Origin of the sequence: Amycolatopsis lurida, assembly GCF_900105055.1 — a bacterium.
In the GTDB taxonomy this organism is placed as follows: domain Bacteria; phylum Actinomycetota; class Actinomycetes; order Mycobacteriales; family Pseudonocardiaceae; genus Amycolatopsis; species Amycolatopsis lurida.
The window spans coordinates 3,838,820-3,895,660 of sequence record NZ_FNTA01000004.1; the positions used below are offsets into that span (position 1 = coordinate 3,838,820).

Genomic DNA, 56,841 nt, shown 5'->3' on the forward strand with positions numbered 1-56,841 from the left:
CCGACGCGGCGGTCTCGTTCGACGACGCGAGCGCCCTGCCCGCCGGCTCGGGCTGTTCGGCGCTGTGGACGGGGAGCGAACTCGGCCGCAACTACGACTTCTTCACCATGAGCTGGACTCAGCTGGGTGCGGTGCTGGCCGGGGAGGAACCCTTCGACGACGGGACCGTGCCGATGGCGTCACGGCCCTACGTCCTGACGACGATCCCCGACGACGGCATCGCCTCGACGTCCCTCACGATGTCCACAATGGACGGTGCCACGGAGGGGGTCAACGAAGCGGGACTCGTCGTCACCCTGCTGATGGCCGAGGTCGAGACGGCCATGCCGCTGGAGCACGGTCCGCAGGCGGGCCTGTCGGTGCTGCAGGTGTGCCGGTATCTGCTGGACACCTGCGAAACCGTCGACGAGGCCAAGGAAGCGCTGATGCTCGCCAAGCAGTACGCGCACGGCGCGCCCTGCCACTACATCGTCGCCGACGCCTCCGGCCGCGGCTTCGTGTACGAACGCGGAGCGCACGACGTCGAGTACTTCGTCGAGGTGGCCGACGGGCCGCTGTGCGTCACGAACCACCTGCTGCACCGTCATCCCGATCTCGACGCGCTGCCCGAGGACACCCCGGAGACCATGCGCACTTACGAACGGCTTCGCACCGTCACCAAGGAAGCGGACGCCGGGCCGCGCGACGCGCTCGACGCGGTGTCCTTCGCGGTCGAGCCCGGTGCGCCGTGGCGGACGTTGTGGCGCAGCGTCCTCGACCCGTCGTCCCGGACGCTGAGCACCCGGTTCTACCTGGGTGACGGCGAGAACGGCACCGCGCGGCACACGCCGGAACTCACGTTCGGCGTTTCACGGTGACCATCGGCAAGGGCCGCAAGATCGGCATCGTCGCGGTCTGCGTGCTGGCGCAGCTGCTGATCGCGATCGACCTGACCGTGCTGCACCTGGTGCTGCCGTCGCTTTCGGAACAGATGCACCCGTCGACGACGGAACTGCTGTGGATCGCCGACGCGTACGGTTTCGCGCTCGCCGGGCTGCTGATCACGATGGGGAACATCGGCGACCGGGTCGGGCGGAAGAAGCTGCTGCTGATCGGGGCGTCGCTGTTCGGTGTCGCTTCGGTGATCACGGCGTACGCGCCGACGGCGGAACTCCTGATCGCCGCCCGCGCGTTGCTCGGGATCGCCGCCGCGACGCTGATGCCGTCGACGCTGTCGATCCTGCGGAACGTGTTCACCGGCAAGGAACGCGCGGCCGTGATCGGGATTTCGAGCGGGCTGACGATCCTCGGTTTCGGCATGGGGCCACTCGTCGGCGGGTTCCTGCTCGACCACTTCTGGTGGGGATCGGTGTTCCTGGTCAACGTGCCGGTGGTGGTGGTCATGGTGATCGCGGGCGCGCTGATCCTGCCCGAGTCGAAGAACCCGGTGTCCCATCGCATCGACGTGCCCAGCGTGCTGCTCTCCCTCGTCGGCATGGTCGGGATCGTCTACACGATCAAGGAAGTGGCGTACAAGGGCTGGGGACACTGGGACGTCGTGGTCGCCGCCGTGCTCGGCCTCGGCTGCCTGCTGGCGTTCGTCCTGCGGCAGCCGCGGCTGGCCGAACCGCTGATGGACCTGAAGCTGTTCGCCCAGCGGGCGTTCTCGGCGACCGTCGGCACCACGATCCTGGCGATGTTCGCGCAGCTCGCGGTCTCCCTGATGTTCGCGCAGTATCTGCAGCTGGTGGCGGGCTGGTCGCCACTGAAGGCCGGGCTCGCCGGGCTGCCCGGGATGGGCGGCGCGATCCTCGGCGGTGTGCTCGCCCCGCTGGGGATCAAGGTCTTCGGCCGCGCCGCCACGATCGCGCTCGGCTGTGCCCTCTCGGCGGTCGGCTTCGCGTTGTACTCGGGCGTCGCCGTGACGATCGTCTACACGGACCTGCTCGCCGCGATGATCGTCTTCGGGGTGGGTCTGGCGCTGATCCTCACCGTCGCGACGGACACGGTGCTCGGCGTCGTGCCGAAGGCCAGGGCGGGCGCGGCGTCGGCGATCTCCGAGACGGCGACCGAACTCGGTGGCGCGCTGGGGATCGCCGTCCTCGGCAGTGTGCTCGGCGCGCTGTACCGGAGCGAACTCGTCGTCCCGCCGGGCGTGCCACCCGAAACGATTTCGGACACCTTGGGCGGCGCCGTCCAGGTCGCGGCGCAACTCCCACCGGACCAAGGCGCGCTGGTCCTGGCCAGCGCGAAGTCGGCGTTCGTCGACGGGTTGCAGGTGACGATGGTGTGCTCGGCGGGGCTGATGGCGTTGCTGGCGGTCAGCGTGCTGTTCACGTTGCGCGGGGTGCCGAAGGTCCTTGAGGATCCTGAGGACGAACCGGCTCCGGCTCCGGTCCCGGTGGGCTGAAAGGCCCCTTCACCACATAGGACGCGGCGAAGGGCGCTTTCCTCGCATGAGATGCGGGGAAAGCGTCCTTCAGCGCCGCGGGCCGGCGAGCGGGACCGCGCGTTTGTCGCCGGACCGGACCATGGCCAGCAAGGGTTTCGCGGCCACCGCGAGCAGCCGGGCCGCGAACGTGCGGCCGTTGCGGCGCGCGATGTCCGGGCCGAAGGCGTCCATCAGCGCGACGAGCCCCGGCAGGGGCCGGACGAACAGTGTCACTTCGGCGATGAGCCCGTCTTCGCCGAGTTTCAGCACCGCCGCCTCTTCGATCTCCTCGCCGCCGATACGCGCGGTGTAGACGACGACCCGCGTCGCCTCGTCGCCGGTGTCGGTGTGGAACCGGACGTCGCGCAGATGCGAGTACGCGACCTCCAGCAACGGCCGGAGTTCCGCGTGCCCGGTGAACCGGACGCGGCTCGTCAACGGCGACCGCACGACGGCGTCCGGCGCGAAGGCGCTCAGCGCGAGTTCGACGTCTCGGGTCTCGAGGGCGCGGCGGTACCGCTCGGCGGTGTCGATGCTCATATGTCCTCCTGGATCAGGTTCCCCAGCCCGCGCCACAACAGGTCCGCCGTGAGCGCGACGACCTGCTCCCGCGGGATGTCGCGGTTGCTCCACCACCAGGTGGCGATGGCGTTCAGTGCGCTCTTCGCCGCTTCGGCGAGCGCTTCGTTCGCGCGGTCGCGCGGCAGATCGGCGGTCAGCGCCAGGCCGGGGACGCGGGCGAACACCTCGGTCAGCTGTCCCGTGGCCCTGGCCTGCCCGCGCCGGTGCACCTCGGCGACCGCCTCGTCGGACGGCGTCTCGGCGAAGATCATCCGCCAGCCGCGTTCGTTCGTCTCCATCCAGGCGAAGATCGCCGCCACCCGGCCGCGCAGCAGCTCCTCGGCGGTATCCGAGGGCGGCAGCTCCGCCCAGCCCGCCTGCAGACTGTCCACTTCGGACTCCAGGAGCCCCGCATAGAGCGCGGCCTTGGACGGGAAGTGGTCGTAGAGCACGGGCGTGCTGATACCGGCGGCCGTCGCGACCTCGCGCATCCCGGCCGCGTCGTAGCCGGACGCGGCGAACACCCGCGCCGCCGCGGCGAGGATCCGCTCCCGGCGTTCTTCCCTGCTCAAGCGCTTACCTGACATCGGTTAGGTATGGTACCACCGAACCTGACAGCTGTCAGGTAGCGCTCCGGGTAACCTGGTCGATCGTGCGCACAGTCGTAGTCATCGGAGGCGGGATCGTCGGTCTCGCCACCGCCTGGGAGCTGACCAAACGTGGTCTGGACGTCACGGTGCTCGAGAAGGAGGACCACTGGGCGGCCCACCAGACCGGGCACAACTCGAACGTCGTGCACGCGGGGCTCTACTACAAGCCCGGTTCGTTCAAGGCCAGGATGGCGAGCGCGGGCAACCGGTCCATCGTGGACTTCGCCCGGCAGTACGGGGTGCCGGTGGAGGTCTGCGGCAAACTCGTCGTCGCCACCTCCGAAGCGGAGCTTCCGGCGCTGAAAGTGCTCGCCGAACGCGCCGAGGAGAACGGCGTCCCGGCGAAACTGATCACCCCGAGCGAGGCCCGCGAGTACGAGCCCGAAGTCTCGTGCGTCGCCGCGCTGCGCGTGGAGTCCACCGGCATCATCGACTTCCCCGCCGTCTGCACCGCACTGGTGCGGCTGCTCGACGAATCCGACGCCGACCTGCGGCTCGGCACGCCCGCACTGGGGATCCGCCCGGGCCGCACCGGCGGTGTCGAGGTGGCGACCGGTGACGACGTGATCCACGCGGACGCCCTCGTCAACTGCGCGGGCCTGCACGCCGACCGCGTCGCGCGGCTCGCCGGGCTGACCCCGAGCGCGCGGATCGTGCCGTTCCGCGGCGAGTACTACGAGCTGAAACCGGAACGCCGCCATCTGGTGCGCGGCCTGATCTACCCGGTCCCGGACGCGTCGCTGCCGTTCCTCGGCGTGCACCTGACCCGCATGCTCGACGGCAGCGTGCACGCCGGCCCCAACGCCGTGCTCGCGCTTCGCCGCGAGGGCTACACCTGGCGCGACATCTCGGCGAAGGATCTCGCCGAGGTCGCCCGCTTCCCCGGCGTCTGGCGGCTCGCGCGCAAGTACGCGTACCCGACCGGGCTCGACGAGGTCCGCCGGTCGTTCTCGCGCCGTCGCTTCGCCGAAAGCCTCGCTCGGCTCGTCCCCGCCGTCACCGAGGACGACATCGTGCGGCACGGCTCCGGTGTCCGCGCGCAGGCGCTGCGCCCGGACGGCGCGCTCGTCGACGACTTCCTGATCGAGACCGCGCGCGACCAGGTGCACGTCCTCAACGCGCCCTCACCGGCGGCGACCAGCGCGCTGGAGATCGCGAAGCACATCGCCGACGAACTGAACGGCTAGAAAGCGGGCAGGTTCCCGGTCACCAGCGGCATCACGGCTTGCGGGATTTCGCAGGCCTTGGCGTTGTCGCTGAGGTCACCGGTGTCGACCTTGACCGAGGAGGTCTCCGTGACCGGCAGCATCGCGACGCAGATCGGGCTGTCCGGGCTCGAATAGACGAACCACTTCTTGCCCGCCACCATCTGCTCGACGGGGGTGCCGTCGAGGCCGGGGACGTCCTCGAGTTTCGTCGCCGTGTAGAGCCACAGGTCGAGGGCCTTCTTGCCCTTGTCGCCGTCGTTGTCGTCCCACTGGCAGCCGTTCTTCGGATCCCTCGACGAACCGTTCATCGGCCGCGCGGCCTGGAGGTTGAACGGCGTCACCTGCTCCGGTTTGAGCAAGGAGCACGGATCGACGGTCATGAGCGGGCCGGAGGGCTCGATCGGCTTCTGGCCGGGGGGCGCGGTGAGCGGCGGGCTCGGCTGTCCGCCGGGCAGGTGGGACGCGACCGCGGGAGCCGCGGCCTTCGCCAGGTCACAGGCCTTGGTGACGTCTTCGCCGGGGGCCTCGCTCGTGATCTCGACGAAGGTCTTCGGATCGAGTTCGGTCATCAGCGAGCAGTGGCTCGGGCCGAAGATGGACGCGTACCGGGTCCAGGTGAACCCGCCGATGCCGAACTTCTCGCCGGGGAGAGCGCCATTGACGTACTCGACCAGCGGGAGGTCGAAGCTCTGCGACACCTCGAGCGTGACCCCGTCGGGCGCGTCCTCCAGCTCCGGGTATCGGCAGGTCCCGGGGACCTTCCGCGCCTTGTCCGCCGGGCGTTCCTTGCCGGGGAAGGTGACGCCGATGGCTTCCGCCTGCTCCTGCGAGAGCAGCTTGCACGGCTCGGCCTTCGTGATGACGGGCCCCTGTCCCGGCACCGGCGAGGCGGTTCCTCCGACGACCGACGTGCAGCCGCCGAGCGTCAGCACCGCCAGCCCGAGCGCGACCGAATTCCGAAACCGCATGCGTCCTCTTTTCCTCACCGCCGACCGCTACTTGGATGCCGGCGTGAGCACCTCGGTTCCGCCGAGGAAGGGGCGAAGCGCCTCCGGAACCCGGACGGAACCGTCTTCGAGCTGGTGGTTCTCCAGGATCGCGACGATCCACCTGGTGGTGGCCAGCGTGCCGTTCAGCGTGGCGACGGTCTGCGGACGGCCGTCGTCGTCGCGGAAACGGATGCCGAGGCGGCGGGCCTGGAAGGTCGTGCAGTTCGACGTCGAGGTCAGCTCGCGGTAGGTCTTCTGCGACGGCACCCACGCCTCGCAGTCGAACTTCCGGTACGCGGAGGTGCCGAGGTCGCCGGTGGCGGTGTCGATCACGCGGTACGGCACCTCGATCTTGGCGAGCATCTGCTCTTCCCAGTCCAGCAGGCGCGCGTGCTCGGCTTCGGCGTCCTCGGGACGCGTGTAGACGAACATCTCGACCTTGTCGAACTGGTGGACGCGGATGATGCCGCGGGTGTCCTTGCCGTACGAACCGGCCTCGCGGCGGTAGCAGGACGACCAGCCGGCATACCGCTTCGGGCCGTTGCCGAGGTCGAGGATCTCGTCGGCGTGGTAGCCCGCGAGCGGGACCTCGGACGTGCCGACGAGGTACAGGTCGTCGTCGCGCAGCCGGTAGACCTCCGACGAGTGCGCGCCGAGGAAACCGGTGCCCGCCATGATCTCCGGCCGCACCAGGGTCGGGGTGATCATCGGGGTGAAGCCGTTCGCGGTCGCCTGCGCGATCGCCATGTTCAGCAGGCCGAGCTGCAGCTGGGCGCCGATGCCGGTGAGGAAGTAGAACCGCGAACCCGAGACCTTCGCGCCGCGCTCCATGTCGAGCGCGCCGAGCCCCTCGCAGAGTTCGAGGTGGTCCTTCGGCTCGAAGTCGAACTTCTTCGGCTCGCCGACGTGCTTGAGCACGACGTAGTCGTCCTCGCCGCCTTCGGGTGCCTCGGGGTGGACGAGGTTCGGCACCAGGCGGTGCAGCTGCTCGAACTCCTCCGACGCCTCGGTCTGCTCGACCTCGGCCGTCTTGACCTGGGCGGCGAGGTCCTTCGCCTTGGCGAGCAGCTCGGCCCGCTCGTCGCCCTGCGCCTTGGGGATGAGCTTGCCCAGCGACTTCTGCTCGGCGCGCAGCTTGTCGGCGGCGGCGATGGACGACCGGCGGCGGGAGTCGAGGGAGAGCAGCTTGTCGACCACTCCTTCGTCCTCGCCACGGGCGCGCTGCGAAGCGCGCACGACGTCCGGGTCATCGCGCAGAGTCCTGGGGTCAATCACGAGTGCTGAGAGTAGTCCGTGCGAGCCGCACAAAATGTGCGGGTCCACGCGGATAACCCGACAGTCTGATCGTTGCCGCCCGTTTCGGGCCGTCCCCATACTGAGATCTCCCTGCTGCGGACGGAGAAACCCGATGACCGATGCGGACCTGCTGGCGCGGCACAAGGCGGTACTGCCGTCGTGGCTGGCGCTCTACTACGACGAGCCGATCGAGATCGTGCACGCGCAGGACCGCCGGGTCATCGACTCGACCGGGCGCACCTACCTCGACTTCTTCGCGGGCATCCTGACGAATTCGATGGGCTACGACGTCTCGGCGATCAGCGACGCCGTGCGCAAGCAGCTCGACACCGGCATCCTGCACACGTCGACGCTGTACCTCATCCGGTCGCAGGTCGAACTGGCCGAACGCATCGCGAAGCTCTCCGGCATCCCCGACGCGAAGGTGTTCTTCACCAACTCCGGGACCGAGGCCAACGACACCGCGCTCATGCTCGCCACCCAGTACCGGCGCAGCAACCAGGTGCTGGCGATGCGGAACTCCTACCACGGCCGGTCGTTCGCGACGGTCGGCATCACCGGCAACCGCGGCTGGTCGGCGTCGTCACTCAGCCCGGTGAAGGTGAGCTACGTGCACGGCGGTTACCGGTACCGCAGCCCGTTCCGGGCGCTTTCGGACACGGAGTACATCGACGCGTGCGTCGCGGACCTGGTCGACGTCCTGGAGACGGGCACGTCGGGCGACGTCGCGTGCATGATCGCCGAGCCGATCCAGGGCGTCGGCGGCTTCAGCTCCCCGCCGGACGGCCTGTTCAAGGCGATGAAGGAGGTCCTCGACCAGTACGGGATCCTGTTCATCTCCGACGAGGTCCAGACCGGCTGGGGACGGACCGGGGAACACTACTGGGGGATCCAGGCGCACGACGTCGTCCCCGACGCGATGACCTTCGCGAAGGGCCTCGGCAACGGTCTCGCGATCGGCGGTCTCGTGGCGCGCGGCGACCTCGTCGACTGCCTCACCGCGAACTCGATCTCGACCTTCGGCGGCAACCCGGTCGCGATGGCGGGCGCGGCCGCCGTACTCGACCACATCGCCGACCACGACCTGCAGGCGAACGCGCTCGCCCGCGGCAACGAACTGCTCGACGGCCTGCGCGCGACGGGGAACCCGCTGATCGGGGACGTGCGCGGCAAGGGCCTGATGATCGGCGTCGAACTGGTCGAGCCGGGCGGGATGACGCCGAACGCGGGGGCCGCGGCGCGGATGATGGAGGAGACCAAGGCGCGCGGGCTGCTGATCGGCAAGGGCGGGCTGCACGGCAACGTGCTGCGGATCGCGCCGCCGATGACGCTCACCGCCGAAGAGGCCGCCGAAGGCCTCGGGATCATCACCGACGCACTGGGCGCCATCTCCTGACGCCCTCGTGAGTGGCTAGGACGGTTAGAACCGTCCTAGCCACTCACGAGGATCAGGAATGGGCGAAACGGGCGATGACCTCGCCCAGCCGTCCGCCCGCGTCCTCCTGCAGGAAGTGGCCTGCCCCGGTGATCGTCGGATGCTCGAGTTCGCGGGCGCCGCGCATCGAGCCCCGCAGTTCGAGGCCCCACGGCGCGGTGATCGGGTCGCCATCGGAGAACGACACCAGGAACGGCTTGTTCAGTTCCGAGAGCACCTTGAGCGCCGCCCGGTTGGCGGCCGAGGCCGGATCGTCCGGGGTGATCGGCACCAGCGAAGGCATCGCGCGCGGCGCGGCCTTGTACATCTCGTTCGGGAAGGGCGCGTCGTAGGCGGCGCGGACCTCCTCGGACAGCTTGGTCTGACAGCCCGACTGGACGAACCGCCCGACGTCGAGCACCTGGGCGTTCTCGACGGTGTCGCGGAACTTGTGCCACAGCTCGGGCATGTCGGTGTCGCCGGTGGGGAGACCGGTGTTGGCCGCGACGACCCTGGCGAACCGATCGGGGTTTTCGGCGACCAGGCGCAGGCCGATCAGGCCGCCCCAATCCTGGCCGACCAGGGTGACGTCGGTCAGGTCGAGGACGTCGAAGGCGAACGCGCGCATCCACTCGACGTGCCGCTGGTAGGTGTGGTCGACCATGTCGCCGGGTTTGTCGGATCGGCCGAAGCCGACCAGGTCGGGCGCGATGGCGCGCAGCCCGGCGTCGGCGAGCACCGGGATGACCTTGCGATAGAGGTAGGACCAGGTGGGCTCGCCGTGCAGCAGGAGAACGGGCGGCCCATCCTCGGGTCCGGCCTCCACGTATCCCACTCTGATCACGCCGCCGTGAAGGTCGACGAGTTCCGCGTAGCGCGGTTCGAAGTCGAAATCGGGCAGGTCCGAGAACCGGTCGTCCGGTGTCCTTAAAAGGCGCACGACCCCCACGTTAGTGGGAATCGTGCGCCGATGCCGGTTTCAGCAGGTCAAGAAATCACGAGATGCCGACGGCCACGACCAGGCCGAGGGCCAGGTGCGCGGCCGCGACCACGACGCTGACGGGGGCGAACTTGTCGCTCTCGATGGTCGAGCGGACGTCGATGCGGGTCGCCCACTCCAGCAGCCGGACGGCCAGCACCTGGACGACGATGCCGAGCAGGCCGTAGACCAGCGAGGTGATGAGGCCCTCGGTCAGGTCGCTGGCGGAGTTCGCGATCGCCACGACGACGATGAACGCCATCGACAGCAGGCCCGACGCGGTGACGATGACCGCGTTCGGCAGGCCACGGCTGACCAGCTGGGACAGCTTGCCGGGCGTGGTCCAGTCGATCGCCCAGAACCCGGCGAACATCAGCAGCAGGCCGACGACGCCGTACAGCAGGATCGCGCCGATCCCTCGCACGAGGTCGGAGCCGAACGTGTCGGACAGCGCAAGGGTGGTGGTCACAGGGTGCTCCCAGAGGTACGTGCTGGTCAGGAATGTCAGGTTTGTGCGGTTGCTTCTATCACGACTCGACGATGCGGTGCGGGACGAACGCCGCACCGTCGTCGGTGACGAGTCCCGCGGTCTCGCGGATGCCGAGGCCGGCGGCCTGGTCCCCGACGATCCACGCGCCGAGCGCGGGCCGGTAACCCTGGAACTCCGGGAGCGGGTCGAACGCCTGGTAGACGAACCCTTCCGCACCGTAGACACCGTCGGTCTGCGTCTCGTACCCGGTCGCGACGATCTGCACGTTCGCGCCCTCGCGGCCGAGTTTCGGCTTGCGGACGTACTCGGTCAGCAGGCCGGGGTCGTCGGCGAAGGCGGGCAGCAGGTTCGGATGCCCCGGGTAGTTCTCCCACAGGATCGCCAGCAGCGTCTTGTTGGAGAGGATCATCTTCCACAGCGGCTCGACCCACAGCGTGCGCGGCATGGTCTCGACGGCGAAGCGGCCGAACTCCTCGTCGACCACCCATTCCCACGGGTAGAGCTTCACCACGGTCGCCATCTGCGCCTCTTCGAGGTCGACGAACCGCTTGAGCACCGGGTCCCAGCCGATCTCCTCGATCGACAGGCCGACGGTGTCGAGCCCGGCCTCGGCCGCGGTCTCCTGCAGGTACGCCGTCGTCACGTGGTCCTCACCGGACGGATCGGCCGACGACCAGGTGAAGTGCAGTTCGTTCGACGGCAGCTTGTCGGCGAGTTCGCCCCAGCGCTCGACCAGCTTTTCGTGGATCGAGTTCCACTGGTCGTCGTCGGGGAAGACCGCGGTCTTCCAGTGCCACTGCAGCACCGCGGCCTCGAGCAGCGAGGTCGGGGTGTCGGCGTTGTACTCGAGCAGCTTCGCCGGGCTCTTGCCGTCGTACCGCAGGTCGAAGCGGCCGTAGACGTGCGGATCCTGCCGCTTCCACGACTCGGCGATATGCGGCCAGACCCACTCGGGGATGCCGAAGCGGTGGTACTGCTCGGTGGTGATCACGTTGTCGACGGCTTCGAGGCACATCGAGTGCAGCAGCTCCACGTCCGCCTCGACGGACAGGATCTCGTCCATGTCGAAGACGTAGTGGACCGACTCGTCCCAGTACGGCCGGGACTTGCCGGAGCCGTCGCGGGCGGGCGTGCCGAAGACCAGGCCCTGCTCTTCGACGATGTTCTGCCAATCCCGCCGGGGCGGCTTGGAATCCCGGTACACCTACGAGCCCCCGCTCTTGCCGCTGCCGCCGCTCTTGCCGCTGATGCCGAATCCGCCACGCTGGACGGACTTGCCCGATTTCGTGCTGACGTTCGCGTTCGACGGCGCGGTGTACGAGCCACCCGACACACGCTGCCCGATCGCGCCGGAGCCGCCGTAGTTGTAGCGGTAGCTCTGCATCGGCCCACCGATACCGCCGATGGGGAGGAAGAAGAACCCGCCGCTGACGTAACCGCCGTGCGACCGCACGTAGTTCTCGTCGCAGTTCTGGTCGTTGTCGACGATCTCGGTGTCTTTGGTGGTGCAGACGGCCGTGACGTTCTCCGGCTTCGCGACCGTGTAGAACGTCGCGACCAGACCGACCAGACCGACCGTCACACCGGTTCCGATCAGGATCTTCTTCTTGGTCGAAGACTTCTTCTCGGCGGCGCGAGCGGCTTCGGCGGCCAGCGCCTCCTGGCGCTCCTGCTCCGCCAGCGCCTGCTGTCGCGCCCGCTGCTCGGCCAACGACGGCTGCCGCGCCTGCGTGCTGCCGTCCTGGAAGCGCATGGAGCCGCGCTTGGGCGGCTCCTGAGGCCCCTGTGCCCCCTGGTTGTGATCCTGCGTCATCGAAGCTCCGTAATCGCCCGCCGGCCCGAACCCGTGTCTCAACACTAACCACCCGGTACGCGCACCTTACGTGCGGCGCGGGCATCATGGAGTGGATGTCTCAACAGGCCGAGCGGTTCCGTGATCCGCGAAACGCGCTGAGCACCCTGCGCACCCGGCTCCTCATGGCCGGTGTGTTCGCGGGCGCGATCATCGCGCTTTCGCTGAGTGTGGCGTTTTCGTGGAACGTGGGCCCGGAGGGCGGTGCGGGCGGCGGCGCCCCCAAACTGTCGCCCGCCGCGGCCGAGGCGTTCCAGTCTCCTCCTGGCACCTGTCTGACCTGGAACAATCCGGACGCCACCGACGCACGGCGCGTGCCGTGCGCCGAGGCCCACCTGTTCGAGGTCACCAGCATCGTCGACATCGGCGCGCAGTACCCGCCGGGGGCGCCGAGCCCGAACCTGGAGCAGTGGCAGGAGATCTCCAGGTCCCAGTGCACGATCGACGTCAAGCCGTACCTCGGCCGCACGCTGGATCCGTACGGCAAGCTGAGCATGAACCTGCTCCGGCCGACGCCCGCGCAGTGGGCGGACGGCGACCGGCAACTTCGTTGTGGTCTGCAGTGGGCGGGCCAGGGCGGCAAGCTCCAGGCGACCAAGGGGCCGGCGAAGGAACAGGACCAGTCCGCCGTCTGGGAGCCGGGCACCTGCCTCGCGCTGCTCAACAACAGCTTCGGCGACCCCATCGACTGCGCGCAGGCGCATTCGTACGAGATCATCGCGACGCTCGACCTCAAGACGAAGTTCAAGGACGGCTACCCGTCGCAGGACCAGCAGAAGACCTGGCTGGACACCGCGTGCTCGACGGCCGCACAGGAGTACACGGGCAACGCCGACCTGGCGGAGAAGAAGCTCGTCCTCACCTGGGACGTCCGCGAGCAGGAGAGCTGGGACGCCGGGTCGACGCTGGTGAACTGCAAGGTGGCGGCGGTCCTGCCGGACAACAAGGGGCTGGCGCCGGTCACCGGGAGCGTCAAGGTCGGCACCGGTGAGACCCCGCCGCCGTCGTCCTCTTCGGCCCCGAAGACCGGAGGATGAGCGCGTGCCCGTCGAGATGACCCAGCAGCGGTTCGAGGAGCTGGTTTCGGAGGCGCTGGACGAGCTCCCGCCCGAATTCGCGGACGCCATGGACAACGTCGTGGTACTCGTGGAGGAGTTCAACGAGGAGTCGCCCACGATCCTCGGCCTGTACCACGGCGTGGCGCTGACCGAGCGGACCCACGAGTACGGCGGGGTGCTGCCGGACCGGATCTCGATCTACCGGCGCCCGCTGCTGGAGATGTGCGACACCGAGGAGGACGTCGTCGAGGAGGTGCTGATCACGGTCATCCACGAGGTAGGCCACCATTTCGGCATCGACGACGCGCGCCTGCACGAACTCGGGTGGGGTTGAGCCGCCGGGCAGGGCGAGAGCAAAGGTCCCTTGCTCCCCCGGAACCGACACGGCGGATTCCGCGCCGAAGGCGGCATGGTCGGTGATTTTCGTGCCTGAGCACCACGGGTTCTCCGGATTCTTAACTGGGCGTAACAACCCAGCCACTTTGGGCGACAGCCCCCGCTAAACTTTTCGACACGTTGTCGTCGGCCGACGCCGGCGAATGCCTGGGGAGGCGGTCCATGGCCGAGTCGACGGCACGAGGGAGGAGCGACCGGCGATTGCGCTGGTTGCTCGCGTCCAGCGCGGCGTCGAACCTCGGCGACGGGATCGGCAAGGTCGCGTTTCCGCTGCTCGCGGTCACCCTGACCCGCGATCCGCTGCTCATCGCCGGTCTTTCGGCGACCCAGTTCCTGCCGTGGCTGCTGTTCGCGCTCCCCGCGGGCGCGCTGCTCGACCGCGTCGACCGGCGGCGGGCGATGATCCTCGCGAACGGCGTCCGCGCGGTCGTCGTCGGCGGGACGGCCGCCCTGGTCGCGTCGGGCGGGGTGACGATCTGGCTGGTCTATGCCGCCGCGCTGCTCATCGGCTTCGCGGAGGTGGTCGCCGACAGCGCCGCGAACGTGCTCATCCCGGCGGTCGTCGGCAAGGGTTCGCTCGACAGCGCGAACAGCAAGCTCCAGGCGTGCGAGATCGTGGGGCAAACCTTCCTTGGCGGGCCAGTCGGCAGCGCCACCTTCGCACTCTTCGCGACCTTCCCGTTCCTGCTCAACTCGGTGGGCTTCGCGATCGCGGCCGTCGTGCTGATCGGACTCGCCGGGAGCTATCGGCCGAGAGCCACCGACCAGGCGCCCGCCGCTCTCCGTACCGAACTGGCGGAGGGTTTCCGCTGGCTGAAGCAAAGCAGGCTGGTGCTGCGGCTGGTCGTGATCGCCGGGCTGATCAGCCTGGTCAGCGAACTCGCGCAGGCCCAGCTGGTGCTTTACGCGATCGAGTACCTGCGTCTCAGCGAAGCGGCCTTCGGACTCTTCGCGTTCGTCGGCGGCATCGGCGGCTTGCTCGGCGCGGCGGTCGCCCCGCGGCTGGTGAAGGTGACCAGCCGTCGCGCGGTGCTCCTGGGGGGCACGGCCGGCTGCGGCGCGGCGTTCACCGGCATGGGCCTGACGAGCTCGCCGGTGGCGGGAGCGGCGCTGTTCGGCCTGTTCGCGGCCGCCGTGGTCGCGGTGAACATCGTGCTCGGGACGGCGCGGCACACCCTCGTTCCCGGCGATCTGCTCGGCCGGGTCCTCGGCGTGTGGCGCACCGTCGTCTGGGGCGCGATCCCGATCGGCGCCCTGCTCGGCGGCGTCCTCACCCACGCCCTCGGATCGCCTGCCCGGACGTTCCTCACGTCCGGGCTGCTGCTGTTCGGAGTAGCCGGTTTCGCGTTCGTCTCGTTACGGCAAGGAGCCTTCGATGACGAATCGGCCACGGAGGAGCGGGTTCTCCACCGGGACCGGTGAAAACAAAGGCCTTTGGTGCTGAAATAGCCCATCACCGCCACGGGTGACGGGGAGGTCCGCGATGCAGCAGACACTGGTGCCGGAGGCCGGCGTGGGGACGACAGAACCTTCGAGACGCCCGCAAGTACTCACCGCCGTCGCCGGCTTTGTGATCGGCGGTGGTGTGATCGGCATGTTGTGGGCGCTCTCAGGCGTCAACGCGGGCGCGCTCGAAGACGCGCAACACGCTTGCTCGGCGCTGGCCAGGGTCGGCACGATCCCGGACACCACCGATTCGGCACCCGGCGAACGGACCGTGGCCGTCCTGGCCCCCGAAGTCCTGCACCGGATGACGGCCGCGCGCGAACTCTCCGCCGCGGCGGCCGCCGCCAACGACACCTACCGGCCGCTGGCCGAGCACATCGACGGGGTCAGCCGGATGGTGTTCAGCCTGCACTTCAACCAGATCTCGGGACAGCGGCACCTGGCGCAGGCCGAACAGCTCTGCACCCAGCTCTAGCCCTTGTGGACGGTCTGGACGGTCAGCTGGTTGCCGGGGATCTTCCCCGCACAGCCCAATCCCTGCACCGGCACGAAGTTCGAGGCCGTCTCCTGCGGCAGGTACACCCGCAGCCCCCGGGTCTCGGTGGGCTTGCAGACCGCCTCGTCGTAGTTGCGGACGTTCACGAAACCGACGTCGGCGACCGCGCTCTCCCCGTTGGCGAGCTGCACGGGCCCGCCCTTGGTGCCGTCGCGGAACGCGGCCTCGCCGACCTGGTGGCCGTCGGCTCCGGTCACATAGGAGATACCCGGGAAGCCCTGGACGGTGCACGGGTGCCCGCTCGCGTTCGTGATCACGAGCTTGCGGTACACCGTGCCCGCGGCGGCGTCACTGTCCTTGATGGACAGTTTGACGTCGCCCGCCTTGCACAGCCCGTCGTTCTTCGGCGCCGGTGCGGGTGACTGGGCGGGCTGCGGGGCGGGCGCCGGGCTCGACGAGCTCGCGCTGGGCGCGGCGGAGGTGTCCGGCGCCGAACTCGACGGCGACGCGGACGTGTTCTGCGCGACGGGCGCGGGTTCCGCACCGCAGGCGCTGAGCAGCAGAAGCCCGGCGGTACCCGCGACGAGACCGCCGATGGAGATCAGTTTCGAACGAATCATGGTCATTCGCCTCCCTGTAACCGGACAATGCCGGGTGACCCACCGTTCAGTAGACGTGTTGTCCGCCGTGGGGGTTGCGCTCCATCGGTTAATTCCCCACAAGGTGTTAATCGATCTTGTGGGGGGTATTCCCCGGCGGGCGCGGAGGCAAACGTCCCTGGTCAGGCGTTGACGGGGGTGTCCGCCCAGGTGAGACAGGTCCAGCCGGCGGGGGCCGCGACGAGTTCGACGATCCCGGTGTTGGGAATGAGCCCCTGGTTGGCGACCTCGGCGGTCACGTTCCCGGCGAGCCATTCGCCGCCGAGGCGGATCGCGCCGCCGTGGCTCACCAGCACCACCGTGCCGTCGGGGTCGGCCTGCTCGTGCTTGGCGCGCAGACGGGCGACCGCGTCGAGCATGCGGGCGCGGACCTGCGCACCGGTCTCGCCGCCGGGGATGGGCGGGTCGAGCTCGCCGAGCGTCCATCGGCGCACGACGCTCATGTAGATCGTGATCGAATCCTTGTCCGTCTTGCCTTCGAGGTCGCCTGCCGCGACCTCGTGCACACCGTCGAGGACCTGGACGTCCAAGCCCCGTTCGGCTGCAAGGGGCGCGGCGGTCTCCTGGGCGCGGACCGCCTGCGAGGCGTAGACCGCGACGATCGGCTCGCCGTCCAGCCGCTTCACGAGGCTCTGGGCCTGCTCGCGACCGAGCTCGGTGAGCGGCGGCCCCGGCAGCGCGGTGTCGAGCGCGCCGCGAACGTTGCCTTCGGTCTGGCCGTGGCGGACGAGGAGAAGTTTCACGCCTGTGCTCCCTTCCGTACCGACTCGACCCAGCCGATCGCGTCGGTGAAATCCTCGTTGGCCGCGCCCGGCTCCATCTCGGTCTTGCCGTTGTCCGCCCGCGGGTGCGAGCCGAGGAACCGTACGTTCCGGCACCGCCGGCGCAACGCGGCCAGCGCGTCACCGATCCTGGGCTCGGCGACATGCCCCTCGAAGTCGATGAAGAAGCGGTACTCGCCGAAGTTGTTCCTCGTCGGGCGGGCGTCCAGCTTGGTCAGGTTGATTCCGCGGACCGCCAGTTCGGTGAGCAGCTCGGCGAGGGCGCCGGTCCGGTTCGTCGCGGCGGCGACGATCGACGTGCGGTCCGCCCCGGTCGGTTCCGGCAGGTCACCGGGCGCTCGGACGAGGATGAACCGGGTCTTGGCGTCGCGGACGTCGGCGACCTCGGTGGCCCTCACTTCCAGCGGGTAGTGCTCGACGGCGACCGGCGCGGTGACGGCGGCGTCGAACTCGCCCGCGTCCACCGCGACCGCGGCCGCCGCCGTGGACGACGTCGCGACCGGACGCGCGCCCGGCAGGTTGGCCTCGACCCAGTGGCGGACCTGGGCGAGCGCGTGCGGATGGCTGGCCACGGTGCGGATCTCGGTGGTGCCCGGCCGGATCAGCACGCTGAAATGGACCGGCAGCAGGACCTCCGCCACCGCGACGAGCGGCTCGGCCTCGCTCAGGCTGTCGAGGGTGGCGGTGACGGCGCCCTCCACGGAGTTCTCGATCGGGACACACGCGGCGTCGGCGGCGCCCGCGCGCACCGCGGCCAGCGCCGCGGGGATGGTCTCCGCCGGGATCAGCTCCTCACCGGGGGCGAGCCGGCGCGCGGCCTGTTCGGTGAAGGTTCCCTGGGGGCCGAAGTAGGCGATCCGTGACACCCCGCCAGATTACGCACGGCGCGGGTGGCGACTTTCACTCGGACAGCCGGTACGCGCACCGGTTACGCCGGGTGGCTTTTTTTGCCATGCTTAGGGCGTGACCGCCGAACCGGGCACGCGCACCGGCCACGAGGACGCCGGCTCCTCCTTTGCTCCCCAGCCGGACAGCCCCACTCCGGAGCTGGTGTTGTGCGCCGTCGATGACCCGCTCGCACAAGCCTGGACGACCGTCGCGGACACAGTGGACGGCCGGGTCTTCGTGCACCGCGGGTCCGTGCTCGACGTCGTCGCGCAGGCCGTCGTCAGCCCCGCGAACTCCTACGGCTGGATGCGGGGCGGCATCGACGCCGTGTACGCCCGCGCCTATCCCGAGGTCGAGCAGAACGTGCGCAGCGCCGTGCTCGCCTACCACGGCGGAGAGCTCCCGATCGGCGAAGCGGTGATCGTGCCCACCGGCGAGGCCGAGCCCGCCTGGCTGATCAGCGCGCCGACGATGCGGGAACCCGGTGAACACCTCCCGCGTGACACCGTGCATCCGTACCTGGCCGCCCGGGCGGTGTTCCAGCAGTGGCGCGACGGCAGGCTCGACCAGGGCCGGGTCCGTGATCTCGTGCACACGATCGCGATGCCCGGACTCGGCACCGGCTTCGGCGGGGTCGCGCCCGCGGTCTGCGCGCGCCAGGTCGCCGCGGCGTGGAACGAGGTCTTCACCCCCGGCCGCACCCGTAACGGACGGTAACGCCCCGAAGCGGGGTACATCACATCGCAGCGCGTTCACGAGCCGTAAGCCCTACCGTTAAAGCGGCTTCATCCGGTTCGAGGCACGTTCACCCGCCGAGAACTCGTCAACACGGTTTTGTACGGCGCCAGCGCAGGCGACGGGCGAGGAGTGTGCGATGCCGCGGGTCCGTGAGCTCAGTCCCTACGTCGAGCTGCACCGTGAGCAGTGGCGCGAGTTGCGCAGGTCGACTCCTCTGCCGCTGACCGCCGCGGAACTGCTGCGGCTGCGCGGTCTCGGCGAACAGGTAGACCTTGCCGAGGTCGCCGAGGTCTACCTGCCGCTCTCCCGGCTGATCAATCTCCAGGTCGCCGCCCGGCAACGGCTGTACGAAGCGACCACCACCTTTCTCGGCGAAGACAGCCGGGGCACCAAGGTGCCGTACATCATCGGGATCGCGGGCAGCGTCGCCGTCGGCAAGTCGACCACTGCGCGCATCCTGCGCACCCTGCTCGCCCGCTGGCCGGATCACCCCAGGGTCGACCTGGTCACCACCGACGGTTTCCTCTACCCGCGTGCGGAACTGGTGCGGCGCGGGATCATGCACCGCAAGGGTTTCCCGGAAAGCTACGACCGGCGGGCGCTGCTGCGGTTCGTCACCGACGTGAAGTCCGGGGCGGAACGGGTCAGCGCTCCGGTGTACTCGCACCTCGCCTACGACATCCTTCCCGACGAAGAGCAGGTCGTTCAGCGGCCCGACATCCTGATCCTCGAAGGATTGAACGTCCTGCAGCCCGGCCCCCGGCTCACCGTCTCCGATCTGTTCGACTTCTCGATCTACGTGGACGCGCCGACGACCGACATCGAACGCTGGTACATCGAGCGCTTCCTCAAGCTGCGGCACACCGCTTTCGCGGACCCCGCTTCGCACTTCCACCACTTCGCCGGCCTCCCGGACGACGAGGCCCGCGCCGAGGCACGCCACCTGTGGCGCACGATCAACGAGCCGAACCTGATGGAGAACATCAAGCCGACGCGGCCCCGGGCGACGCTCGTCCTCCGCAAGGACGCCGACCACACGATCAACCGGGTCCGGCTGCGCAAGCTCTGAGGCCGTAGGCGGAACTCGGGTGATCGGAGCCGTGACTCACGTGCGCGGGGGCGCAACACGCGTGCCCGAAGGCCGAACACGCGTGTTCGGAGCCGCAACTCACGTGATCTAGGGCGGAACTCGCGTGATCGGAGCCGTAACTCACGTGGCCGGAGGCGCGACTCGCGTGATTGGGGCCGTAACTCACGTGGCCGGGGGCGCGACTCGCGTGATTGGGGGCGGAGCTCACGTGGCCGGGGGCGCGACTCGCGTGATTGGGGGCGGAGCTCGCGGGTCACGTCGACGAGACCACGACACCGCGTGACCGGGTACCCCGGGAATCTCTACTCACAGCGAACGTTCACGACGTGGGCCAAGATCACTTCGCCGGAAGCCGACCACGCGGGCGGTTTCCGGCCGTTCCCTCACAAGGACCAGCTTTCGCACCACCGGAGAGCCGATGATGGGCGCCGGTCGCGCACCGCTGTCGGCAGCCGGCTTTCCTCGGCCGATCGGCCGATCCACGCTCAGTACGTGTAACCGGTTGGCCGATACCGGCTACAGCCCCCCACGGCGACCCTTGTGTCAGGGGTTCACGAGGTCTCGAAAAGGACCTTGAGCAGGGAGGAGGGTCACGATGTTCTCGATCGTCTTGACCTGGATCGGCTCGATTCTCGGCCTCGCGCTCTTGGTGGCCATGGCCGCCGGCGCCTTCGTCGTCGACTTCGACGACGCCCGCGGGGACCGTCGCCGGAAGAAGCCGCAAGTCACGGAGAACAAGGGCACCCCCGCGGCACCGCTGGGCTGAACCGCGGCGGAAGTTCCGGCCGATCAAGGCGTCCGGACGTCTTGATCCTCGCGGAGATCCGCTCAGTCGAACGGATTGTGCAGCCGCGCACCGAGCCCGGCCATGTCGGCGAGGTTCCGGGTGACCAGGGTCAGCTCGTGGACCCGGGCGGTCGCGGCGATCAGCCCGTCGATGGACGGCACTTTCCGCGGCGCGTACTGCCTGCCCCATTCGGCCGCGATTTCGGCGGTCACCGGAAGAATCCGTTCCGAGAACTGCGTGGTGAGCCCGGCCAGCCACTCGGTCAGCGCTTCCGCACGCGCCCTGTCCCGCTCCCCTCGATGCCTGAGTTTCGTTATCCCCCTCTCGATCTCCCCCACCGTCAGCGCGCTCAAATAGAGCCTGCTCGACGACACTCCGCCCCACCACCGGGCGAAACCCGGGTTCTGCGTGCGGCGCCGAGCCTCGGACACGATGTTCGTGTCCAGCAGAAAGCTCACCCGCTCACCTCCACGGCATCTCTCGGCAGGTCTTCCGCGCGTTCGGCGGCGATTTCCTCCAGCACGTCGGCCAGCGCCTCCCCGTACTCGGGATGGTGCTGTTCCCCGGAGAGCACGAGCTTGAAATCGAGGGCTTCACCGCTTCCGGTCAACCTGCGGTAATCCACGATGTCCAGCACCACCGCCACCTCCTCCCCGTGTTTCGTGACGAACTGCGGCCCATCGGACGCGGCACGGCGCAGCAGCTCACTCAGCCGCTGCTTGGCGTCCTGCACTTGCCAGGTTGCTGCTTCCATCTAGACAGACTAGACAGAATGGGGCGGGTCGGCAAGGGCTGGGGAGGTGTGACCGGCGGAAACGGGTGGTCAGGCGAGCTCGCCGAGCGCCTTCCGGTAGTCGTCGATGTCGTAGTCCATCTCGTGCTCGCCCGCTTCGGTGAGCTGGGCGGACAGAGCGTCGATGAGGCGGTCGAAGATCTCGTCGCGCTCCTGCCCGGTCTCGCTCAGCCGCCGCACGGCCTGCCAGACCTCGGCCGGCTCGTCGGCCCAGAGCTGGTCGACGATCGTGGTCTTGAGCGCGAGCCGCATCCGCGGTTCGCCGTCGAAGGTCTCCTCGGCCAGCGCCTCGTGGTACTCGGGGTGCTCTCCGATCACCAGCAGGCGGCGCTGCTCGGGGTCGGCGGGTTCGAGTTCCAGCTCCTCGTCCCCGATCTCCGCGTAGACCGTCGGCACGGCGAACATGCGGCGCGCCAGGGCCTCCGCGAGTTCCGCCGGGTCTTCGATCCCCTCGGAGCCGTCGAAGTAGACGTCGAGCGCGGAGTCCTCGTCCTGCGCGAATTCCTCCAGGAACTCGGTCGCGCTCTCCAGCAGCGCGACACGCGCGGCTTCGGGGAGTCCGGCGCGGTCGGCGGCCCAGCTGACCCAGCCGAGCAGAGCGGGCTCCAGCGCGTCTTCGTAGGCCTCGTCGATCTCGAACTCGCCGTCCAGCAGCGATTCGAGGAACCGGGCGAGCTTCTCGGGGCCCACCCGCAGCGGGCTGCCCGGCTCGGTTTCACAGCCGTGATCCACGAGCAGGCGGGCGTAGAACCGCGTCGCCTCCGTGTCCTCCACGAGCCCGGAACCGACGAAATCGGCGACGACCTCTTCGCGGACCTGCTCGGGCCACTCGGTGATCTCGGGCGACGGCTCGGGAGCGGGAAGCGCCCGGATCCAGGCCAGCGCGAGCGCGTGGAACCGGGCGTAGTCCTCGCTGACGTCGGGCTCCTCGACGACGTCCGTCGCGGCCAGCCCGTCCGCGAGCAGCTGGTGGGCGCGCTCGGGCAGCACCCGCTCCAGCGTGACGAGTTCCGGGTCGTCGGCGGCCTGCTGCCGCATCTCGGCCAGCACGTCCTGCGGCTTGTCGACCACGACGACGTCGCGGATCCGGCCACCCTCGGTGAAGTCGACCAGCGCGAGCAAGCCGTGCTCGGCGCCGCCGCGGGAGAAGACGCACAGGAGGGAGGACTCGTCGCCGAAGACGTCACCGGTCCGCCAGCATTCCCCGACGGTCACCGCGGCCAGCTCCGCCGCCCATTCCGGTTCCGGGATCCCGCGGCCCAGCACGGTGCTCAGCGCCGACGCGGCCGCCTCGCGCTCCTCCTCGGTCTCGGCGAAGACCTTCAGCCCGGCGAGCAGCGCGGCCGCGGCCGGGGTGATCTTCCGCTCGGCGAACGCGATGAGCTCCAGGCCCAGCGGCGTTTCGTCCTCTTCGAGCTCGATCTCCCACCACTGGCCGAGCACTTCGGAGGTCAGCAGCTCGACGTCGAGCACCTCGGGTTCGGCACCCAGGGTCGAGAAGTCCCGGAGGACGTCCTTGAAGAGGCCCGTCACACTCGGGGTGGAGGGCTGGGCTGCCTTCTTGCGGGCACGGCTCACCGGACTCATGGCGACATGTTTTCACGCGGACCCGGCCGGGTGCGTCGCGGTGGCCCTGGGCGCGGAACACGGGTCCCGGACGCGGGCGGACACCGGTTCACCGACCACCGCGACTTCGACCTCTTCGCCGGGTTTCCTCGGTTCGCTTCGAATAACGACGGGCGGCGGGCGCGGTTACGCCCTGACCGGTTTGGGAATCGCGATTCTCGCCGCTTTGACCTCGGCGATCAGCCGCGTCTTGCGTTTGTGTATTTCCACCAATGTGCCGAGGTATGAACTGAATTCTTCGGCCGTACCGGCCTTTTTGTGCGCCGTGCGCAGTTTGCGCAGTTGCCGGGCCGCCTCGCGGTAGGCGTTCGGATCCTTGCGCGTGATCAATTCTTCGACATGGTCCCGGTACACAGGAATGGTTTCGGCCGGATGGGCGACGGAACGGGAATCCGCGAGTTCGACACGCACCGGCAACGACGCCTCGAATCGCACCGCGGCCCGCCATGCCTCGTCGGCGCGGTCCTCGCCGAGCAACGCGCGGACGAGTTCGTCCGCGGCCTCCGTGCTCCCCGCGGCGAGTTCACGCAACCGGGCCAGCGCGGTCTTCCGCTGCGCGACCCAGCGCCCCGTTTCCAGCGACTCTTCGCGCAGCGCGAGGTACGTCGCGGCCGTAGGTTTCTCGTCGAAATCCTTGCGTGAAAAGGGAATCGGCTCGTCCTCCGGCGGAGGCTCCTCCTCCTTCTTGTCCTGTGTGAGCGCGCGCGCCGCATGCGCGATGGCCTCACTGTGCCGTCCCGCCGCGCGCAGCACGCGCACGATCTTGAGACTGACGTCCACTCTCGGCGGCTTGGCGGCGAGGATCGCGACGAGCGCGTCGACGTCGCCGGACACCTCCGCCAGCTCCTCGCGCAGCCGCTCGGCGGTCTCGCGTCGCACCCCGGAGGGATGCTCGGCCAGTACGCTGTCCACAGTGGACTTTATTCGCGCGATCCCCTTGTCCCCCAAGGCGGAGGCGAAGTCGGACAGCTCGATGACCGGCCGGCCGGGGCCGTCGAACTCCACTTCGAGGATCCAGCCGGCCAGACTCTCCGGATCCGGCGGATGCGCCACGCAGGCCCGCGCGTACAGCTCGACGGCCCGGTCCAGCCGATCGGCGACCTCGCCCGAGGCGTCGTCGATCTGCTCCAGCATCTCGCTGATGTCGTCCACGGTCCGGCGGGCGAGCGGGGCGAGATCGGCCCGGCTGCCTGCGTCGAGAAGCCGCTGAAGCGTGTCGAGGACGGAACCGACCTTCGCGGCGTACTCGACGTTGCCCGCCAGCACGGCGGTGTCGAGGAGGCGGTGCGCCTCGGCGACGTCACTCCCCTGGGTGACGAAGCGGTTCTCCAGCGCCTGCCGTAACGCAGGGTCACGCTCGGCTTGGGCGTGCAGCAGGTCCGCCAGCGTTTCCGCGTCCAAGGTACGCAGGTAGGGGCGCAGATCCGTCGGGGAACTCACCCGGACAAGTCTGCCCGACCGCTTCGCCGACTCGTGTGGGCCAACAGCGTGCTCTTTTCGGCGTAATCGCTCACCAGGTGTGACCAGGTCAGCGTCGTCGTCGGCAGCCGCCGGGCGAGCTGCATGACGATCGCCGACACCACCCCCGCGAGCAGCGAAATCGCCCCGGCGGCGGCGAGCGCGCCATTCAGTACCCGGCGCCCGCCGTCGATCGCGAGCTGCGCCGAGTACTCGATCTGACGCGCGGCGAGATCGCCGAGGGTCCGGCCGACGACGCCCGCCGCGACCCGCCAAGCGGCTTGGCCGACGGGCGGCGGCGTCGCCGCGCTCAACGCGGTTTCGACCGCGCCGAACCGGCCCCATTCCTCGCTCCCGACGAGATCCCGGTAGGTCTGACGACTACTTTCCGTCAGCTTTCCGGCGATCGCGTCGAGCCTGGACCGGTAGGCGCCCACGGTGGCGGCGTAGTCGCGCCGCCCCGCTTCGTCGATCCCGGCGACCGCGAGGGAATCGCTGCGGTCCATGCCTTCGACCGCGGTGAGCAGTTCGACGGCGATCGTCTGCTGGTAGCCGACCTCGGCGTCGGGGGCCGCCCGCGCGATCTCGCGCAGGGAGGAAAGCGAGGTGTCGATGCGATCGGCGTACGCGGTGTAGGTGGCGGAGCGGCTGCCGGGCGCCTTCAAGGCGACCGCCCGCTCCCGCTGCAGCGACGCGATCCCTCGGCTCGCCTCGGCGAGGGTGACCGCTCCGTTCTCGGCGTCGTCGCGGTCCTCGATGGCCTGCTGGACGAGAAATCCGCCGATGAACAACGCGACGAGCACCAGGGCCGCGCTCGGCACGAACGCGATGGAGAGCACGCGAGACCGAAGGCTTCGCTGATACGTCAAGACTTTCCTTCCGGATGGTCTCCCGACGCCGAGCGACGTTATGCAAGTTGCACTTTGCACGTCAACGCTCGTCCGCCATACGGCCGTTAGCGCACCGTGACGATCTGGTAGGCACGGCACGTGACACTCGACGATCTCAACCAGCGCCTCCGCGACTTCGCCGCGGCACGGGACTGGGAACCGTTCCACACCCCGAAGAACCTGGTCATGGCGCTGTCCGGCGAAGTCGGTGAGCTGACCTCGCTGTTCCAGTGGCTCACTCCGGAGGAGTCCGCGGAGTGGCGTGCCGACCCTGAGCTGGCGCACAACGTCGTCGACGAGATCGCCGACGTCACGCTGTACCTCCTCCAGCTCGCGAACAGCCTCGGGGTGGACCTGATCGAGGCGGCGAACGCCAAGATCGACCGGAACGAAATCCGCTTCCCGGCGCCCGGTTAGCCGCCTTTCGGGTCTTGTGGGGCGTTCGTTCGGCGGAAACACTGTGCCGACGTCCCTGGAGGTGGCCCTTGTCGCGTTCGGCTCGCACCGCGTTCCTTGCCCTCGTGTTGTCCCTGAGCGCGGTCGCCGCGCCGGCTTACGCGGCGCCGCCGCCGACGACGCATCGGGACCCGGGCAACGGGCCGGAACGCAACGAAGTCGCCGCGACCGATCAGCCGATGAGCGTCGCGCGGGCCGCGGCGGGCGAGAATCTCGCGGGCGACCACTCCGGCTATCCGCGCAAGACCAAGCTGCGCGTCTACCCGGAGAACACGGCCGACAAGTCGATCAAGCTCGGGCTCGCGCCGTATCACGCGATCGCGCCGAAGCTGAACGCGTTGCAGGCGCGCAGCGATCGGATCTCCGTCGAGATCGCTGGGCAGTCCGGCCTCGGGCGGGACCTCTACCTGGTGACGATCACCGCGCCCGAGAGCCCGTCCGAGACGCGGCGGCAGGACGCTTGGCGGTCGCTGATCGAGAACGACCCGGCCCGCGCCGCGCGCGACCCGTTCCTGCGCCACGGCTACAAGGCGCCGGTGTGGATCAACAACAACATCCACGGCAACGAATGGGAAGGCACCGACGGCGCGCTCCGCGTCATCGAGAAGCTGGCGACGTCGAACGACCGCCAGACCGCCGAACTGCTGAAACGGAACCGCTTCTACTTCAACGTCACGGCCAATCCGGACGGCCGGGTCGCCGGCACTCGGCAGACGTCGCAGGGTTTCGATCCCAACCGCGATTTCGTCACCGCGTCGCAGCCGGAGGTGCGGGCCATGCGCGGGATCGCCATCGGCAAGCAGCCGCTGATGATGCTGGACGAACACGGCTATGTCGCGAACACGCTCATCGAGCCGACCACCCCGCCGCACGGCCAGAACTACGACTTCGACCTCTACATCAAGCACGGGTACGCCAACGGGCTCGGCATGGAGAAGGCCGTCCAGGCGCTCGGGCGGCCGGAGACGGCGAAGCCCGAAATCCCGTTCCGCGACTACGAACCCGGCAGCTGGGACGGCTGGGCGCCGATCTACACCGCCCAGTACGCGATGTACCACGGCGCGGTGTCGTTCACGATCGAAGTCCCGATGCGGGTCAACAACGCGGATTACGAGACGCAGCCGGTGGCCGAGCTCCAGCGGCGCGCGGTGATCAACACCGAGGTCGTCGAGGCCACCATCGGCAGCACGCTGAACTACGTCGACCGCAACCGCGGTGAGCTCATCGCGAACCAGATCGAGATGTTCCGCCGTGGCACGGCCGGTGAAGCGCAGCGCGAGATCCCCGACGGATTCGTACCCGGCTTCGGGCCGGAAGACCGCTACCGCACGGAGTTCCCGCGTGCGTACGTCATTCCCACCGGCGCGGACCAGCGTTCCGCCGTCGCCGCTTCGCGTCTCGTCGACCACCTGGTGGCCAACGACGTACGCGTGAAGCAGGCGGATCGCCCGTTCTCGCTGGCCGGGCGCCGGCATCCGGCCGGTTCGTACGTGGTCGACATGCACCAGCCGAAACGCGGCCTGGCGAACGTGATGCTGGAGCAGGGCAGCGACATCTCGGCGAAGGTGCCGGTCATGTACGACATCTCCGGCTGGAGCCACCGCCTGCTGTGGGGCGCGTCGGTCGACATCGTCAAGCAGGGCAGGCTCGACGTCCGGGCGCACGACGTCGTCGCCGCGTCGCCCACCGGCGGCGTCGACGCCGCGCCCGGCCGGGACCTCGCGCTGAAGCTCGTCGACGGCAAGGACGTCAGCGCCGTCAACGACCTGCTGAACCGGGGCCTCGCGCTGGGACGGACGGCCGACGGCACGATCGTCGTCCCCGCGTCGGCCCGCCCGGCGGCCGCCGAGGTGGCGGACCGCTACGGCGTCCGGTTCACCGAAGCAAGCGGGACGGCGACGCCGTTGACCCGCAAGACCATCGCGGCCGCCGTCGGACCCGACGAGCTGAAAGCACTGCGGGACATGGGCTTCGACGTGCGGCCGGTGTCGGCGGCGGTGCTCAACGCCGGCTTCGACTGGTCCAAGGTGGACCTCCTGTTCGTCTCATCGGGACTGCGCCACACCGATCTCGACCCGGCCGCGAAAGACGCCTTGCGCGCCTTCCTCGCCCGCGGCGGCGTGGTCACGCGCGGCGCCACGGGCGCGCGGTTCAACACCGACGTGGGACTTCTCGAAGCACGTCCGGTGGCGGGCTGGGAAGACGGGAACGGCGTCGTTTCGGTGGTCAACGGGACCGGCCCGGTGGGGAGCGGCGCGTTGCCGGACTCGTTCGTCTACGGGCCGTTCTGGTTCACCGATCTCGGCTCCTCGGTCAGTGTCGAGCAGCGCTACGCGAGCGGGAATCCGCTGGTCGCGGGGCATTGGCGGACACAGGACGACGGGACGGGCGGGCCGCTGCAGGCGGCGGGACAGGCCGCGGTCGTGTCCGGGACCTCGGGGCTCGGCGGGCGGGCGGTGCTGTTCGGCACCGAACCGCTCTTCCGCGATCACCCGAAGGGCTTGTACTCGCAGGTGGCCAAGGCGATTTACTGGGCCGCCGCGAAGTAACGTGGGGGTATGCCGATCCAGGTGCTGCTCATCGACGACCACGAGGTGGTGAGGCGCGGCCTGCGCGACCTCCTCACCGACGAGCCCGACATCGAGGTCGTCGCCGAAGCGAGCGGGGTCGACGAGGCCCTGGCCGTGGCGATGCACGTCGAGCCGGACGTCGCGGTGGTCGACGTGCGGCTCGGCGACGGCGACGGCATCGCGCTCTGCCGCGAGCTGCGGTCGAAGCCGAACCCGCCGCAGTGCCTGATGCTGACCGCGTTCGACGACGAGGAGGCCATGGTCGGCGCCATCATGGCCGGCGCGGCCGGGTACCTGCTGAAACAGGTCCGCGGTCAGGACGTCGTCAACGCGGTCCGCGAGGTCGCGGCGGGCCGGTCGCTGCTCGATCCGCTGTCGACGGCACGGGTGCTCGACAAGCTGCGGCATCCGCCAGAGGACGAGCTCGGGTCCCTCACCGAACGCGAGCGTGAGGTGCTGGAGCTGATCGGGCAGGGCATGTCCAACCGTGAGATCGCGGAACGCCTGTTCCTCGCCGAGAAGACGGTGAAGAACTACGTGACCTCGGTCCTCGCGAAGCTGGGCATGCAGCGCCGCACGCAGGCCGCGGCGTGGATCGCGCGCCGGGACAGGTAGTGCGCGAAAAAGGTTCCCACCCCGTCGTTTGGCCGAAGGTCCCGGTCGAGCCGGGGTTCCGTTCCTGGTTGACGAACGCTCCCGAACGGCAGCTCCTCGTGGTCGTCCGGACGCTGACGACGGTGAACCGGCTTCAGGACATCCTGACCCTGACGAGCGCCGATCTCCGGATCCAGACGACCTTCACCTTCGACGAGGCGCGGCCGGGGATCCTTTCGGCCGGGGTAAGTGACGCGTTGCGGGCGCTGCGGGTGGCCGTCACCCCGTGGGAACAGGCCGCGAAGAACACCTTCGACCTCATCCTCGCGGCGAGCGAGAACGACGCCCTTCACGAGCTGAACGGGCCGATCCTGCTGGTGCCGCACGGGATCGGTTACCAGAAGTACTACCCCGGCGGCCGGGTCACGTCGGGGATGGATCCGGACCGGCTCGTGCACCACGACCGGGTGATCCCGGCGGCGATCGCGCTTTCGCACTCCGTGCAACGGGAGCAGCTGAAGTCGGCTTGCCCGGAGGCGCTGGACCGGGCGGTCGTCGTCGGCGATCCCTGCCACGACCGGATGATGGCGAGCAGGCACCGGGTGGCGGCTTACCGCGCCGCGCTCGGCGCCGGCGACCGGAAGGTCGTCGTGATCGCGTCGACCTGGGGCCGGCATTCGCTCTACGCCAGGCAGCCGCGGCTTCCTCACCGGCTGCTGAGCGAACTGCCGCTCGACGACTTCCAGATCGTCCTCACCCTGCATCCCGGGGTGTGGGCGGCGCACGGCCCGTGGCAGCTGGAGTCGTGGCTCCGGCCGGAACTCGCCGCGGGGCTCACGCTCATTCCCCCGGACCACGGCTGGCAGGCCGCGCTGCTGGCGGCGGATTGCGTGCTCTCCGATCAGGGTTCCGCCGCGCTGTACGCCGCCGCGGCGGGCAAACCCGTGCTCCTCGCCCCCTCCGCCGCGCCCACGACGGTGGACGACTCACCCCTCGCGATGCTGACGCGGGCCACGGCCGAAGTGGCGGACTCGGGGTTGCGCGAGCAGATCGACGCGGCCATCGAGAACCACTCGCCGGAGCGCTACCGGCCGATCGTCGACCAAGCCGTCGAGGACGCCGCGAGCGGTCAGCGGCTGGGCGATGTGCTCTACGACCTCCTGGACCTGAAGCAGCCGGATCCGCGTCCCGACTTCCCACCCGTGCCGGAACCGGCGCCGGTGACCCATCCGGTGGCCGCGCTCGCCGCCGGATGGGACGAAACCGGAAAGCTGGTGCGCTTTCCCGCGTCCACCCGGCCGGAAGGCCTGCGCCACCGGCATGTTCTCGCCCACGCGGATCAAGCGACCCTGCGCGACCTGGACGGTGCGGCCATCGTGTTCGCCGAGGCCTCGGACCGGTTCGACGAGTTGCTCACCCACTGGCCGCTCGCCCGGCTCGTCGCCGCCCCCGCCCCCGGCGGCTGTCTCGCGCGGGTCCGGGACCTCGGCGATTTCCTCCTGTCAGCGGAAATCGACCCGACCCTCCTGGCGAGTCATCTCCACCTTCTGCTCGCCTCGCACGCGGACGTCGAAGGCACGCACGCGGTCAACGGGCGGCCGGTCACCGTCTCCCGCTGTTAGCCAGGACCGAACGGAACTCGGCCTCCCGCGGATGCCCCGCGTCGAAGTACGTCTGCCAGGCACGCTGGAAGTGCGTATGCGCCCGGCCGTGATCCCCGCGCGCCGCGAAGAGCCTGCCGAACTCCTCCTCGAACTCGGCCGTGTACTGCGTCGCACCGGACACCAGCCGCCACGCTTCGAGCAATTCGCGTTCGGCGTCGTCGTAGTGGCCGATCGTCCGGAGGTACTTGGCCCGCACCATCGACACCCGGCCGAGGTTCCGGCTGTCGGACGCGGGGAACTGCCGCGCGGATTCGGCGAGCAACGCCCAGATCTGTTCGTACGCACCACCTTTCAGCAGCACGTTCGCCAGCATGCGGCTGTGGATGCCGAGTGACCGGCGGCCCGCTTCGGCCATCGCGCGATCCAGCATCACGGCTCGCCCAAGGAAGTCCGCGGCGGCCGGGAGGAGCCCTTTCTCTTCGTGGAACCGGCCGCAGAATTCCTGCACGGAGGATTCCAGTGCCGGGTCGTCCAGGGCCCGGACCGTTTCGAGCGCCTCTTCCAGCAGCGGCTGGGCGCGGTCGAATTCGTGCAACAGGAAGAAAGTACGGCCCTGCTGGCTGAGAATCCTGGTGATCAGGGCCGGATCGCCATGCCGCCTCGCCGCGAGCAGCCCCCAGTGATTGATGTGTGCGAAGAGCCGGTGGTGCCCACGGTTGAGCATGAGCACTTCCAGCGCGCCGCAGATCTGCCCGAGCTCGACGTCCCGTTTCCGCTCGAAAGCCTGATATGCCAGTGCGCCATAGGTTTCCCGGGCGTCCTCGACCCAGTCGAGCGGCGCCTTCCGCTCGAAATCCGGGGCCGGCACGGAAACCGGCGCGTAGCGGCGCAGACGGTCCGGACTGGTGAGGTGGTCCGCGGCGACGGCCTGGTCGCGGAAGAAGACCAGCGCCCGATCGGTCGCGGCGTCCCGGGTCCCGCGCCGGTGCGCCCCCTCCCGGATCAGGTTGAACAGCCGCTGCCGGGGAGTGCCGGTCGGCGCCAGGAACCCCGCGTCGGTGAGTTCGTCGAGCGCGTCTCCGGCCGGCTTGGCGAAGACCGCGGTCGCCGACGCCGTCGTGAAATCGGGCCCGGGATGGGACGCCAGCAGTTCGCAGAGTTCCGCGGCGTCGGCGGACAGCTCGGCGAACGACTGCTCGAACGCCATCGCGATGACGTCGACACCGCCGAGCACCCCGGTCCGCCGGAAATCGGCCAGTACCGAGGCCACCGCGCCGGGGCCGCGCCGCAGGCGTTTGCGGATCCGGACACCGGCCTGCACCAGGGCGAACGGCATATGGTCGCACAGCGCGGCGAGTTCGGCGGCGGAGTCGCGTTCCGCCTCGATGGCCGCCGGATCCGACGCCTTGCCGAGGAGTTCGAGCGCGAAGTCCCGGTCGAGGGATTCCAGCTCGATCGGCGGAGCGACGTTGCCGGTCAGCAGCTCGTCGTCCTGACGGACGGCGGTCACCAGCACCAGGCTCGACGGTGACGAGGGGATCAGTTCGCGGATGTCCGCGGCCACTTCGGCGTTGTCCAGTGCCAGGAGGAACCGGCGCCGGGCGGTGACCGATCGGTACTGGGCCCACAGCTCGGCGGTGTTCGTGGTCACCAGATTCGTCTCGACCCCGAGCGCGCGCAGGACCCTCGTCGCCACCTCCGAGCGGCGCAGCACGGTGCCGTCGCGATAGTCCGCGAGATCGACATAGACCTGATCCGGATACCGAGCGCGGAGGTCGTCCGCGAGCCGGTACACGAGCGCGCTCTTGCCTGCCCCGCGCGGACCGGTGATGACGTGGACGCCCGGCCCCGAAGCGCTTCGCCGTTCCCTGTCCCGGTCGACGAAATGCGCGGGCGCGCCCGGCACATCGCGAACACCGGTACCGCCTCCCGCGAGGATCTCCTGCAACCGTTCGGCGAATTCGGGATCGGTCTCGACCAGTTCCCGGACCGCCCGCTCGGCACTGCCGGGATCCGCGAGCAGCGCCTCCACGTCCTGTGCGGTGCGGCGACGGGCGAGCCGCTTGGCCACCAGGTCCTTCACCCCGCCGGCGGCGCCGACCGCCAGCGCTTTCACGGCCTCACCCAGAACGGCTTCCCACACGGCGTGTTCCCCTCGTCACGGCTGGTGCCGAGGCTATCAACGATCGGCCTCCCCGGTCGGGAGATGGCCGATCACGACCTGCCGGTTGTGGAAGTAGTCGTCCTCACGCAGCACCGTGACGCTCCCGGGTGAACCGCGGAAGTCGACGTACCCGGCCGATTCGAGCGGCATCCGGATCCACGCGGCGAGCACGAACGTGAGCGCGCCACCGTGCGTGACGACGATCTGGTGCTCGCAGCGGCTTTCCAGGATCGACTCCATGGCCGCGTACACCCTCGCGGCCATCGCTCCTTTGGTTTCGGCGCCGGGGATTCCTTCGTCGTGTCCCAACCGGTCGCCGACTGCGGGAGGCGGGACGAACCGGCCGTCCAGCCATTCCTGCGGACGGCCACCGGCTTCCCCGTACGACTTCTCGCGCAGCCGCCGGTCCAGGACCGGGGCCACACCGAGCCGTTCACCGATCAACTCCGCCGTCCGGGCGGTGCGGCGCAGATCCGAGGAGTAGAGCTCCACCTCGTCCGGCACCTTCGCCCGCAGCGACTCGGCGACGGCGACGGCCGCACGTTCTCCGGCGGGAGTGAGTTCCGAGTCGAACCATCCGCCCACCAGACGATCGACGTGGTGGGTGGCCTCGGGATGCGTGACGACGTAGACGGTGCGCATCCCCCGAATCTAAACGCGGGTCAGTTTCGCGAAGGCGACGACGTTGTCGAGGTAGTTGCCGGTCGACGAGTCGAAATCCCCGCCGCAGGTGATCAGGCGCAGTTCGGGCCCGGTCGTGTCGCCGTAGACCTTCTCCGTGGGGAAGGACGCCTTCGAATGCCGCTCGACGGCGTACACGGTGAACACCGCGGTGATCCCGTCCGCGCGGTGGACGAGGGCTTCGTCGCCGACCTTGAGTTCCTTGAGCCGGACGAAGACACCGGGGACCTTCTTGTAGTCGACGTGCCCGGCGAGGATGGCTGGCCCGACCTCGCCGGGTGCCGGGCCGCCGGTGAACCAGCCGGTGGTGATCGCGTCGTGCGGCACCTCCAGGGTGCCGTCGCCCGCCAGGCCGAGGTCGATGATCTCGCCGGTACGGACCCCGATCGCCGGGATCTCGAGCCTCGCCGGCCGCGCGGGCGCGAGCGGCGAGGCCACCGACGGCACCGAGGCCGCCGTGGACACCGTCGTCGGCGACGCGGGTGAGGCGACCCTGCCCGGCGGAGGGACGGTGCACGCGGTCAGCGCGGCCGCGAGCACCACCCCGATGAGCGTGCCGATGACCAGCGGGAACGGCCACCGGCGCCAGGAAGGCCGGATCATCGCTCCGCACGCCGCCGAAGGACCAGGGACGCGCCCGCGGCCGTCGCGGTCAGCAACGCCGCTCCGGTCAGCGCGACCGTGACGACCTCCAGGAAACCACCGTTGGCCTCTCCGCCGCCTGTCGCGACGCCACCGACGGGTTTGACCTTGACCTGACCCGATTTCGCGGGTTCACCGAACCGGGATTCGCAGGCGTACCCGTCGTGGTCACCGTCGAGTTTGTGCGGGTCCCGCGGGTTCTTCTTGAGCTCGGCCTGCGCGGCGGCCTGCGACGGGAAATCGGCGCAATCCTTATCGGTGGATCGCGGTGCGGGCGTTTTCGTGGTGCTCGGCGGCGCGCTGGGCGTGGTCGTTTTCGTCGGCGCCGTTCCGCGCTTGGGCAGGTCTTCGCAGGCGACGCCATCCTTATTTCGATCAAGGCCGTGCGGATCGGAACGATCTTTTTCGAGTTCGGCCTGCGCGTCTTCCTGATACTGGAAGTCGCCGCAGTTGAGATCGGCGACCGCGGGCGCCTCCGCCAGCGCGAACGCCACGGAAGCGGGGCCGAACAAGGAGAATCCGGCGAGGATGACGGCCGTGCCGAGGGCGCGACGAACCGAGGACATGGGGAGTCCTTTCACTGGGATTTCGCGCTCCGAGCGCGTTCGATGCACTTACAGTCGCGCACCGGCCCCTACTGTTACGGATTAATCAGAAATCGCGAACTGTCACTCCAACGAGCGACAAAGATCCGTTAATTTCACACGGGCTGATCGAGTGGAACGTCGAAAGCGACCAAGGTCCCCAGGCTCGGGGAAGAATTGATCGAGAAGCGTCCACCGGACGTCGTCGCGCGTTCGGCGAGATGACGGAGACCGCGTTTGGCCACCCCCTGCGGCACACCGGATCCGTTGTCCCGCACGCGAAGTTTGACGCCTTCCGCGTCACGGCTGAGCGTCACGCGGGTCTCGCTCGCCCCGGAGTGCCTGACCACATTGGACAGTGCTTCACGCAGGGCGGCGCGGATGTGGTCCGCCTGTTCGGCGGGGATGTCGGCCAGTTCGCCCGAAAGTTCCAAGGTCGGCGGGTAGCCGAGCAGTTCGCCCGCGATGCGCACCTCGCCCCGTGCGGACTCGGCGAGGTCGGTGGCGGTGACCGTCTGGTTCGCGGGTTCCGGGCTGCGCAGGGCGCGCACGGTGCCGCGGATCTCTTCGATGGTCTGGTCGAGCTGGTCGATCGCCTCGGACAGGCGCGCTCCGTCGGCCTGCGCGAAGCGTTTCCGCATGTTCTTGCGGACGCGGTCGAGCTGCATCCCGGCGCCGTAGAGCCGCTGCACGATGACGTCGTGCAGCTCGCGCGCGATGCGTTCGCGCTCTTGGTAGAGGGTGACGCGGTGCCGGGCGTTGGCGCCTTCCGCCAGCGCCAGCACCACGCCCGCCTGCGCGGCGAACGCGGTGAGCACCTCGACCGTGCTGGCTGAGAACGGTTCCCCGCCGTGGCGGCGGTACACGGTGAGCGCGCCGAGGACGCGCCCGCCCGCGCCGAACGCCGACGCGGCGAAAGGCCCGAACCCCTGGAGCTCCGGCGGCACGAACGGCGCCGTGCGGGGATCGACGGTGAAGTCCTCGCTCACCACCGGTTTCCCGCCCCTGGCGACCTGGCCCGCGGCGGAATCGGCGGAAAAGGCCAGCCCTCGAAGGCCTTGGGTGGTGTCCCCGTGCGCGGCCTCGGCGACCACCTGGCCGTCGTCCGCGCGCACCATGACGAGACCGAGGTCGGCCTCGGCCAGTTCGACGGCGCGGGCGACCACGGTCTCCAGCACGTCGCCCGGGTCTTCGCCGGACAGGGCGGTGCCGGTGATCTCGGTGGCGGCGGACAGTGCGCGCGCGGCAAGCGTGGGATCCATGAGCGCTATCGACATTAGACCGCTCCGGCCCTTGTGCGCGCTGTGACCCGGCCCTCTCGCACCTCCAGGATCACGTCCGCGTCGTCGGCTTCGGCGGCGTTGTGCGTGACGTGGACGACGGTCTTCCCTGCGAGCGCTTCGCCGAGCCGTTCGCGGAGGGTGCGCGCGGTCGGCTCGTCGAGGTGGGCGGTGGGCTCGTCGAGCAGCACGAGATCGGCCCGCGCGGCGCCGAGGACGGCCCGCGCCAGCGCGACCCGCTGCGCCTGCCCGCCCGAGAGCCCGGCGCCGGCGCTGTCGAGCATCGTCGTGAGCTCGACGTCCTCGAGAACGGCTTGGTACAAGGCCATTCGCAGGTCTGCTTCGGACGCCGTCGGCTGAGCGAGCCGGAGGTTCTCGGCGACCGTGGTCGAGACGAGCATCGGTTCCTGCGGCGCCCAAGCGACGTTCTCGGGAGCGGCGACGTCACCCTTGCTCGGCTGGAGGAACCCGAGCAAGGCCGCGACGAGCGTCGACTTCCCGGCGCCACTCGGGCCGACCACGGCGACGTGCGTCCCGGGCGCGATGTCGAGGTCGACCCCGGTGAGAACCGGACGCTCGGTGCCGGGCCAGCCGAGGTCGGCGTTCCGGATCCGCACCCCGCCGGTGCCATGAAAGGCGCTTTCCTTGCTAAGAACGGCCCGTTCATCGCAAGCGGCGAGGCGCAGACGGGCCTGGCGCAGGGTGTCCCAGTGCTGCACGGCGGGCGGAAGAAGGGAGAGGACCTCCGCCAGCGCGAGCGGCACCAGGGCGACCACGGGCGCGAGTACCGGGTTCAGCGCGCCGGCGGCGACGGCGCTCACGGCGAACCCGGTGCTCACGACGGTGGCGGCCCCTGTCACCAGGATGATCAGAGCGTCGGCCGCGCCGGCACCGAAAGCCTGTCGCCGGGCTTCGGCGGTCAACGCGGTGTCAGTGGTGGCGATTCGGCGACGTCGTTCTTTGTCGACTCCGTATGCGATCAATTCGGCGGCGGCTTCGAACAGGCTCAGCACCTGCGCCGACACCGAACGCCGTCCGGCGGCCAGCGCACTGGTCGCGCGGCGTTCCGCCCGGAGCGCGAGCAGCGGCGCGAACGCGCTGAGCAGCACGGCCGCGGCCAGCGCGATTCCGGCTTCGGGCAGCACGACGGTCTGGACCGCGACAGCGCCGACGGCCACCAACGCGACCACGACCAGCGGCGTGATCACGCGCGGGAGCAGGTCGCGCACGGTGTCGGTGTCGCCGACGAGCCGCCGCTGTTCCTCACCGGCCCGAAGCGCGCGAGCCGGGCCGAGCCGCACCAGCGACTTCCACAGCCGGACGCGCAGGCTCCCGGCGATCCGGAAGGCGGCGTCGTGCGTGACCAGCCGTTCGAGGTAGCGCAGCCCCGCGCGGCCGAGGCCGAACGTCCGCACGCCGACGATCAGCACCGTCAGGGTCAGGATCGGCGGCTGTTGCGACGCCTTGGCGATCAGCCAGCCCGAAAGCGCGGTCAGCGCGACGCCGGCGAGCAACGCGGCGGCACCGAGCAGCGCGCCGCCGAAGAACCTGGGGTGCAGCAGGTCGCGCCAGGGCAGCGGCTTGACCGGCCGTCCGTCTTCAGTGGTTCCGGAGTCAGCTGTCACCGTGGTCGACATGTCGACACCAGGTGTGCGCTCGTGTGCGGCGATGATCGCGGCGGCACCTTCGTCGACGGCTTTACGGACCGCTGTCATGACCAGTGCGGCGCTGGCCTCGTCGAGGTGGGCGGTGGGTTCGTCGAGCAGGAGCAGCCACGCGCCCGACCGGACCCGCGTCAGCGCCCGCGCCACCGCGACACGCTGCCGTTGTCCCTGTGACAGCTTCGAAACCGGCCGCTCGGCGAGTCCGGCGAGCCCGAGTTCGGCGAGGACGTCTTCGCCGCCGGCCTCCTCGCGGACGGTGCCCCCGCCGAACACCGGCGACTGCGGCACCCAGGCGACGTTCTCGCGCCACCGCTCCAGATCGGCGTCGGCGAGGTCGGTACCGCCGACGGTGATCGTCCCGTCGTGCACCTGCACGAAACCGAGCAGGGCGGCGAGCGTCGTCGATTTGCCGCCGCCGCTCGGCGCGCGCAGCCAGGTGATCTCGCCGGGGCCGACGCTGAACGTCTCCCCGTCGGGCGCGAATCCTTCGCGCCTGGCGACGCGTAGTCCGCGGACGTCGATTTCGCCCTGCATGGGCGTCTCGGAACCGGTGGGCGGCAACGGTTCGGCCAGAACATCCGCGACGCGGCGCACGGCCTCGACACCGTCCTCGCTGGCGTGGAACGCGGCGCCGACCGCGCGCAGCGGCTGGTAGCACTCCGGCACGAGGATCAGGACGCCGAGCCCGATGGCCAGCGACAGTTCGCCGGAGACGAGCCGGACACCGATGACGACCGCGACCAGCGCGACCGAAAGCGTCGCGATCAGTTCCAGCGCGAACGCCGACGCGAACGCGACCTTCAACGTTTTGAGCGTCGTGCGGCGATGACGCTCGGAGATCTTCCGCACCGTCTCGGCCTGCGCTTCGGCGCGGCGGAACGCGCTGAGGATCGGCAGCGCGCGAACGAGTTCCAGCAGATGGCCCGACAGTCGGTGTTCGGCGTCGGCGGCCTCGGCGACCCGCTCGGCGGTGTGCTTGCCGATCAGGATCGCGAACAACGGCACCAGCGGCACGGTGATCACGACGAGCACGGCCGACGGCCAGTCGGCGAACAGGATCGCGACACCGGCGGCGAGCGGCACGATCGCGGCGGTCACCAAGGCCGGAAGGTACTGGGTGAAGTAGGCGTCGAGCGCGTCGAGGCCCTTGGTGGTCAACGACGTCAGTTCACCGTGACCGCGGCGCGCGATCCACTCCGGGCCGAGTTTCACAGCGTGGTCGAGAGCTTTGGCGCGCAGCTCCTCCTTCGCGCGAGCGGCCGCGCGAACCGAAACGATCCGCACCGCCCAGCCGGTCAACGCGCGCCCTGCGACGAGCGCGAGCAGCACGGCCAGCTGGGCGGTGCGGTCCCCCGGTGTTCCGCGGACGACCGCGGAGAGGACGTCGGCCAGCAGGAACGCCTGTCCCACCAGCAAGACCGCGTTGACGAAGGACAGGATTCCACTGAGGATCAACGCCCGGCGCGCCGCACTCGAAAGTGGAGCCAGCGCGCCGAGCGGACCCTTCCCCGGTCGCGCTGAGTCCATTGTGGACTCCTTGGCGGAAAGGGTGTCGCGGCCGGGAAGTTCGGTCATGGTGCGTGCACCGGTGGGATGTGCCGGGTACCGATGCGCTTGCGGAACACCCAGTACGTCCAACCCTGGTAGATCAGGACGGCGGGAGCGCCGAACAGCGCGACCCAGGTCATCACGGTCAGCGTGTAGGGACTCGACGCCTCGCCCGCGATCGTCAACGTGTTCGCCGGGTCCACAGTGGACGGCAGGACGTTCGGGTACAGGGCGGCGAAGATCGCGACGGCGGAAGCCGCGATGACCCCGCCGAGCGCGGCGAACGCCTGTCCTTCGCGGCCCGCACGGATCCTGAACCACGCGACGACGGCCGCGAGGACGGCGACGCCGATGAGGAGCAGCGTCCACAGGTCGCCCGAGCGCAGCTGCACGAGGATGAGGAACGCGAGCAACGGCATCAGTGCGACCGGGAGCAGGCGAGTGGCCAGGTTCCGCGCCCGATGGCGGAGGTCGCCTTCGGTCTTGAGCGCGAGGAACGCGGCGCCGTGGACCAGCGAGAACCCGACGACCGCGATCGCGCCGAGCAGCGTTTCGACGCTGAGGGCGGCGAACGGTCCGCCGACCCGGTCGCCGTCGGCGTCGAGCGGGAGGCCGAGGACGGTGGTCGCGAGGAGCAGGCCGACGCCGAACGGCGGGATCCACGAGCCGATGCCGATGACGCGGTCCCAGTTGCGGCGCCAGCGATCGGAGTCGACCTTGCCGCGGTATTCGAACGCGACGCCGCGGCCGATGAGGGCGAGCAGGACCACCAGGAGCGGGAGGTACGCGGCCGAGAAGAGCGACGCGTACCAGCCGGGGAACGCGGCGAACATCGCGCCGCCGGCGACGATCAGCCAGACCTCGTTGCCGTCCCAGACCGGGCCGATCGTGTTGACCATGACGCGGCGCTCGGTGTTGTCCTTCGCGAGGACCGGCATGAGCATGCCGACGCCGAAGTCGAAACCTTCGAGGAAGAGGTAGCCGAGCCAGAACAGGGCGATGACGCAGAACCAGATCGTTTCGAGGGTCATCGGATGCTCACTTTCCTGGACCTGGGCTTCCCGGGCTTCAGGGGCTTGCGGGGCTTGCGGGGCTGAAGGACGCTTTCACCGCATGCGACGCGGTGAAGGACGCCTTCGGCCCGCTGTTCGGTGACCTCGCCCGTCACGCAGCCGCCCCGAGGGTTGCGAAAGCCACTTTCGCAACCTTGAGCGTTGCGAAAGTGGCTTTCGCAACCCGTCCCGGCCGCCCGGGGTCGCCCTTGCCAACCCCAGTCGCCCTGAGTTATCCACAACCGCCCCAGTTGTCCACAGATCGGCTGTGGGTAACCCGCCTGAGCGATACCCCCGATACGCTGGGTGCGGGGCCGTCCCCCGGGAAGGGCGGGGGGCTGGGTAGGTGACGTCAAGAGGCGATCAGTAGGCGAAGGCCAGCGCGTCGTCATCGCCGTCACCGCCTTTCGAATCGCTGTTCTCGCTGGTCGCGGCCGGTTTCTTGGGTGGCATGACGGCGTCCACGCCGCCGCGGACGTACTTCCGCATCAGGAAGACTTCGACCACGCCGAGCACCGCGTAGACGGTCGTCAGCGCGATCAGCGACGTCCACACCTCGCCTGTGGACAACTTCGAGACCGCCTGCGCGGTGAACATCCACACGCCGTCGACGCCGGTCGGGTTCGGCACCACCACGAACGGCTGACGGCCCATCTCGGTGAAGATCCAGCCGGCGCTGTTGCCGATGAACGGCGTCGCGATCCCGCCGAGCACGAGCCACGGGAACCACCGCTGCCCGGGGATCCGCCCGCGCCGGGTCAGCCACAGCGCGAGCAGCCCGATCCCGGCCGAGATCGCGCCGAAGCCGATCATCGCGCGGAAACCCCAGTAGGTCACCGGCAGGTTGGGCACGTAGTCGATCGGCTTGCCCGCGAGCGAACCGAGTTGCGGGTCGTCCGGGTAGTTCGTGCCGTACTTCGCCTGGTACTCCGTCACCAGGTTCTCCACACCCTTGACCTCGGTCGAGAAGTCGTTGTGCGCCAAGAACGAGAGCAGGGCGGGCACGTTGAACGTCTTGACGTCCTCGCAGTTCGCGTTCCGGACGTCGCCGATCGCGATGATCGAGAAGCTCGCCGGTTTCTCCGTGTGGCACAACGCTTCCGCCGACGCCATCTTCATCGGCTGCTGCTCGAACATCAGCTTGCCCTGGAAATCGCCGGTGATCGCCAGCACCGCGAACGCCACCACACCGGTCCAGCCGCCGAGACGCAACGACGAACGCCACACCGCGCGGTGCTCGTCGTCCTCCGAACGCTTGCGCCACAGCTGCCAGCCCGCGACACCGACCAGGAACGCCGCCGCCACCGAGAAGGCGCCCGCGAGCGTGTGCGGGATCGCGGCCAGCGCGGTGTTGTTCGTCAGCACCGCCCAGATCGAGTTCATCGTCGGCTTCCCGTCGACGAACTCGACCCCGACCGGATGCTGCATCCACGAGTTCGCCGCGAGGATGAAGTACGCGGACGCCACGGTCGCCAGCGAGTACGCCCACGCGCACGCCAGGTGGACCTTCTTCGGCAGTTTGTCCCAGCCGAAGATCCACAGCCCCAGGAAGGTCGACTCGACGAAGAACGCGACGAGCCCCTCCATCGCCAGCGGCGCACCGAACACGTCACCCACGAACCGCGAGTACGCGCTCCAGTTCATCCCGAACTGGAACTCCTGCACGATGCCGGTGACCACGCCCATCGCGAAGTTGACCAGCAGGAGTTTCCCCCAGAACTTGGTCATCTTCAGGTACCGCTGATCACCGGTGCGGACCCAGGCCGTTTGCATCCCGGCGACCAGCACGGAAAGCCCGATGGTCAGCGGGACCATCAGGAAGTGATAGACGGTGGTGATGCCGAACTGCCATCGAGCGAGATCGAGAACTTCCACGCCTCAAGCCTGCTCAACGCCCGTTGAGCCCGCCAGTTCAAGTGGTCCCGATCTCGCCGGGACGTTGGTCCCGCGCCCAGGTCAGCCGAGGCCAGCGAGTGTGAGTCGCGCCTCGTCGGCGACCTGCCGCCGCACGCCCGTGTCCCCCAGTGTCAGCACGTGGGCCAGCGCCAACGCGTAGGCCGTGTCGAAAGCGGCCTCGACGTCGGCGGCGATGTCGGGCTGGACGCCGATGCCTTCCCAGTTGGTCCCCGTGACCGGGTTCACCGCCCGTCCACCCGGGACGGTGACATCCAAATGAGTGTCCACTTTGTACTGTTTCCGCGGATTCGCCCCGCCCCCCGTGACCGCGCCCACCGTCTTCGCCCGCCCCAGCTGCTGCAACGAATAGCTCAGATCCTCGGCACCGGAGAACGTCGTCGGCCCGGTCAGCACCCACACCGGCTTGTCCGCGCCGAACTTGCGGCCCGGTACGTACGGCAGCGTCCAGAACTGGTTGGTCACGTCGCCGTCGCGCAGATAGATGCTGTTGAAATGCGTGGGCTCGTCGACCAGATAGCTGATCAGCAGCGCGACCGCCATCGGATCCCCGCCCCGGTTCTCCCGGACGTCGATGAGCAGCGCGTCGGTGGTCGCGAGCAGCGTCATCGCCGCGGCCAGCGCTTCGCCGGCGATGTCCGGCCCGTAGAAGAGCTTCGTCTCCAGGTAACCGACGTTCCCGGCCAGCCGCCGCGCCGACGCGATGCCGTGACAGTTCACTTCCGCCTCGCGCCGGAACTGCTCGGGATCGAACGACTCCCCGTCCACCTCGGGCAACGGGTCGACGTGATGCCGTAACCGCAGGTGCTTGTCCCCGTTGACCGACTGCAGGTCCTGGGTGACCGCGACGGCGAACGCCTGATCGTCGAGCCCCGCGTACGCGCCGTCACTCAGCCTCGCCCGCAGGAGCACCGTCAGCTTCTCGGCGACGTCGGGGAACACATAGTGCTCCTTCAGCCGCGTGCACACGTCTTCGATCCGCGCTCTCTCGTCCATGTTCCCGGACGCTACCAGCGGGGCCTGAAAAAAGAATTCGGTTTACCGAAACCTCAATTCCGCCCCGCCACGAAACACAATTCGCCCGCACATGCCACCCGATTCGGAAAAGCCATCAGCTTGCCTTTCTCTGAATCACCCCTTTATCGTTGCAGTGAAAGGGGTGAAGAACCATCATGTCTAGCTCGATGCTGGCGCTGATCAGCGCGTTCGGCCTGGTACTGGCCGTGGAGCTGCCGGACAAGACCCTCGTCGCCACCCTGGTTCTCACCACCCGTTTCCGCGCGTGGCCGGTATTCGCCGGAGTCACCGCCGCATTCGCCGTGCAATCCGCGATCGCCGCCACGTTCGGCAGTGTGCTCACTTTGCTGCCGGAGACACTGGTGACCTTGATCGTCGCCGCGATGTTCGGAATCGGCGCGTTCATGCTCCTTCGTGAAGGGTTCAGACCCGGCAAGGACGGCGGAGAGGACGCGTCGCGTTCCGGGCCGAGCCCCGCGACCTTCTTCCGCTCCGCGCTGACGTCGTTCGGGGTGCTGTTCGCCGCCGAATGGGGCGACGCCTCCCAGCTCGCCACGGCCAGTCTCACGGCCCGCTTCGGCAACCCGTTCGCGGTCGCGCTCGGCTCCTTCGTCGCGCTTGTCGCCGTCGCCGGGCTCGCCGTCTTCATCGGCGCGAAGGTCCGCAGCCGGATCCGTCCCAAACTCATCCAGCGCGTCGCCGGGTTCGTCTTCGCCGGGTTCTCGCTGTTCGCGCTGGCCCAGCTGGCGTTCTGAGGCGCACGGGGTTTTCACAGGTTCGCCGGGTAACCTTTCGGGAACGAAAAGGTGAACGCCCGCCCCGAAGTGCCTGGAGAAACCGTTCGTGACCTCGCCGAAGACACTCGCCGTCTCTCCTGTGCACGGCAGGCTCGCGGTCTTCGGCATGGCCGTCGCCGTCGCCATCTCGATCGACCTGCACTTGAGGCTGTCCAGCCAGGTCAGCCCGATCTGGCAGACGCTGTCCGAGTACGTCTACGGCTACCTCTCGCCCGGTGCGACGGCGGCCCCGTTGTTCGGCGCGATGTGCCTGGCACTGGGGTTCGGTTCGCTCGCCCTGCTCGCCGGGATCGCGAAGGCGCACCGTCGCGGGTACGAGTCCGTCCTCTTGCTGCTCGGGGTGTGGTGCGCCGGGCTGTTCGTCCTCGCGCTCGTCCCCGTCGACCCCGAGGGCCAGGCCCGCTCGCTGGCCGGGCAGATCCACAACTACGCGGCACTGGCGGCGTTCCTCGCGCTCCCCGGCGCCGCCTGGGTGCTGACCCGCCCTGGCCGGGCGCGATGCCCGTGGGAGCCGCGCCGCACGACGATCCGGCGGCTTTCGATGGCCAGCTTCGCCGCGGTGGTGATCGTGCTCGGCGGGTTCGTCTGGACGATGCTGACCGGCCCGTCGCATCAGGAAGTCACGCTCGGCCTGTTCGAGCGGCTGCTGTTCGCGGTCGACCTCACGCTGCTGGCGACCATGGTCCGCCCGCTGCTCAGCCACCGCTGACACGCTACTCGGGCTGCTTCAGCACCTCGGCCAGCCGGACGGCGGCCGCCACGACCGCCGGGCCCACCACGGACGCGTCCAGCGGTTCGAGGGACACGACACCCACGCTGGCCTTCAAGCCCGGCACCCCGCGCACGGGCGCGGCGACCCCGGACGCCCCCGCCTCCAGCTCACCCGACGAGGTGACCCAGCCTTCGCCGCCACCGGGACGCAGCGTGATCGCCTTGCCCGCGGCGCCGGCGGACAGCGGATGCCGGGTCCCGACGCGGTAGGCGACGTGGAAGCTCGTCCAGGACGGTTCGACGACCGCGACGGCCTGCGCCTGATCCCCCTGCGCGACCGACAGGTGCGCCGTGGCGCCGACCTTCTCCGCCAGCTCGCGCAAGACCGGCCGCGCGGCCTCCCGCAGCTGCGGGAGGACCTGCCCGGCGAGCCGGAGCAGGCCGACACCCAGCCGCACCTTGTTGCCATCGCGCCACACCAGGCCGCGCTCGGACAGCGGGACGAGCAGCCGGTAGACGGCGGCCCGGCTCGCGCCGATGGCGACGGCGAGCTCGGAGATCGTCGCCGCCTCGCCACCGGCGTCCGCGACCGCTTGGAGCAGCGCGAGCCCGCGGTCCAGGGTCAGCGACCCTTCACGAGTCACAACAACCCGAGTTCCCCGAGGTCGGCGACCGGCTCGTCGAACGAGGCCGCCGCGTACGAGGCGAAGAGCCCGCGAACGGCCTTCGCCGCCTCGTCCGACATCCCTTTGGCCTCGGCGGCCAGCGCGGCGCCGTCGGTCGTTTCGAGGGCGGCCCGCACGTCGCCACCCGAAAGGCAGCGCGCGGACGCCACGATCAGGTTCAGGAACCCGTGGTGGGTGAAGCCGCTCGCCTCCTCGGTGTGCCGGACGGCGCGGTGCAGGCTGTTCGTCGCCTTGAACGAGGCCCCGGTCGAGCCGCTGACCACCGCGAGGAAGTCGGCGACCTCGTCGACGCTGGGGAAGTTCTCGCCCGCCTTGCCGCCGCAGCGGATCTTGGGCCAGCTGCCGTGCTCGATCACCTTCCGCACGCCGTCCAGCCAGCCGACCCCGCGCCGCGGCTCGACCACGCGGATGACGTCCTCGGGCACGAACTCGGAGACCCGCTCCAGCCAGACCTCGTCGACGTCCGACGGCGCCGGCATCTCCACCATGCGCAGGCTGAGGATCTCGCTGCGCGATTCGACGATCGAGATCGCCTTCGGGACGCCGCCGAGGCCGGTGTCGATGATGAGCGACAGCGGCAGCGGTTCCTTGGGTTTGATCTTGATGAGTTCCGTGATGAGCTCGGGCAGCCGCGACGCCTGGCACAGGAACACACCGAGGACGCCGGAGTGCTCACCGGCCCTCGACGCGAAGTGCGCTCGCAGCGCTTCGGGCATGGACGCCTCGCCGGGCGGGAACAACGCCGAGTCGTCGACGAGCCGCGCGAACAGGGGAGGGATTCCTCGGGGGCCGGGTGGCGTGAGTTCCACAGCGCTTGACACGACTGACACGCTAGTAGCGTACGACATCAGGACAAAATCGTTCGCACAACGGACACGTTCCGGGGAGATTCCGATGCCTTACTACCGGCAGGTAGGCGAGATCCCGCACAAGCGCCACACGGCGTTCCGCAAGCCCGACGGGGGCCTGTACGCCGAGGAACTGATGGGTGTCGAGGGCTTCTCGGCGGACTCGGCGCTGCTGTATCACCGCGGGCTGCCCACCGCGATCGTCGACGCCGTCGCGATCGAGGACGAGCGCGGTCCCATCACCCCGAACCACCCGCTCAAACCCCGCGCCTTCAAGACCCACGACCTCAAGTTCGGTGACGCCGACGCGGTCACCGACCGGCGGCGGCTGTTCGGCAACGCCGACGTCACCATCGGCTTCGTCCACGCGACCGAACCGTCGCCGCTGTATCGCAACGCCGCCGGCGACGAGCTGTTCTACGTCCAGGGCGGCGGCGCGACCGTCGAGACGATCTACGGTGCCCTGGAGGTCGGTGACGGCGACTACCTCGTCATCCCGACCTCGTGCACCTATCGCGTGCTCCCGCACGGCGACGACGGGGTCAAACTGCTGACCATCGAAGCGCGCGGCCACATCGGCCCGCCGAAGCGGTATCTGTCGGCGAAAGGCCAGTTCCTGGAGCACTCGCCGTACTGCGAACGCGACATCCGCGGCCCGTCGGAGCCGCTGGTCGTCGACGGCACCGACGTCGAGGTCCTCGTGCGGCACCGCGCCGGCCTGACGCGCTACACCTACGCGACCCACCCGTTCGACGTCGTCGGCTGGGACGGTTGCCTGTACCCGTGGGTGTTCAACATCGACGACTTCGAGCCGATCACCGGCCGCGTGCACCAGCCGCCGCCCGTGCACCAGACGTTCGAGGGACCGAACTTCGTGGTCTGCTCGTTCTGCCCGCGCAAGGTCGACTACCACCCCGAGTCGATCCCGGTGCCGTACAACCACGCGAACGTCGACTCGGACGAGCTGATGTTCTACGTCCGCGGGAACTACGAGGCGCGCAAGGGCTCCGGCATCGAGGTCGGCTCGCTTTCGCTGCACCCGTCCGGTTTCACGCACGGGCCGCAGCCCGGGGCGGCGGAGGCGTCGATCGGGGCGCAGTTCTTCGACGAGACCGCGGTCATGGTGGACACCTTCGCGCCGCTGGACCTCGGCGAGGCGGCCGACGCCTCGGAGGACCACCGGTACGCGTGGACCTGGTCCGGCCGCGGCCCGGGCGCCTGACGACTGCCGCAATCAGTCACCTGCTTGCGGCGTTCGAAAACGCGCGCCGGCGGGTGCCCGCGCAAGTAGGTGACTGATTGCGCCGAAAGGTGGCGGGATAAGTACCGCCATGGCCGCAACGGTTCGGCAACACCAAGCCTGGCAAGGCGAAACCTCCGGATAATCGGTGTTTCTCACCGGGAGGTTCTCCATGGTCGTGAATCCAGGGCAGTCCCGCGGCGGCCGCAAGGTCCTGGCATTCGCGGCCGCGGCGGTGGTCGCGATCGGGTTGATCATCGGTTTGCGCGCGATCACGAGCGATTCGGGTGAAGAGGCCGTGGAGGCGAAGTGCACCACCGGTGACGCCGTCAAGCTTCAGGTGTCGTCGTCGCCGGAGAAGGCGGGCGTGGTCGCCGAAATCGCCAAGGGCTACAGCGGCCGCACGGTGGCCGGACGCTGCGTCGACGTGCTCGTGCATTCGAAATCGTCCGGTACCGCGATGCAGGCGCTGTCCCGCGGCTGGAACGAGGCGGTGGACGGCCCGCGCCCGGACGTCTGGACGCCCGCCGCGTCCGGCTGGGTGAACCTGTTGCGCCAGAACCTCACCGGCTCCGATCATCCCGCGCTGGTTCCCGAGGGCGACCCGGAATCGGTCGCGAACGCGCCGCTGGTCGTCGCGATGCCGAAACCGATGGCCGAGGCGCTCGGCTGGCCCGGGAAGGGCATCGGCTGGAAGGATCTCGCCGCGCTGGCCACGGATCCGCAGGGCTGGGCGAAGTACGGCCACCCGGAGTGGGGGAAGTTCCGGCTGGGCAAGACGAATCCGAACATCTCGACGTCCGGCCTCAACGCCACCATCGGCGCCTACTACGCGGCGACGGGCACCTCTTCGGATCTCACCGCGAACGCCCTCGCGAAGCCGGAGGCCCAGACGTTCGTGCGGAACGTCGAGCAGGCCATCGTCCACTACGGCGACAACACGCTGACGTTCCTGACGAACCTGCAGAAGGCCGACGACCGCGGCGCCGCGCTGTCGTACATCTCGGCGGTCACGGTCGAGGAGAACTCGCTCGTCGGCTACAACCAGGGCAATCCCACCAACGATCCGGCGAAACGCGGGCAGCACGCGCCGCCGAAGGTGCCACTCGTCGGGATCTACCCGAGCGACGGCACGCTCAACTCCGACCACCCGTTCACCGTGCTGAACTGGGCCGACGACCTCCGCAAGCAGGTCGCGGCGGACTTCCTCGCGCATCTGCGCGGCGCCGAAGCGCAGCAGAAGTTCAGCGACATCGGTTTCCGCACGTTCGACGGCAAACCCGGCTCGCAGACCACGAAGGAGAACGGTGCCGAGCCGGATTCGAAGCTCAACCTCATCCGCCCGCCGAGCCCTCCGGTGCTGACCGAGGTGCTGAAGTCGTGGAAGGACCTGCGGAAGAAGGCGAACGTGCTGCTGGTCGTCGACGTCTCCGGATCGATGGGCGACGGCGTCGACGGGACCGGGAAGAACAAGATGGATCTCGCGAAACAGGCGGCCGTGGCGTCGCTGCCGCAGTTCAGCGACGCGGACAAGGTCGGGCTGTGGATGTTCTCGACGAAAATGGACGGCGACAAGGATTACGTCGAGCTGCGGCCGGTGTCGCCGATCGGCGGCGAGCCGGGCAGGCAGGAGCTGGCGTCGCGGCTGAACGGGTTGACCCCGCAAAACGGGACGGGGCTTTACGATTCTTCGCTCGCGGCCTACGAATTCATGAAGCAGCGGCTGGATCCCGACGCGATCAACGCCGTCGTCGTGCTCACCGACGGCCGGAACGAGGATCCGGGCGGGATCGATCTGCCGAATCTCGTCGGCCGGTTGCGGACGGAGGGTGGCGGTGAGGCGGTGCGGATGTTCACCATCGCCTACGGCTCCGACGCGGATTTGGGCATCCTCAAGGAGATCGCCGAGGCCACCCAGGGCGTCGGGTACGACTCGTCCAAACCGGACTCGATCGACCAGGTCTTCACCGCCGTGATCTCGAATTTCTGAGATCCTCGGATATGCGCTTCGTCCGTGAGCTAGCCGAACCGTGGGGACTGCTCCTCGCGGCGACGTCGGCGGGTGCGGCCTGGGCGGTGCAGCTACCGGTGCTCGCCGCGCTCGGCGTCGGCGTGACCGTGCTGGCCGCCCGGGCAGGCGTCGCCGCCGCCACGCGGCCGAAACCCTTGCCAGAGCCCGAAGAACGGCCACTCCCCGACGTCGAGCCCGGTTCCCCGGAAGCGGATTGGCTGCGGCGCGCGGAAGCCGCGGCCGACGGTTTCCGGTCGATTTCCGCTTCGCTCGACACCGGACCGCTCGCCGATCGGGTGGCCGACATGGAGCCGGTGGTGCGGGAAACCGTCGACACCCTCCGGCGCTTGGCCGCCCGCACGTCCGCCACCGGAAAAGCGCTGGCACGAGTGGATCTCGGTGCGGTGTCCGCCGAGAAAGCGCGGCTGCGGAAGGACCTCAAGACCGCCGACGACGACATCCGCGGCGACCTGATCCAGTCGCTCGAAGCCGTGCAGGCACAGGAGGACGTGCACGCGCGGCTGTCGAGCGCGCAGCGGAAACTGCTGGCACAGCTGCGATCCGGCGCGCTCGGCCTCGACGGACTGGTCGCCAGGGCGGCCGAATTGTCGGCCGCCACCGGCGATTCGCTGCTCGACACGACGACCATCGGCGAGCTGAGCGAGCAGCTGGAAGGAATCCGGCGAGGTGTCGTGGAGACCGAGGAAGCGACGCGACGCTCCCTCGGCTGACCGTCACCGGCCGAACTTCACCGGCCCGAAGACCGCGTGACCGGGCACTCCGGCCTTCGCCGTCTTCCCGGCCGCGGGCACGCCGAGCACCCACAGCCGCCCGGTGGCGGCGATGTTCGCGGCCAGCGACTGATCCGAACCGCCCGCCTGCATGGTGACCTCGCGGCCGTCGGGCAACACGGTCCGGCCCTTCACGGTGACCATGCCGAAGAAGTTGACCGACGCCGGGCCGGACACGACGGCGAGTTCGGTCCATCGCGGCTCGGGCAGCTTCCTGAGCAGCACCACGGGGACGACCGCGAGCCCGACGGCGCCCACCGCGAAGCCGTAGCCGAAGTACCCCGAGGACTTCACCACGATGCTGTCCCGCAGCGGATAGTCCGCCGACGCCCAGAAGCCGAACGCGCTCGCGACGAGCAGGATCGCGACACTGACGAAGTAGTACGCCGAAAGCAATCGCCGCTGCGTCGCGAGCATCCGGCCCGGTGATACCGGCTCGAAGGCGAACGGGACCGAGCCCTTCACCGGAGCGTCGCGGAACGCTCCACGGCGCGGGACGATCACGCCCGGCAGCATGACGAACGGGCCGAGCACCCAGAGCCGTCGCTGTGCCGCGAGTTGCGTCCGGAGCGGGATCGGGAGCCGCACGACGAGCCACCGCCCGTCCAGGGGAACACTTACCCGCGAACCGGCGAGGACGGCGCCGTCCAGCCCGCTCACCAGGCGGAACGGCTTGCCGATGAGCTTCCGCATCGAGGACGATCCGGCAAGGACGGAGTAGCCGAAGTAGACCGAAGACGGTGTCATGAAGACCAGAAGGGCCAAGGGCACGGCGATCCCGTGTCCCCCGGACACCGCGAGCACGACGCCCAGCGCCACGAGCAGTCCCGTCGCGACGGTCATCGTCCCGGCGGTGACGGTGTTGCGATCGAGAAGGGGTGTCAGGACCGGCATGTTCGTCGCCGGAATCCCTTCGGGTGGTTCGAGCACCCGGATTCCGTGGGCTTCCACCTGGTCAACCTATAGGGATGTGGCGGGACGTGATCCAGACTACTTCCACTCGGCGGCCAGATCAGGTTAGGCTCACCTAACTAGGAGGTGAGCCGTGACCACACCGACGTCCATCCGCCGCCCGCCGGCGCCGAACCCCGCCGAACGCGCGAAGACGATCGCGACCCGCAACGGGCCGGCGACGCTGATGCCGACCGCGGAGCAGCGTGACCAGCCAGGACAGTGCGGCCGTGTCATCCCCGAGCTGCACCACGTGCACACGAGCGGCAGCGTCAGCATCCTGCTGCCGGACGAGCACCACCTGGTGAAACGCGCGCACGAGGCCCAGCGCGGCGAGCTCGCGGTGATGGTCGAACTGACCGATCAGGCGCCGGTCGACCTGCGGGAACCCATCCGCGGACTGCTGTGGATCACGGGCTGGCTCCGCCCGCTCTCCGAGGTTTCGGCGCGCGCCCGCGCGGTCTCCATCGCCGAGACCCGGCCGGACGAGCGCCTACTGGACGTCGGGCACGGCGTGACGCTGCTGCGGCTGACTCCGGCGTCGCTGGTGCTCGCCGACGCCGAAGGCACCCATTCGCTCCGGCCGCACATGTTCAGCGCCGCGCCCCCGGATCCGTTCCACGACTACGAGGCCGACTGGCTGCGGCATCTGGAGACCGACCACGCCGACGTCGTCCAGCAGCTCGCCAAACACGTGCCCGCCGAACTGCGCGGCGGATGGATCCGGCCGCTGGGGCTGGATCGCTACGGGCTTCGGCTGCGGGTCGAGGCCGACTCAGGCGATCACGACGTCCGGCTCGCGTTCTCGCGTCCGGTCGACGGGCCGCAGCAGCTGAGCGGCGAGATCCGCCGTCTCGTCGGCTGCCCGTACTTCCCGCAGGGTTAGGCGAGTTCCGCCGGGAAACCGCCCTTGGCGATCGGGCCCCACGACTCGATGGTGACGCGGATGATGCTCTTGCCCTGCTTGACCATCGCTTCGCGGTACTCGTCCCAGTCGGGATGTTCGCCGGAGATCGCGCGGAAGTAGTCGACGAGCGGCTCGACCGAATCGGGCAGGTCGAGCACCTCGGCGGTGCCGTTCAGCTGGACCCACTGGTCGTTCCACTCGTCGGAGAGGACACAGGCGGAGACCTTCGGCTCTCGCCGGATGTTGAGGACCTTCGCGCGCTTCGGGTACGTGGAGATGACCAGCCGGCCTTCGGCGTCGACACCGCAGGTCACCGGGGAGAGCTGGGGGCCGCCGTCGGCCTTGGTGGTCATCAGGATGGCGCGGTGACGGGTGGAGAGGAAGTCGACGAGCGCGGCGCGGTCGACGGTTTCGTTGGTCGCGATGCTCCTTGGCATGACTCGACGGTAGCTCGCCGGCGATCATCGGGCAGGGGCCGAAGGGGACCATGCCCGCATGCGACGTGGTGAAAGCTCCCTTCACCGCGTGACATGAGATGAAAGCGTCCTTCAGCCACAAGGTAGCGTGCGGCCGATGAGCTGGCTGCGTCCCGAACGCCCGGCGCTGCCGGAATTCGTGGAAGATCCGGCGCGCCGCCGCGCGATCGTCATCGAACTGGTCGTCGTCTTCGGCATCACCCTCGGCCTGTCCGGGCTGCGCAGTCTGCTGTCCCTTGTGGACTCGCTGCTGCAGCCGGTGCCACTGGCACAGCAACAGGCCCAGCTGAACGTTCCCCAGGCGACGCTGAGCCTGGTCGACCTGCTCAAGCAACTCCTGAGCGCCGGTCAGCTGGTCGGCTGGGGCGCGCTCGGGCTGTACCTGCTGTGGCGCGGCGGGATGAAGCTCGCCCAGATCGGCCTCGACAAACAGCGCCCGGGCCGCGACGTCGTCCACGGGCTGCTGCTCGCCGCGGTGATCGGGATTCCGGGGCTGGGGCTGTACTTCCTGTCCTACGGCCTCGGATTCAGCCTGTCGGTGCAACCGTCCACTTTGGGCGAGACGTGGTGGCGCCCGATCACGCTGACGTTGTCGGCGTTCGGGAACGCGTTCGCCGAAGAAGTGCTCGTCGTCGCGTACCTGCTGACCCGGCTGCGGCAGCTCGGCTGGCGGGAGAACACCGCGCTGGTCGCGTCTTCGGTGCTTCGCGGGTCATATCACCTGTATCAGGGGTTCGGCGGTTTCGTCGGCAATGTCGTGATGGGCCTGGTGTTCGGCAGGCTGTGGCAGAAGACGAACCGGCTGTGGCCGCTGATCGCCGCGCACACCGCGCTGGATTTCGTTTCCTTCGTCGGATACGCGCTGCTCAAAGGGCGAGTTTCCTGGCTTCCCTAGCTAGTGTGAAGCCGTGATTGACGAGACGACTCCACCCCGAGTTGACAGCGAAGTCGGCCCCCTGCGTGCGGTGCTGCTGCACAGGCCCGGCAACGAGCTCAAAAGGCTCACGCCTCGCAACAACGACCAGCTCCTGTTCGATTCCATCCCCTGGGTGGACCGCGCGCAGGAGGAGCACGACGCGTTCGCCGAGGTGCTGCGCGGCCGAGGTGTCGAGGTGCTGCTGCTGGCCGACGCGCTGCGCACGGCACTCGCCGACACCCGCGCCCACGCGGCCGGGGTGCACGCGGCGGTCGACGAGCGGCGGCTCGGGCCCGACCTTGCCGATTCGCTCCGTTCCCATCTGTCGAGCGTCGCGCCCGCGACCCTGGCCGAGGTCCTGATGGCGGGGATGACCTTCGAGGAACTGCCCGCCGCCGAGGGCGCCTCGCTGGTCCGGCTGATGAACCACCCGAACGACTTCGCCGTCGATCCGCTGCCCAACCTGCTGTTCACCCGTGACTCGTCGGCCTGGATCGGCGACCGGGTCGCGGTCTCCTCGCTGACCATGCCCGCCAGGGTCCGCGAGACCGCGGTACTGGACCTCATCTACGCCTATCACCCGTGGTTCCGCCACGCGTCCCGCGCGTACGGCGCGCATTCGGCGCCGATCGAGGGCGGTGACGTCATGCTGCTCTCGCCGGGTGTCCTGGCCATCGGCGTCGGCGAGCGGACGACCGCGGCGGGTGCGGAGTCGCTGGCGCGGTCGGTCTTCGCCGACGGGATCGCGCACACCGTGCTCGCCGTGCCCATCCAGCAGACCCGCGCGACCATGCATCTGGACACCGTCTGCACGATGGTCGACGCCGACGCCGTCGTCATGTATCCGCTTTCCCGCGATTCACTGACCGCGTTCACTATGCGGCCGACCGACGACGGTTCCGTGAAGGTGGAAGGCCCGGCCCCATTCCTCACCGCGGCCGCCGAGGCAATGGGAATCGACCGGCTCCGCGTCATCGACACCGGGCTCGATCCGGTCACCGCGGAACGCGAGCAATGGGACGACGGGAACAACACCCTCGCCCTCGCGCCCGGCGTCGTCGTCGGGTACGAACGTAATGTGGAAACCAACGCGCGCCTGGCCGAAGCCGGTATCGAAGTACTGGCCATCACCGGCTCCGAGCTGGGCTCCGGTCGCGGCGGGCCGCGCTGCATGTCCTGCCCGATCCGACGCGAAAGCATCTGACCCAGGAAATAAAGTAAGCCTTCCCTAATCGATTTCCATTGATTAGGGAAGGCTTACTTAATTGAGGTGAACCTAGTATTGGGAATACTAACCTAATAGGGGGCAGATCACCAGATAAAAGTGGAAACCGAATAAGGGTTTGGCGTATCGTCGAACACATGGCCCTCCTCAAGAAGCAACCGCGCTCGAAGTTCTACGAACTGCTGCAGGCGCAGATCCACAACGAGTTCAACGCCTCCCAGCAGTACATCGCGCTGGCGGTCTGGTTCGACGCCGAGGACCTGCCGCAGCTCGCGAAGCATTTCTACAAGCAGTCCGTCGAGGAGCGGAACCACGCGATGGCGCTCGTCCAGTACATGCTGGACACCGACCACCACGTGGAGATCCCCGGCACCGGCGACGTGCGCAACGACTTCTCCGACGTCACCGAGCTGATCGAGCTCGCGCTGCAGCAGGAGAAGGACGTCGCGACCGACATCCAGCAGCTGGCCAAGGCCGCTCGCGCCGAAGAGGACTACATCGGCGAGCAGTTCACGCAGTGGTTCCTCAAGGAGCAGGTCGAGGAGATCTCCCAGATGTCCACGCTGCTCAACATCGTCAAGCGCGCGAACGGCAACCTGTTCGAGGTGGAGAACCACCTGCACCGTGAATCCGTCGGGGACGGCGGCGCCGACTCGGGGATGCCCCCGGTCGCGGGCGGCGCGCTCTGACGCACTGACCAACGCTCCCACCACGGGAAAACCCGGGCTCTCCCCCTTGGAGAAGCCCGGGTTTACTTCGTCCCGTCAGCTGAACTGACAGCTCTGCTCGATCCGGGTCAGCAGGATGCCCAGGACCGACCCGTCGTTGCCCAGCGCGATCCGGTACGCGCTCACCGAACTGATCGGCGCGAAGTAGGCATTGCCGTTCTTGGTGCCACCGGGGTAGGCGGCGAGGATGTCCGCCTCGGTCGAACCGACCCCGATTCCCTCGGGGGTGTGCACCGCACCGGAGGGGTTGATGACCGTGATCCCGTCGGCCTCGGTCAGCGACACCGAAGTCGGCCCGGGAACGGCGGCTCCCTCCACGTAGCCGTAGACGCAGGCTTGCCGCCAATCCTTCGCGCGCAGCGGGCCGGCGGCGGCTTCCGCCTCCTCCTCGCTCATCCCGAGCCGGAGCTTGCCGAAGCCGGCCGGGGACAGCAGCGCGCCGGTGGTCACCTTGCGCGGTGTCGGCGGCTTCGTGACGGTGGTGCTCTTCGGCGGTTCGACCGGCCCGTCGGGGACCGTCGACGGCGGTGGCACGGACGCCGGGTGCGTCGACGCCGCCGGGGCGGAAACCGGCGGCGCGGAACTCCCCGGCCCAGGCTGCGCGAGGCTCGACGAGGCCGCCCCCACGGTGAGCTGGTCGCCTCCGGGGAAGGCCGCGCCGTTGTCCTTGTCCTGGATCGTGAAAATCGTGACCCCGCCGGCCAGCAGCACCACCGCGGCGGCCATCCCGCTCGTCGTCTGCATCAGCTGGCGGCGGCGACGGCGGCGGCGGGCGCCCGCGACGATCGTCTCGGGATTCAGCGTGGATCCCACGCTCAGCCGCTCATCAGAGAACAGGTCACGCAGCTTCCGCTGCACGTCCTCGTCGGACATGTTCATCCCGCTTCCCTCCCTTCGTCCTTGGGCTCGAGCAGGGCGAGCTTCGTGCGCAGCGACGCCATCGCCTTGCTCGCCTGGCTTTTGACAGTGCCCTGGCTGACCCCGAGCGAATCCGCGATCTCGGCTTCGGACAGGCCTTCGTAGTAACGCAGGACCATCACCGCGCGTTGCCGCGGCGGCAGCGCTCGTAACGCCTGCCACAGTGGTTCGTGCTCGAACGGGTCGGCCGGACTGTACGGCTGGGTGTCCGGCAGATCGGCGACCAGGCTCTCGCGTTTGGTCCGGCGCCAGCGGCTGATATGCGCGTTGGCCATCGAACGGCGGATGTAGGCCATCGGGTCGCCGGTCTTGTGCTGGACGTACGACCAGCGGGAACCGATCTTCTCCAGCACGGTCTGGACCAGGTCGGCGGCGTCGTGCGGGTTTCCGGTGAGGGCGTGGCCGTACCTCAGCAGACCCGGGAGGCTGGTCCTCACGAAGTCGGCGAAGTCGATGAGTTCACCCGGCACGTCACTCCTCCGGCTCTCGCCGGCCCCCCAGACGTCCGTCCCCGGTAAGACCGTCGCGGCAGCGGTCACCGTATCGCCTCCCCCCGGTGTCACCCGGCCAGGTTCGCCTGGCTCATCTCTCCCGAAACGCATGACGGCCCCCACAGGTTGTCTCTTGCCGCGTACCAGTTCGAGGGGCGCCGGCTCAACGCCGCGACACGGAGCCGGGAATTCTGAACGTACCGTCCCCCTGAACAGGGAATTCGTGGACGGCCACCACGGCGTTACGCGGTATCGGCCCGTACACGTGGGGGAACTGGAGACCGGCCGGATGCGGCGGGTCGCCGTCCTCCCAGACGACGGGCGCGCCGACGAGCGCCGGGTCGATTTCCAGCAGCAGCAGATCGGTGCGGCCGGGGAACACGGCGTTGGCCGGGATATGCGCCGTTCCCGGGTCCGAG

Annotated in this window: 56 protein-coding genes (2 of these 56 only partly in view); 24 read left to right on the plus strand and 32 right to left on the minus strand. The window is 69.2% G+C overall.

Annotated elements, in window-relative coordinates:
• Together BLW75_RS23185 and BLW75_RS23190 are read left to right on the plus strand one after the other, a co-directional pair.
• Positions 1-857: the 3' portion of a C45 family autoproteolytic acyltransferase/hydrolase gene (locus tag BLW75_RS23185; protein ID WP_034309719.1), read on the plus strand. Its footprint begins 235 nt before the window's first position; 857 of the gene's 1,092 nt are visible here — the last part of the coding sequence; the start codon falls outside the window, past its left edge; the stop codon is at positions 855-857.
• Positions 854-2,389 carry an MFS transporter gene (locus BLW75_RS23190; protein ID WP_034309717.1) on the plus strand — a complete coding sequence of 512 codons (1,536 nt, stop codon included), beginning with the start codon at positions 854-856 and terminating at the stop codon, positions 2,387-2,389. The genes BLW75_RS23185 and BLW75_RS23190 overlap by 4 nt, the downstream gene beginning before the upstream one ends.
• A 69-nt stretch (positions 2,390-2,458) precedes the next feature.
• On the opposite strand, the gene BLW75_RS23195 is transcribed toward BLW75_RS23190, so the two are convergent.
• Together BLW75_RS23195 and BLW75_RS23200 are read right to left on the minus strand one after the other, a co-directional pair.
• Positions 2,459-2,950 (minus strand): nuclear transport factor 2 family protein, encoded by a 492-nt coding sequence (locus BLW75_RS23195; protein ID WP_034309715.1) that lies wholly within the window; start codon positions 2,948-2,950, stop codon positions 2,459-2,461.
• Positions 2,947-3,543 carry a TetR/AcrR family transcriptional regulator gene (locus tag BLW75_RS23200; protein WP_034309713.1) on the minus strand — a complete coding sequence of 199 codons (597 nt, stop codon included), beginning with the start codon at positions 3,541-3,543 and terminating at the stop codon, positions 2,947-2,949. The genes BLW75_RS23195 and BLW75_RS23200 overlap by 4 nt, the downstream gene beginning before the upstream one ends.
• A gap of 8 nt (positions 3,544-3,551) precedes the next feature.
• Here BLW75_RS23200 and lhgO point away from each other — a divergent pair, with 8 nt between their 5' ends.
• Positions 3,552-4,808: an L-2-hydroxyglutarate oxidase gene (gene lhgO / locus BLW75_RS23205; RefSeq protein WP_338399991.1), complete on the plus strand. Its 1,257-nt coding sequence runs from the start codon at positions 3,552-3,554 to the stop codon at positions 4,806-4,808.
• On the opposite strand, the gene BLW75_RS23210 is transcribed toward lhgO, so the two are convergent.
• Both BLW75_RS23210 and serS read right to left on the minus strand, forming a co-directional pair.
• On the minus strand, positions 4,805-5,797 hold the full coding sequence (locus tag BLW75_RS23210) for a DUF3558 family protein (RefSeq protein ID WP_034309710.1): 993 nt from the start codon (positions 5,795-5,797) through the stop codon (positions 4,805-4,807). The genes lhgO and BLW75_RS23210 overlap by 4 nt on opposite strands.
• A gap of 27 nt (positions 5,798-5,824) precedes the next feature.
• The gene (serS, locus tag BLW75_RS23215) at positions 5,825-7,093 is read right to left on the minus strand and encodes a serine--tRNA ligase (protein WP_091598171.1); all 1,269 of its coding nucleotides are present in this window, start codon (positions 7,091-7,093) and stop codon (positions 5,825-5,827) included.
• Positions 7,094-7,226: 133 nt separating this feature from the next.
• Here serS and BLW75_RS23220 point away from each other — a divergent pair, with 133 nt between their 5' ends.
• Positions 7,227-8,510, plus strand: a complete 1,284-nt coding sequence (locus BLW75_RS23220; protein ID WP_034309705.1) for an aspartate aminotransferase family protein — start codon at positions 7,227-7,229, stop codon at positions 8,508-8,510.
• 52 nt (positions 8,511-8,562) lie between these two features.
• Here BLW75_RS23220 and BLW75_RS23225 read toward each other — a convergent pair whose 3' ends face one another.
• Genes BLW75_RS23225 through BLW75_RS23240 form a run of 4 tightly spaced genes read right to left on the minus strand, consistent with a single transcriptional unit; the run spans position 8,563 to position 11,810 of the window.
• Positions 8,563-9,468, minus strand: a complete 906-nt coding sequence (locus BLW75_RS23225; RefSeq protein WP_198935704.1) for a haloalkane dehalogenase — start codon at positions 9,466-9,468, stop codon at positions 8,563-8,565.
• Between the two features lie 55 nt (positions 9,469-9,523).
• A complete protein-coding gene (locus BLW75_RS23230) occupies positions 9,524-9,976 on the minus strand; it encodes a DUF350 domain-containing protein (protein ID WP_034309700.1) in 453 nt (150 codons plus the stop codon).
• 58 nt (positions 9,977-10,034) lie between these two features.
• Entirely contained in the window at positions 10,035-11,201 is a 1,167-nt protein-coding gene (locus BLW75_RS23235; protein WP_034309698.1) for a glutathionylspermidine synthase family protein, read from the minus strand.
• Complete coding sequence (locus BLW75_RS23240) at positions 11,202-11,810, minus strand: hypothetical protein (protein ID WP_241783483.1); 609 nt, start codon at positions 11,808-11,810, stop codon at positions 11,202-11,204.
• Between the two features lie 95 nt (positions 11,811-11,905).
• On the opposite strand from BLW75_RS23240, the gene BLW75_RS23245 reads away from it, so the two are divergent.
• From BLW75_RS23245 to BLW75_RS23260, 4 genes are all read left to right on the plus strand, one after another.
• Positions 11,906-12,886 (plus strand): septum formation family protein, encoded by a 981-nt coding sequence (locus BLW75_RS23245; RefSeq protein ID WP_034309693.1) that lies wholly within the window; start codon positions 11,906-11,908, stop codon positions 12,884-12,886.
• 4 nt (positions 12,887-12,890) lie between these two features.
• Positions 12,891-13,241, plus strand: a complete 351-nt coding sequence (locus tag BLW75_RS23250; protein WP_034309691.1) for a metallopeptidase family protein — start codon at positions 12,891-12,893, stop codon at positions 13,239-13,241.
• Positions 13,242-13,465: 224 nt separating this feature from the next.
• Complete coding sequence (locus tag BLW75_RS23255; protein WP_034309689.1) at positions 13,466-14,725, plus strand: MFS transporter; 1,260 nt, start codon at positions 13,466-13,468, stop codon at positions 14,723-14,725.
• 61 nt (positions 14,726-14,786) lie between these two features.
• A complete protein-coding gene (locus BLW75_RS23260) occupies positions 14,787-15,224 on the plus strand; it encodes a hypothetical protein (RefSeq protein WP_034309686.1) in 438 nt (145 codons plus the stop codon).
• On the opposite strand, the gene BLW75_RS23265 is transcribed toward BLW75_RS23260, so the two are convergent.
• The 3 genes from BLW75_RS23265 to pheA all read right to left on the minus strand — a co-directional run bounded on the left by BLW75_RS23265 (position 15,221) and on the right by pheA (position 17,552).
• Positions 15,221-15,871: a DUF4232 domain-containing protein gene (locus BLW75_RS23265; protein WP_034309683.1), complete on the minus strand. Its 651-nt coding sequence runs from the start codon at positions 15,869-15,871 to the stop codon at positions 15,221-15,223. The two genes, BLW75_RS23260 and BLW75_RS23265, sit on opposite strands and share 4 nt — an antisense overlap.
• Before the next feature lie 155 nt (positions 15,872-16,026).
• Positions 16,027-16,647, minus strand: coding sequence for a histidine phosphatase family protein (locus tag BLW75_RS23270; protein WP_034309681.1), 621 nt, complete (start codon positions 16,645-16,647; stop codon positions 16,027-16,029).
• Positions 16,644-17,552 (minus strand): prephenate dehydratase, encoded by a 909-nt coding sequence (gene pheA / locus BLW75_RS23275; RefSeq protein ID WP_034309679.1) that lies wholly within the window; start codon positions 17,550-17,552, stop codon positions 16,644-16,646. Before pheA ends, BLW75_RS23270 begins: the two co-directional genes overlap by 4 nt.
• A gap of 97 nt (positions 17,553-17,649) precedes the next feature.
• Between pheA and BLW75_RS23280 the strand changes: the two genes are divergently transcribed.
• The 3 genes from BLW75_RS23280 (at position 17,650) to BLW75_RS42920 (ending at position 20,168) form a co-directional block, all read left to right on the plus strand.
• Positions 17,650-18,291 (plus strand): macro domain-containing protein, encoded by a 642-nt coding sequence (locus BLW75_RS23280; protein ID WP_034309677.1) that lies wholly within the window; start codon positions 17,650-17,652, stop codon positions 18,289-18,291.
• A 157-nt stretch (positions 18,292-18,448) separates the two neighbouring features.
• On the plus strand, positions 18,449-19,381 hold the full coding sequence (gene coaA / locus BLW75_RS23285) for a type I pantothenate kinase (RefSeq protein ID WP_034309674.1): 933 nt from the start codon (positions 18,449-18,451) through the stop codon (positions 19,379-19,381).
• A 616-nt stretch (positions 19,382-19,997) separates the two neighbouring features.
• Complete coding sequence (locus BLW75_RS42920) at positions 19,998-20,168, plus strand: hypothetical protein (protein WP_167373516.1); 171 nt, start codon at positions 19,998-20,000, stop codon at positions 20,166-20,168.
• 62 nt (positions 20,169-20,230) lie between these two features.
• Here BLW75_RS42920 and BLW75_RS23295 read toward each other — a convergent pair whose 3' ends face one another.
• From BLW75_RS23295 to BLW75_RS23315, 5 genes are all read right to left on the minus strand, one after another.
• Positions 20,231-20,647: a type II toxin-antitoxin system VapC family toxin gene (locus tag BLW75_RS23295; RefSeq protein ID WP_034309670.1), complete on the minus strand. Its 417-nt coding sequence runs from the start codon at positions 20,645-20,647 to the stop codon at positions 20,231-20,233.
• Entirely contained in the window at positions 20,644-20,943 is a 300-nt protein-coding gene (locus tag BLW75_RS23300) for a type II toxin-antitoxin system Phd/YefM family antitoxin (protein WP_241783481.1), read from the minus strand. Before BLW75_RS23300 ends, BLW75_RS23295 begins: the two co-directional genes overlap by 4 nt.
• A 69-nt stretch (positions 20,944-21,012) precedes the next feature.
• Positions 21,013-22,569 (minus strand): DUF1841 family protein, encoded by a 1,557-nt coding sequence (locus BLW75_RS23305; protein ID WP_034309666.1) that lies wholly within the window; start codon positions 22,567-22,569, stop codon positions 21,013-21,015.
• A 165-nt stretch (positions 22,570-22,734) separates the two neighbouring features.
• Entirely contained in the window at positions 22,735-24,048 is a 1,314-nt protein-coding gene (locus tag BLW75_RS23310) for a hypothetical protein (RefSeq protein ID WP_091598174.1), read from the minus strand.
• Entirely contained in the window at positions 24,045-24,935 is an 891-nt protein-coding gene (locus tag BLW75_RS23315) for a nitrate- and nitrite sensing domain-containing protein (protein WP_241783479.1), read from the minus strand. Before BLW75_RS23315 ends, BLW75_RS23310 begins: the two co-directional genes overlap by 4 nt.
• A 120-nt stretch (positions 24,936-25,055) precedes the next feature.
• Here BLW75_RS23315 and BLW75_RS23320 point away from each other — a divergent pair, with 120 nt between their 5' ends.
• The 4 genes from BLW75_RS23320 (at position 25,056) to BLW75_RS23335 (ending at position 30,198) form a co-directional block, all read left to right on the plus strand.
• Positions 25,056-25,373 (plus strand): nucleotide pyrophosphohydrolase, encoded by a 318-nt coding sequence (locus tag BLW75_RS23320; RefSeq protein ID WP_034309662.1) that lies wholly within the window; start codon positions 25,056-25,058, stop codon positions 25,371-25,373.
• Between the two features lie 68 nt (positions 25,374-25,441).
• The gene (locus tag BLW75_RS23325; RefSeq protein ID WP_034309661.1) at positions 25,442-27,961 is read left to right on the plus strand and encodes a M14 family zinc carboxypeptidase; all 2,520 of its coding nucleotides are present in this window, start codon (positions 25,442-25,444) and stop codon (positions 27,959-27,961) included.
• Positions 27,962-27,970: 9 nt separating this feature from the next.
• A complete protein-coding gene (locus tag BLW75_RS23330; protein WP_034309658.1) occupies positions 27,971-28,597 on the plus strand; it encodes a response regulator in 627 nt (208 codons plus the stop codon).
• Positions 28,598-28,665: 68 nt separating this feature from the next.
• Positions 28,666-30,198 carry a hypothetical protein gene (locus tag BLW75_RS23335; RefSeq protein ID WP_241783477.1) on the plus strand — a complete coding sequence of 511 codons (1,533 nt, stop codon included), beginning with the start codon at positions 28,666-28,668 and terminating at the stop codon, positions 30,196-30,198.
• On the opposite strand, the gene BLW75_RS23340 is transcribed toward BLW75_RS23335, so the two are convergent.
• The 9 genes from BLW75_RS23340 to BLW75_RS23380 form a co-directional block, all read right to left on the minus strand.
• The gene (locus BLW75_RS23340) at positions 30,179-32,323 is read right to left on the minus strand and encodes an ATP-binding protein (RefSeq protein WP_034309656.1); all 2,145 of its coding nucleotides are present in this window, start codon (positions 32,321-32,323) and stop codon (positions 30,179-30,181) included. The genes BLW75_RS23335 and BLW75_RS23340 overlap by 20 nt on opposite strands.
• 36 nt (positions 32,324-32,359) lie before the next feature.
• Positions 32,360-32,986 (minus strand): histidine phosphatase family protein, encoded by a 627-nt coding sequence (locus BLW75_RS23345; protein ID WP_034309653.1) that lies wholly within the window; start codon positions 32,984-32,986, stop codon positions 32,360-32,362.
• Between the two features lie 9 nt (positions 32,987-32,995).
• Complete coding sequence (locus tag BLW75_RS23350; protein ID WP_034309651.1) at positions 32,996-33,628, minus strand: class F sortase; 633 nt, start codon at positions 33,626-33,628, stop codon at positions 32,996-32,998.
• A complete protein-coding gene (locus BLW75_RS23355) occupies positions 33,625-34,233 on the minus strand; it encodes an excalibur calcium-binding domain-containing protein (protein ID WP_034309649.1) in 609 nt (202 codons plus the stop codon). Before BLW75_RS23355 ends, BLW75_RS23350 begins: the two co-directional genes overlap by 4 nt.
• A gap of 134 nt (positions 34,234-34,367) precedes the next feature.
• Positions 34,368-35,513, minus strand: a complete 1,146-nt coding sequence (locus BLW75_RS23360; protein WP_034309646.1) for a GAF domain-containing sensor histidine kinase — start codon at positions 35,511-35,513, stop codon at positions 34,368-34,370.
• Between the two features lie 14 nt (positions 35,514-35,527).
• Positions 35,528-38,770, minus strand: coding sequence for a thiol reductant ABC exporter subunit CydD (cydD, locus tag BLW75_RS23365; RefSeq protein WP_091598180.1), 3,243 nt, complete (start codon positions 38,768-38,770; stop codon positions 35,528-35,530).
• Positions 38,767-39,774: a cytochrome d ubiquinol oxidase subunit II gene (gene cydB, locus BLW75_RS23370; RefSeq protein WP_034309644.1), complete on the minus strand. Its 1,008-nt coding sequence runs from the start codon at positions 39,772-39,774 to the stop codon at positions 38,767-38,769. Before cydB ends, cydD begins: the two co-directional genes overlap by 4 nt.
• A 384-nt stretch (positions 39,775-40,158) precedes the next feature.
• The gene (locus BLW75_RS23375) at positions 40,159-41,670 is read right to left on the minus strand and encodes a cytochrome ubiquinol oxidase subunit I (RefSeq protein WP_034309641.1); all 1,512 of its coding nucleotides are present in this window, start codon (positions 41,668-41,670) and stop codon (positions 40,159-40,161) included.
• Positions 41,671-41,751: 81 nt separating this feature from the next.
• The gene (locus tag BLW75_RS23380) at positions 41,752-42,705 is read right to left on the minus strand and encodes a S41 family peptidase (protein ID WP_034309638.1); all 954 of its coding nucleotides are present in this window, start codon (positions 42,703-42,705) and stop codon (positions 41,752-41,754) included.
• A 188-nt stretch (positions 42,706-42,893) separates the two neighbouring features.
• Between BLW75_RS23380 and BLW75_RS23385 the strand changes: the two genes are divergently transcribed.
• Together BLW75_RS23385 and BLW75_RS23390 are read left to right on the plus strand one after the other, a co-directional pair.
• On the plus strand, positions 42,894-43,481 hold the full coding sequence (locus BLW75_RS23385; protein ID WP_034309636.1) for a TMEM165/GDT1 family protein: 588 nt from the start codon (positions 42,894-42,896) through the stop codon (positions 43,479-43,481).
• A gap of 88 nt (positions 43,482-43,569) precedes the next feature.
• A complete protein-coding gene (locus BLW75_RS23390) occupies positions 43,570-44,232 on the plus strand; it encodes a DUF998 domain-containing protein (protein WP_034309634.1) in 663 nt (220 codons plus the stop codon).
• 4 nt (positions 44,233-44,236) lie between these two features.
• Here the strand turns inward: BLW75_RS23390 and BLW75_RS23395 are convergent, their stop codons facing one another.
• Positions 44,237-44,878, minus strand: coding sequence for an IclR family transcriptional regulator (locus tag BLW75_RS23395; RefSeq protein WP_034309631.1), 642 nt, complete (start codon positions 44,876-44,878; stop codon positions 44,237-44,239).
• Entirely contained in the window at positions 44,875-45,729 is an 855-nt protein-coding gene (locus BLW75_RS23400; RefSeq protein ID WP_277814950.1) for a hypothetical protein, read from the minus strand. Before BLW75_RS23400 ends, BLW75_RS23395 begins: the two co-directional genes overlap by 4 nt.
• An 85-nt stretch (positions 45,730-45,814) precedes the next feature.
• On the opposite strand from BLW75_RS23400, the gene BLW75_RS23405 reads away from it, so the two are divergent.
• The 3 genes from BLW75_RS23405 (at position 45,815) to BLW75_RS23415 (ending at position 49,750) form a co-directional block, all read left to right on the plus strand.
• Positions 45,815-46,990 (plus strand): homogentisate 1,2-dioxygenase, encoded by a 1,176-nt coding sequence (locus tag BLW75_RS23405; RefSeq protein WP_034309628.1) that lies wholly within the window; start codon positions 45,815-45,817, stop codon positions 46,988-46,990.
• A gap of 190 nt (positions 46,991-47,180) precedes the next feature.
• Entirely contained in the window at positions 47,181-48,998 is a 1,818-nt protein-coding gene (locus BLW75_RS23410; protein WP_034309626.1) for a substrate-binding and VWA domain-containing protein, read from the plus strand.
• An 11-nt stretch (positions 48,999-49,009) separates the two neighbouring features.
• The gene (locus BLW75_RS23415) at positions 49,010-49,750 is read left to right on the plus strand and encodes a hypothetical protein (protein WP_034309624.1); all 741 of its coding nucleotides are present in this window, start codon (positions 49,010-49,012) and stop codon (positions 49,748-49,750) included.
• Between the two features lie 3 nt (positions 49,751-49,753).
• On the opposite strand, the gene BLW75_RS23420 is transcribed toward BLW75_RS23415, so the two are convergent.
• The gene (locus tag BLW75_RS23420; RefSeq protein WP_034309622.1) at positions 49,754-50,761 is read right to left on the minus strand and encodes a hypothetical protein; all 1,008 of its coding nucleotides are present in this window, start codon (positions 50,759-50,761) and stop codon (positions 49,754-49,756) included.
• A gap of 94 nt (positions 50,762-50,855) precedes the next feature.
• On the opposite strand from BLW75_RS23420, the gene BLW75_RS23425 reads away from it, so the two are divergent.
• Positions 50,856-51,647, plus strand: a complete 792-nt coding sequence (locus BLW75_RS23425) for a DUF2470 domain-containing protein (RefSeq protein WP_034309619.1) — start codon at positions 50,856-50,858, stop codon at positions 51,645-51,647.
• Here the strand turns inward: BLW75_RS23425 and BLW75_RS23430 are convergent.
• Entirely contained in the window at positions 51,644-52,105 is a 462-nt protein-coding gene (locus tag BLW75_RS23430) for a PPOX class F420-dependent oxidoreductase (protein ID WP_034309617.1), read from the minus strand. The two genes, BLW75_RS23425 and BLW75_RS23430, sit on opposite strands and share 4 nt — an antisense overlap.
• A 136-nt stretch (positions 52,106-52,241) precedes the next feature.
• Here BLW75_RS23430 and BLW75_RS23435 point away from each other — a divergent pair, with 136 nt between their 5' ends.
• The 3 genes from BLW75_RS23435 (at position 52,242) to BLW75_RS23445 (ending at position 54,974) form a co-directional block, all read left to right on the plus strand.
• Positions 52,242-53,039 carry a CPBP family intramembrane glutamic endopeptidase gene (locus BLW75_RS23435; RefSeq protein ID WP_034309615.1) on the plus strand — a complete coding sequence of 266 codons (798 nt, stop codon included), beginning with the start codon at positions 52,242-52,244 and terminating at the stop codon, positions 53,037-53,039.
• 13 nt (positions 53,040-53,052) lie between these two features.
• Positions 53,053-54,264 (plus strand): arginine deiminase, encoded by a 1,212-nt coding sequence (locus tag BLW75_RS23440; protein ID WP_091598184.1) that lies wholly within the window; start codon positions 53,053-53,055, stop codon positions 54,262-54,264.
• 158 nt (positions 54,265-54,422) lie between these two features.
• The gene (locus BLW75_RS23445) at positions 54,423-54,974 is read left to right on the plus strand and encodes a ferritin (RefSeq protein WP_034309611.1); all 552 of its coding nucleotides are present in this window, start codon (positions 54,423-54,425) and stop codon (positions 54,972-54,974) included.
• 75 nt (positions 54,975-55,049) lie between these two features.
• Here the strand turns inward: BLW75_RS23445 and BLW75_RS23450 are convergent, their stop codons facing one another.
• The 3 genes from BLW75_RS23450 to BLW75_RS23460 all read right to left on the minus strand — a co-directional run.
• The gene (locus BLW75_RS23450; protein WP_034309608.1) at positions 55,050-55,892 is read right to left on the minus strand and encodes a superantigen-like protein SSL4; all 843 of its coding nucleotides are present in this window, start codon (positions 55,890-55,892) and stop codon (positions 55,050-55,052) included.
• Positions 55,889-56,401: a SigE family RNA polymerase sigma factor gene (locus tag BLW75_RS23455; protein WP_034309605.1), complete on the minus strand. Its 513-nt coding sequence runs from the start codon at positions 56,399-56,401 to the stop codon at positions 55,889-55,891. The genes BLW75_RS23450 and BLW75_RS23455 overlap by 4 nt, the downstream gene beginning before the upstream one ends.
• A gap of 184 nt (positions 56,402-56,585) precedes the next feature.
• Positions 56,586-56,841 carry the 3' portion of a DUF952 domain-containing protein gene (locus BLW75_RS23460; RefSeq protein ID WP_034309602.1) on the minus strand. Its footprint extends 98 nt past the window's final position, so only the last 256 of its 354 coding nucleotides appear in the window; the start codon falls outside the window, past its right edge; it ends in the stop codon at positions 56,586-56,588.

Bases quoted from the DNA above. Each gene is read 5' to 3' on its own strand.
- BLW75_RS23195 (WP_034309715.1), bottom strand. From the start codon at position 2,950: ATGAGCATCGACACCGCCGAGCGGTACCGCCGCGCCCTCGAGACCCGA.
- BLW75_RS23210 (WP_034309710.1), bottom strand. From the start codon at position 5,797: ATGCGGTTTCGGAATTCGGTCGCGCTCGGGCTGGCGGTGCTGACGCTC.
- BLW75_RS23220 (WP_034309705.1), top strand. From the start codon at position 7,227: ATGACCGATGCGGACCTGCTGGCGCGGCACAAGGCGGTACTGCCGTCG.
- BLW75_RS23240 (WP_241783483.1), bottom strand. From the start codon at position 11,810: ATGACGCAGGATCACAACCAGGGGGCACAGGGGCCTCAGGAGCCGCCC.
- BLW75_RS23245 (WP_034309693.1), top strand. From the start codon at position 11,906: ATGTCTCAACAGGCCGAGCGGTTCCGTGATCCGCGAAACGCGCTGAGC.
- BLW75_RS23255 (WP_034309689.1), top strand. From the start codon at position 13,466: ATGGCCGAGTCGACGGCACGAGGGAGGAGCGACCGGCGATTGCGCTGG.
- BLW75_RS23260 (WP_034309686.1), top strand. From the start codon at position 14,787: ATGCAGCAGACACTGGTGCCGGAGGCCGGCGTGGGGACGACAGAACCT.
- BLW75_RS23265 (WP_034309683.1), bottom strand. From the start codon at position 15,871: ATGACCATGATTCGTTCGAAACTGATCTCCATCGGCGGTCTCGTCGCG.
- coaA (WP_034309674.1), top strand. From the start codon at position 18,449: ATGCCGCGGGTCCGTGAGCTCAGTCCCTACGTCGAGCTGCACCGTGAG.
- BLW75_RS42920 (WP_167373516.1), top strand. From the start codon at position 19,998: ATGTTCTCGATCGTCTTGACCTGGATCGGCTCGATTCTCGGCCTCGCG.
- BLW75_RS23300 (WP_241783481.1), bottom strand. From the start codon at position 20,943: ATGGAAGCAGCAACCTGGCAAGTGCAGGACGCCAAGCAGCGGCTGAGT.
- BLW75_RS23305 (WP_034309666.1), bottom strand. From the start codon at position 22,569: ATGAGTCCGGTGAGCCGTGCCCGCAAGAAGGCAGCCCAGCCCTCCACC.
- BLW75_RS23330 (WP_034309658.1), top strand. From the start codon at position 27,971: ATGCCGATCCAGGTGCTGCTCATCGACGACCACGAGGTGGTGAGGCGC.
- BLW75_RS23345 (WP_034309653.1), bottom strand. From the start codon at position 32,986: ATGCGCACCGTCTACGTCGTCACGCATCCCGAGGCCACCCACCACGTC.
- BLW75_RS23350 (WP_034309651.1), bottom strand. From the start codon at position 33,628: ATGATCCGGCCTTCCTGGCGCCGGTGGCCGTTCCCGCTGGTCATCGGC.
- BLW75_RS23355 (WP_034309649.1), bottom strand. From the start codon at position 34,233: ATGTCCTCGGTTCGTCGCGCCCTCGGCACGGCCGTCATCCTCGCCGGA.
- BLW75_RS23360 (WP_034309646.1), bottom strand. From the start codon at position 35,513: ATGGATCCCACGCTTGCCGCGCGCGCACTGTCCGCCGCCACCGAGATC.
- cydD (WP_091598180.1), bottom strand. From the start codon at position 38,770: ATGACCGAACTTCCCGGCCGCGACACCCTTTCCGCCAAGGAGTCCACA.
- cydB (WP_034309644.1), bottom strand. From the start codon at position 39,774: ATGACCCTCGAAACGATCTGGTTCTGCGTCATCGCCCTGTTCTGGCTC.
- BLW75_RS23380 (WP_034309638.1), bottom strand. From the start codon at position 42,705: ATGGACGAGAGAGCGCGGATCGAAGACGTGTGCACGCGGCTGAAGGAG.
- BLW75_RS23385 (WP_034309636.1), top strand. From the start codon at position 42,894: ATGCTGGCGCTGATCAGCGCGTTCGGCCTGGTACTGGCCGTGGAGCTG.
- BLW75_RS23405 (WP_034309628.1), top strand. From the start codon at position 45,815: ATGCCTTACTACCGGCAGGTAGGCGAGATCCCGCACAAGCGCCACACG.
- BLW75_RS23410 (WP_034309626.1), top strand. From the start codon at position 47,181: ATGGTCGTGAATCCAGGGCAGTCCCGCGGCGGCCGCAAGGTCCTGGCA.
- BLW75_RS23415 (WP_034309624.1), top strand. From the start codon at position 49,010: ATGCGCTTCGTCCGTGAGCTAGCCGAACCGTGGGGACTGCTCCTCGCG.
- BLW75_RS23430 (WP_034309617.1), bottom strand. From the start codon at position 52,105: ATGCCAAGGAGCATCGCGACCAACGAAACCGTCGACCGCGCCGCGCTC.
- BLW75_RS23435 (WP_034309615.1), top strand. From the start codon at position 52,242: ATGAGCTGGCTGCGTCCCGAACGCCCGGCGCTGCCGGAATTCGTGGAA.
- BLW75_RS23445 (WP_034309611.1), top strand. From the start codon at position 54,423: ATGGCCCTCCTCAAGAAGCAACCGCGCTCGAAGTTCTACGAACTGCTG.
- BLW75_RS23450 (WP_034309608.1), bottom strand. From the start codon at position 55,892: ATGAACATGTCCGACGAGGACGTGCAGCGGAAGCTGCGTGACCTGTTC.